Source organism: Sphaerospermopsis kisseleviana CS-549, assembly GCF_028329225.1.
Lineage (GTDB): Bacteria > Cyanobacteriota > Cyanobacteriia > Cyanobacteriales > Nostocaceae > Sphaerospermopsis > Sphaerospermopsis kisseleviana.
In genome coordinates, this window is record NZ_JAQMTI010000158.1 from 1 (window position 1) to 50,133 (window position 50,133).

A 50,133-nucleotide genomic window follows, 5' to 3' on the forward strand; every position below is an offset into this window, starting at 1 on the left:
AGTCCCCAGTCACCAGTCCCCAGTCCCCAGTCCCCAGTCACCAGTCCCCAAAAAAATCTTGCCCGGAAAAACTGATGACAATAGCGGATCAGGTTGGATAATTTGTTAAAATTACACATCCATTTTGGGAGTCTGGTTAATGACAACAATTTTAGAAGCAAGTAGTATATATTTACTATCATCCCAACTATCATCCCATTTGCTGGCCGTAGCAGAAAATACAAAACAAGTTACCCCGGAATGGTTGCAAGCTTTTATTTTAGGTATTGTGCAAGGTATTACAGAGTTTTTACCGATTAGTAGTACAGCACATTTGTTAATAGTCACCAAAGTATTTGCTTGGAAAGAACTAGGTGCTAAAGATTTTGTGGATGCGATTCAATTTGGTAGTGTGATAGCGATATTATTATATTTTTGGTCACAAATTTCTAGTATTGTTACAGGTGCAATTGCCGCATTTCAAGATCAAGATTGGCAACGAGAAGAATGGAAAATATTGGTGGGTATTGCTGTAGGAACAATGCCGGCATTAATTTTGGGGTTTCTGTTAAAAGATGTTTTACCTGAAAGTGCATTAGTCATTGCTATAATGTCAGTGATCATGTCGATTTTATTGGGTTTGGCAGAAAAGGTTGGAACTCGCAAGCGTGGTTTTGATTCCTTACAAATTCGGGATGGTATTTTGGTAGGATTAGGACAAACTCTAGCTTTAATTCCTGGGGTTTCTCGTTCTGGTTCAACCTTAACTACAGCCTTATTTTTAGGATTAGAACGTGATACAGCAGCAAAGTTTTCATTTTTATTAGGGTTTCCTACTTTGACGATAGCTACCTTATATAAAAGTTTGAAAATTTTTCAGTTGTTTCAGGAAGGGCAATTACCAGATAATATAGTTTTATTATTAGTTATAGGGATTGTTTCCACCTTTATTTTTTCTTATTTATCAATTGCATTTTTGATTAGGTACTTACAAACAAAAAATACATTTGTGTTTGTTTGGTATAGATTAGCTTTTGGTTGTGCTATTTTATTAGCGATCGCCAACGGTTGGCAAGGATAATTTTCCAGGAGTCAGGAGTCAGGGAGAGAATATTAACTTTTGCCTTTTACCTTCTATTCCCCATTCCCTATTCCCTATTCCCTATTCCCTATTCCCTATTCCCTATTCCCTAATATATGTCTACCATTCAACCTGCAAAAATTACCAAGGTGCTACCTGAATCAATCGCCGCTGAAATTGGTTTTGAAGTTGGTGATGCGATAGTTGCCATTAATGGTACAAAACCACGTGATTTAATTGATTATCAGTTTTTGTGTGCAGATGAATTTTTAGAACTTGAAGTATTAGATGCTCACGGTAAAACTCATCAAATTGAAATTGAAAAAGATTATGATGAAGACTTAGGTTTAGAATTTGCAACGGCTTTATTTGATAATTTAATTCAATGTAATAACCGTTGTCCATTTTGCTTTATTGATCAACAACCACCTGGTAAACGTTCCAGCTTATATTTAAAAGATGACGATTATCGGTTGAGTTTTTTATATGGTTCTTATTTAACCTTAACGAATTTACCAGAAAAAGAATGGCAACGAATTGAACAAATGCGGTTATCTCCCTTATATGTTTCTGTTCATGCGACAGAACCAGAAGTGAGAACTAGACTATTAAAAAATCCCCGTGCTGGGCAGATTATACAACAACTCAAATGGTTTCAAGAAAGACGGTTACAAATTCATGCTCAAGTAGTAGTTTGTCCAGGAATAAATGATGGTGAACATCTAGAAAAAACATTAAGAGATTTGACATCATTTCATACAGGAGAAATACCAGCAGTAGCATCAGTAGCAGTTGTTCCTGTTGGTTTAACGCGATTTCGTCCTCAAGAAGATGAACTCGTACCTGTAACAAGAGAAAAAGCCAAAGAAGTAATTTCTCAAGTGAAATTACTGTGCCAAGAATTTAAACAAAAATATGGTTCTAATGTAGCTTGGTTAGCGGATGAATGGTTTTTAATTGCTGGTGCAGAATTACCAAGTGAAGCGGAATATGAAGAATATCCACAACTAGATAATGGTGTGGGTTCTATTCGCTTATTTATTAAACAATTTGCCCATGCAGCTAACGAATTATTACCAGCAAAAATCTTTCCTGCAAAAAAATTAACTTGGGTGGTAGGTAATGCAGTAGAAACGGCATTTAAACCACTGGTTAAACAGTTAAATAATGTAGAAGGTTTGGATGTAAAAATGCGTGCTTTATATAGTGATTATTGGGGGCAAAATATCAGTGTTACCGGATTATTAACCGGACATGATTTACTGTATCATTTAAAAGGGCAAGATTTAGGAGATGGTATTTTATTACCTAGTGTCATGCTCAAACATGGTGAGTTAATATTTTTAGATGATATGACAGTAGAAGAAGTATCGCGTCAGTTGAATATCAGCATATTCCCAGTTGCGGGAGTTGAGGAATTAATCAATACTTGTTGTCAGTAGACAGTTATCAGTTATCAGTTGTCAGTAGTACATCACCAATCGTTCGTTTTCAGACTCAATTTAAAATTTGGATGGGTACAGCAGCAAAGGAAAATCCCTATCGAGTTAAAGTATGGGAAAATCAGTTGTTAACTATAGAAAGGTTATTGCGGTACGGTGAGAGGAAAGTAATCAATTCTAACTCAGGGTTAACAGTTCGTTAGGTTATTTATGTTAATCCTGCGGATATTATCAGTAATTGAATTTAATCAATCAGATTTAAGCTCTAAAATTATTAACTTGATATAAATTAATAATTTAGAGCCAGTTTGTCTAGAGATTGAAGTTACTGAAAGCATGATTATGCAAAATGTAAATTGTGCGATCGCCATTATAAATCCATTACTTGTCAGCACTATAATTTGCACAATTTGTGTTCTCTAATAAAACTTTATCTATCTAGAAAATATCGATATTTAATATAAATTTAATGGTGATTTTTAGGTAAATGAACTACATTCTCATAAGCTGTTACACAGCTAAATTGTATAGGTATAACAATTAAACCAGGTAGTAAATCAGTTATGAGTCAGCATGAGAATGAGATGAAGTCCAATATTAAAAAATGTTCTTCCCATTCAGGGGAACGTTACTGGGGTCATGTAGAAGTCATAGAAGAGGGGGAAAATTATCGAATTAGTCGGGTGGAAATTAAACCTAGACACGGTATTAAACCACAAATCCATTATCATCGTCATGAACATTGGGTTGTAGTTTCTGGTGTGGCCAAAGTAACTTGTGGTGTTGAGGAAATATTGTTAAATAGTAACCAGTCAACTTATGTACCTGCTGCAACTTTGCATAAGGTAGAAAATCCTGGTTCTATTCCTTTAGTAATTCTAGAAATTCAAAATGGTGAATATTTAGGGGAAGATGATATAGAACGTCCTGAAGAATAGGTGATTGGTGATTGTTGACTGGGAAGAGTTTTTATCATTATGTATGAATTATGAGGTGAGGATAATTGATAGAGAAAAATGTTAAATTGCCTAATTCTTGGCAATCAATTTTAGCAGAGGAATTAGAGAAACCTTATTTTAATAAACTGCAAGAGTTTTTAAGTGAGGAAAGACAATCTTATAATATTTATCCACCAGAAGAAGATGTTTTTTCAGCTTTTGAATTAACGTCTTATGAAGAGGTAAATGTTTTGTTATTGGGACAAGATCCTTACCATGATGAAAACCAAGCTCATGGTTTATGTTTTTCTGTGAAACCGGGGATTAAACCACCACCATCACTGATGAATATTTATAAAGAATTGAAAGCGGATGTGGGGTGTGATATTCCCAATCATGGTTATTTGGTGAATTGGGCTAAACAGGGTATATTGATGTTAAATGCGGTGTTAACTGTGAGGGCGCACACACCAAATTCCCATAAAAATCAAGGGTGGGAAATTTTCACTGATGCAGTGATTCAAAAGGTTAATGAAAAATCCGATCCGGTGGTGTTTGTGTTGTGGGGTGGTTATGCACAAAAGAAGCTGAAATTAATTGATACTAGCCGACATTTAGTAATTAAATCTGCTCATCCTTCACCCCTTTCTGCACGTAATGGTTTTTTTGGTAGTAAACCTTTTTCAGCTATTAATTCAGCTTTAAGTGGTTGGGGTAAACCTGAGATTGATTGGGAGTTGCCGATTTTGGATTTTGGATTTTAGATTTTGGATTGTTTTTCTGAACTCCAATCTAAAATTGTCAATTATCAATTGTCAATTGTCAATTACCTAAAACCATCCTTCTTGTTCTAGGGTTTCGATTAATTGCAAACCACGGGGATCACCAACTCCCAGCAGTGAAGCTTTGGCATCTTCTCTGACACCCAAATCTTTATCTTCAGCAAAGGCTTGAATTAATGCGTCTATAGCTGTAGCATAGACTACATTAGAAGGTAATTCTTTACACAGTTGACCGATTGCCCAAGCGCAGTTACTACGGATGGCGGGTATGGGGTCTTGAACAAGGGCTTCAATTAAGGGAGGTATTGCGCCAATAACTACTTCATAACCCAGAGTTGCCATTTGGGCGAGGGCGCTGGCAGACCAGAGACGGACGGCGGAAATGTCGGTTTTGAGGGCATCTATGAGGGGGTTTAAGGAACGGCGATCGCGGCAGTTACCTAAAGCCCAAACTACACCTTTTCTGACATAGCCATTAAAATCGCAGTTAAGTTGATTAATTAAGGGTTCAACAGCATCAGGGCTGGGGTTACGTCCCAAGGCATAGGAGGCGCTGACTCTGACCAAAGGACAAGAATCGGTTAATAAGCGAATTAAATGGGGTATAGCTCGTTCATCTTGAATATCACAAAATGCACGGGCGGCTAACATTCGTTGCTGGGATTGAGGATCTTCCAAGAGTGCTAACATTGCCTCTGGATCAGGTTTAACTATTTCTGATTCAGGGGTAATAGGTTCTATTTTGTCTAGGGGGCTTTCTAAATCAGCTTCGTTATCAAGTAGGTTTATATCGTCTTCGTCGTACATAATATTTTTTAAAAAGTAATTATATAGGAGGCAGGAGGCAGGAGTTTTTTATTTTGGATTTTGGATTTTGGATTTTGGATTGTTTTTGTGATCTCCAATCTAAAATCTAAAATCTAAAATCTAAAATTTTCTTCCCCAGTCACCAGTCCCCAATCACCTAATGAATTTTATCATCCATAGGGATTGAGTTTGATAACCAAGATTTTGATAAAGGTTGAGGGCGGGGGTGTTAGAGGTAAATACTTGGAGTCCGATTTGGCGATCGCCCCTTTGTTTTGCCCAGTTTTCTATATGCTGCATTAATGCCTTAGCTATCCCCCGACGACGATGGGAAGGGACAACATAAAGCAAGAATATGTGAGCATGGCGATCGCCTGTAACTTGGTCTATGGCGTTACCTGCCCAAAGACAGGCTATGGGAACTGGTGATTGGGGATTGGGGATTGGGGATTGGGGATTGGGGACTGGGGATTGGGGACTGGTGACTGGGAAGAAATATTTACCTCCTGCCTCCTGCCTCCTGCCTTCTGTTCCCTGTTCCCTGTTCCCTGTTCCCTGAGTTTCATATACCCACCACAAAGGGGTATCAGTGGAGAAATATTGTTCCACTGTACAGGCGAGGTGAGAAAAATCTTGAGTAGGAAATAGTTCTTGGTAAGTACGCTGGATAAACTTAACCAATAGTGCTTTGTCTAAGGTAGAACCTCGGCGAATAGAATAGCCGTCCAAAGGAAAGTCAAAATTGGGCATGGGGCGATTCAATTTTGGATTTTGGATTTTGGATTTTGGATTGTTTTGAGTATCTCCAATCTAAAATCTAAAATCTCAAGTTTTCTTTACTGTCACCAGTCACCAGTCACCAGTCACCTGTTCCCTTGTTTACAAATTACTAACTATCACTCCAATGGGTGCGGGTGCGGCCATGTCGGAGGGTAGGAAAATCCGGGCGCTGACTGCGACTAGGGCAATCAAAAATACTAGAACTACGAGTAGGGGGGCGATGTATTGACGAAAAAAAGCCATATTCGGGATTGTAAATAATGAGGTAACTGGTGGAAAACCAGTTAATGTAAATTTTTCTTAATTTATTTTAGCGAGTTTGGAGGCAGGAAAAACTAAAGGTTAACGTGCATCCCGATCCAAATCATCCAGGACTCGTTCACAATACCAATTTTCTGGCATTCCGGGATAATTTTGCTTGGCTTGTTCGATTAATCTTTCGGCTGCGGCTACGTCACCGGATAATCTGGCAATGAGTCGGTTTTTGAGGTAGTTACCTGTAATTTCTTCGTCTACCTGATTAGGTAGGCTGGGAGTGGAGGGCTGTAACTGTTCTCTTTTTAGTTGCCAAAATAAAACGTAGTAGAGTGTGCCAAAAATTAGAACTAAGCTGATTGTTCCCAGGAGAGTGAGGGGGCTAAAGAGAAGATATCCTAAAACTAATTGTGAGAGTACGTAGCCCAGTAATAAACCTGTGACAACGAGGACGAATGTACCGACAAGAATTACTACTTGGTTTCCCATATATCCTCTTCTTCTTCAAGTCCTGGTCTGGTTGCTGTCACTGGTTTGGGATTCCAAGGGGCAAAGAAAGGTAATAGGAGTAGTCCCGGTATAGCAGCAACAATACTAATCACAAAAAATAAAGGCCAACTTGTAGTTTTTGCTAACCAACCTGCTGGCGCAACTAGAATATCACGACTGACGGCCATAAAACTAGAAAGTAAAGCATACTGTGTGGCGGAATAACGCTGATTACACATATTCATTAAAAAAGCAACAAAGGCGGCTGTTCCTAATCCTGCACAAAAGTTTTCGATGTTGATTGTGAGTAAGAGAACCTGATAATTTTTCCCAACTTGTGCAAGTAAAAGATAAGCTAAGTTGCTGATTGCTTGCAACCCACCAAATACCCAAAGTGAACGATTCAACCCAATTTTACTCAAAAATGCGCCTCCTGCCAGTGTACCAACTATGGTGGCTATTAGTCCCATGCCACCTTGAATTGCGCCAATGTCGGTTTGAGTAAAGCCTGTTTGCAGCAAAAACGGCGTGGACATATTATTCACAAAGGAGTCGCCGAGTTTATATAAGACTATGAACAGGAGACTTAAAGAGGCGTAAACTATGCCCTGACGCTGAAAAAATTCACCAAAGGGTAAGATGACGGCTGCGGTTAAAGATTCTGGTGGGATGGTTTCTTTTGGTTCTGGTGCAAATAAGGTGGCTATAATACCTACTGCCATAGCCACTGCCATTAATAAGTAGATTGAAGACCAAGGTATTTTATCAGCTAGGATGAGGGCTAATGAGCCTGTGAGTAGTAATGCTATGCGATAACCTAAAACGAATACGGCTGCACCTGCACCCATTTCTAGTTGTTCGAGTATGTCGGTGCGGTAGGCATCGGCGGCTATGTCTTGGGTGGCACTGAGGAAGGCGATGGCTACGGCGTTGATGGCTAGTAGTTGTAGGGCTTGTTTGGGTTGTTGTAAGGCCATGCAGGCGATCGCTATTAATAACCCTATTTGTAAGATAATTAACCAACCCCGTCTCCTGCCTAAAAAGGGCAGTTTAATCCAGTCTAACAAGGGCGACCAAAGAAATTTTAAGGAATAGGGCAAACCAACAAGGCTAAATAAGCCAATGGCAGTTAAATCTACTTTTTCAATGGTCATCCATGCTTGTAAGGTTTTGCTGGTTAAAAATAAGGGTAAACCAGAGGAAAAACCTAGTAATAATAAAGCCGCCATTTTGCGGCTACCGAATACTTTTAATAGCGATTGTACTGGGTTCATGTATTAAAAATTTTCTTACCATTGTTGCTGTTGACATGACTATTGTGTAGTTCATGTCTAGATACGTCTGAACGTTGTAAAATCAGGATTTTACTTTTTTTGTTGCCATTTCTATTAAATCTTCAATTCTCTTAATATTTGGATCTCCGGCTAAGTATCCTATTCCTCGATGTAGGTGTAAACGAAATTGGGTGATGAGGGTTTCTTTATCTGTGTCTAAACCGTCGTTGTGACAACGTTGTTTCAATGCCAATAGCAATATATCAGCCATTTCTCCCCCAAATACTTTCCAGGTTAGTTCTACGTTGCTATCTTGGGGGATGGGTACGGGTGATGGGGGGGCGGTTTCTGCTAGGGAACGACAAAACGCCCATCTGCATAGGATGTTCCATTGTTCTATTTTGGTGTTGCGTTTGAGTTTGAGTAGTTGATCTTTGGCTGTTTGGGATAGTCTAATACGTTCTATTGGTGATTCCATGATTTTGGTAATTGGTAATTGGTAATTGGTAATTGGTAATTGGTAATTGGTGATGGGTATTAATCTGTGTCTTTAGTGTTGCCAAGAGAATTTAAGTAGGCGTTTAATTTTGGTGACAGTTCATCTATTAATGGTTTGAGAATGTTAACTTGTTCAATTGTTAATAATTTGCGAACATAATCTAATCTCATCCAATGAATTGTTTCATTTAGAGAACCTCTATCAATTTTAATAAACCGTTTATTATCTTGAAAATTATAACGTCCCCTTCCTTCTGCTATATTTGACCCAATACTATCTGCTGCACGCACAATTTGCTTACCTACTGTATCTTTATAAAAACTATCCCATTGTATAACTATTTTCCAAATTTCATTGGCTAATTTTTCCGATAACCTATAAACTTGCAACTCCTCAAAATCTGGTCTACCCATATATTTTATTCCTCACAATTACCAATTACCAATTACCCATTACCAATTACCCATTACCAAGTTACCAAAAATAACCGTCTTTTATTGTAGTTTCTCTTTTACCGGAGTTATATTGCAAGAGGTATTCACGGGCGATCGCTTCGTTTTCTCTCAGGAGTTCTACTTCTTTTTTGGCTATTTCTGTGTCGGTGGAAAGTAAGATTACTTGATGACTCGCTGCGGGAAAGTATCTTTCTACTAGGTTGTTTCTGTGGGATGAGTCGAGTCTTCCTAGTGGTGTGTCAATAGCAACGGGTAAACGTTTTCCTGATACTTTTGCTAAACCCCAAAGGAAGGCGATCGCTAATAGTTGTTTTTCTCCTGCTGATAGGCGATTTTTAGGTACTGGTTTTCCTTTTAAATCATATAATGATATACTAAATGTCTGGGCATCAATGGCAATTCTATGAACTAAATCTGATTTATGCAGAAGATAAAGAAAACAGTTTTTTACTTCTTCTTCTAATTTATTCAATTTCCTTAATGTCAATTTTTCTCTAAATATCTTTAAGGTTGCTTGTACTTTAGTGACTGCATTAATTAAATGTTCTGTACTTTGATATTTCAAACTATCGCTAGTATAGTTAGTTAGTTCTTTTTTGGTTTTTTCAATTGTTGCTTGTAATTCTAATAAATGACGTTTTAAAAACTCTACATTACTATTTGCTTTATTCCATTCTCTTTCGGCTTTTTCCCTAGCTTGTTGTAATTCTGCATAAGCTTCTGGTGCTGCTGCTGTTTGAATTTGTCTGTCTATGGTGAGTATTTGTTCTTCGTAATTTTGCAGTTCTAATATTTTAGCATTAGCTGTATTTTTGGCAATTTGTAAACGATAGACGAGATTATCTAACAAAGTTAAACTTTCTTCATCAGCATTTAACCAAGTGGTTTCTGTAGATGAATTAACAGCATATAATTTATCAATATCTTCAACTAAGAAATTTTGAATACTGTTAATTTTCTCTAATTCTAAATTTAGCTGATTGAGCAAATTTAGTAAACGTTGATCTCTAGCAATTAACACATCCTTTGCTAATTGCATTTGTTGAAATTTTAACTCTTTTTCCCCTTGGGTTTGAATTTGGGATAATAAATTAGGAATTAACCCTAATGGTAGCACATCTTCCGCTAATTCACGTAATGATTTACGGATATTTTCTGCATTTTGAACTTGATTTTCTTTTTGGGTGTCTAGTTGACTACGTTCAGCAGCGAGTTTTCCACCTTCAGAAATATATTTATTTAATGCTTCATCATATTGAATTTTTAAATCTTTTAAATCTGTTTCTAATTTTTCTAATTCTTTTTGTTTATTATTTTCTTTTTGTAATTGTTCTGCTAAACGGTTTTCTAATTCTTCTAATTTAGCTAAATCTTGTTTATCAGCAGTTTCCTTTTTCTTACGATTCACTAATATTTCTAAATCTACTGCTAATTTATCAGCTAATTCTAATCCTAAAAGTCCATTAATAGCATCTACAACTACAGCAGGTGGTGTTTCTTGTTCTGCAAGTTCTTTTACTTGTTCCCCATCAAACAGAAATAAATTAGAAATACCTAAAGGGAGAATATTTTCTATATATTCATCCCAAATAGTAGCTAAAGAATCAACAGGCCAAGTTTCATCTTTTCCTAAAATTCCTAATGAGTCTTTACCGTCTTTGGGATTTTTTTCCCAAGTTCTCACTACACGATATTGAATTGGTTTATCGTCTTCGATGTGTTCAAAAACTAATTCAATTCGGGTTTTATTAATGGGATCAGCTTGACTATTGACACATTGAGTTAAAAAATCATTATAACTCAAGTTTCCTCTAGTAGAACATTGGGCGCGTTGTCCATATAATGCGAGGCGAATAGCATCCATTAATGTTGTTTTTCCGCCACCATTCATTCCTCCTAAAAGGATGATAGGGCGAATATTATCTTGATCTATTCTGGGATCAAGGTTGATGACTTGTCTACCAGCGTAGGGACCGAAGTTTTGCAGTACGAGTTCTAGGAAGATCATGAGAGTTAAAATTTAAAAATTAATAGTTTTTTAAACGAACCACAGAGGCACAGAGAAGCCAATTTCTAGAACGAGAAATGAAGGATTTATTTTTACCTTTTATCACCAATTCTAAAAATTTGATTAGCTGTTAAATTCAAGTTAGGAAATGCCGCAGAAATTAACACATCATTTCCTGTAAATTGACTAACTTGATATTCTCCTTCAATTAAATTATGTATAGAAATTGTTGGTTGTTTAGGATTACCAATATATCTTCTTCCACCTAAACCTAGATAATCAGTGATCCAATATTCAGAAATACCTAATTTTTCATATTCAGCTAATTTGATTAAATAGTCATCTTGCCAATTTGTGCTAACTAATTCAATTACTAAACGGACAGTTTCACCTTGGGTAATTGTAGAACGTTTATTCCATAAAGGTTCATTATTAATGACGTTCCAATCTAAAACAATGACATCGGGATTATAACCAGATTTGGCAGAATCTACTGGTTTAATAATACATTGTCTGGGGATAAAATAAGGTAGGTTATTTTGTTCGATTTGTACACTTAATGTCTGTGCTAAAAATCCTGATACCTGTTCATGTGTTCCCGTTGGTTGCATTTCAAAAATGACTCCATCATGTAATTCAAACCGTCCATATCCATCTGGATACCAGTCAAGAAATTCTTCTAAGTCTATAAGTTGTGGTAATGTTTGTAACATAATCTACTCCTCTTTTTTCTTAAATTTCATACTCGCAAAATTTGCTGGTTTATTTGGTTGTTCATTTTCTTCTTTTTCTGCTGTTTCACCGATATTTAATTGTTTAAATGCTGCGCGAATTGTGGCTATATCTCCTTCACTTGCTGCTTGTCGTAAATCTCTTTTAAAATGGGCATAATCAATAGCATCTTGTTGAGAACGAGAACTGGTTTCAAAGCATTTTTCTAAACTATCAAAAATCCCTACTCGGCGCGTTTTTTTCTTAAATTGTCTTTCTGTATCTAACAATTTCGCCATTAGTTCTAATTGCATTGCGTCACCTTGACAGATTTCTTCTAATACTTCCCATTCATCGCTACCTAATAGGCTATAATCTGCACCAGGACGGGGATCTTTAAATTCTTCTCCTGTCACTTCTTGATAGATTCGGGGTAAACTATCATCAAATTCGTGTTTTTCTTCTAACCATATCCGGCGAATTTCGCTGAGTTCTTCCATAGATATTAAGGTGATATCTCTCATGTTTTCGGGGGCGTTTTTTCTCATTTCTGTTTGGGCGGTTAATAGTTTCCTTAACCAATATTCTCGCCAATATTTTGTATAAGGACCGGGTATGGGTACAACTGATATTTCACCATCTTTATTATTACGTTCAAATAATTGAACTTCTCCTCGTAATCTTCTAAAATCTCTTTTTTCTCTATCGTTTTCAATATCTAATTCTCTACGAAAATCAACGATTGGTTGCATCCATTCTTTTTCTTCATCATTTTGAATCATCGCGTTCAAAGATGTATCACGTTCAACCAAGGTACAAACCCAGCAACCAAAACGGGAACTTCCACAACTGGGAGTAGAGGTATCAACAACTAAAGGACATTCATTATCCTCTGTTGATTCCCTATACATCACAAATAAATCTTTATTGCTATGTCCCCAAGGATTTTCCCACTGCATTAAATATAACCAAACTTCATCAGTTCTCCAATCTTCAATAGGACTATAAACTAAGGAATTAGGTAAATTTCCATTAGGACTTAGGCGATCGCGCACTCTTTTTTCTTCCATTCTCTTCATAGTAGCAGCGCGATTTCTACTTTCAGTTTTGCGAATCCCTAACACAAGAATTGTTTCTCCATCTCTTCTGACCACATCACGAATAAAACGGTTAGATGGATTAATTTTTAAACGTCCGGTACACCAACGGAACTTCTGACGAGGTGCGGGATATCCTTTACCAATTAAACCCACCCAATATGTTTCTTGTGTTTCTGGTTCTAAAATATGTGGGATCATTGGCATTTTTTGTTCTTGGGCAGCTTTTTTGATATTCTTATGAGAATTACGTACCCAAGCCGAAACATAGGGATTTTCTACACCCGTATCTGTGGTAATAACATGAATAGTTTTAGTTCTTTTTTCTGGTGGAAGTCCAGAAATAGCATTCCAAATAAGTTGTAACGTTGCTGTACTGTCCTTTCCCCCAGAATAACCCACAACCCAAGGTATTGCATCCAAACAATATAATTCCTGAATTTCTGTGGTGAGAACTTGAATATAGTCTACCAATTCCGCTACAGTGCGATTTTGCTGATTTTTACTGTCTGTTTGTGGTGCTATAGTCATGACTCCCTACCTGTAATTATATAGATGTACCTGGATTATATGTATTGAGATAAATGCAAATTCAAAAATTATTTATACTAAGTTAGTTTACATTAACTTTTAAAAATTGTTTTTAAAAACTATACTTTTAGTATCCAATATTTTGGAAAAATAAGCAACTCAGTCTCAACCTTAGTTTTTAAAAATTAACCTTATGGACAGCCAATTTGAACAAAATTGTAACATTTCTCAACAGTACATAGAAAATGAAACTCAAGGTCAACAGATGTTATCTACATTACTCAAGACATTTTTTGACAAACAAGACCAAATTCTAGTTCAGCAAACAAAAATGGGAGGTGTTGAAGCTTATGTGGGTTCTGTTACTTTAGAATGGTTTGCAAAGAGAGTTAATTTTGCTTCTACATTACCTCTGTTGCAAAAAAATTATAATTCCGAAACCGAGAATATTGAAATTGATGCAGATAGTATTGATGAAGTTCAGCAACGTCCGTTAGATTGGTCGCGTCAAGCTGCGTTAGTACAATATTTAGCATCACGAAAAAACCATAAGTTTCCCCCGGTATTGGTTGTAATTAATCAATCTTGGGTTGATAATGCAAAAGCAGATGAGTGGAATAGTGAAGGACGTGCTAAAAAAGCTACTACAGATTTTATTCCTCTAGATAAAAATGGTTCTTTTGGTTTGTTAAATGTAGCGGAAGAAAATGTTAGTATTTATGCTTTAGATGGTCAGCATAGATTAATGGGAGTTCAAGGTTTATTAGAATTACTGCAAACTGGTAAATTGAGAAGATATAAAAAAGATAAAACTCATAGTGATAGTTATATTACTCTCTCAGAATTGATAGATGATTCTCAAATTGATGTTGATGATCTGCAAAATTTACCACAGGAAAAAATCGGCATTGAGTTTATTTGTGCGGTGAATGCTGGAGAAACTTATACAGAAGCAAAACAACGAGTTAGGTCTATTTTTGTTCATGTAAATTTAATGGCTGCACCTTTAACAAAAGGTCAATTAACCCAGTTAAATGAAGATGATGGTTTTGCAATTGTAGCGCGAAAAATTGCGGTGACACATCCACTTTTGGCAGAGAAAGAAAAGCGCAAACCGCGTATCAATTGGAATAGTGCTACAGTAGCAAAAAATTCTACTGTTTTGACTACACTGCAAGCTTTACAGGATATGTCTACTACATATTTAGGGCAAAAATTCCCCCATTGGAAACCTTTAGAAAAAGGGTTAATTCCTCAACGTCCAGATGATGAAGAATTACAAGAAGGAATTGCAGATTTTACAGAATTATTTGATTATTTAGCGAGTCTTCCCAGTTATAAAATTTTAGATCATGAAGATACACCAAATTTAAGACGTTTTAGTTTTGAAAAAGGTGGTGGTGAGGCAAATATTTTATTTCGTCCAGTGTCTCAAGTTGCTTTAGCGCAAGCTTTGGGAATTTTGGTTTTTAAAAAAGGTATGTCTTTAGAAGCTATTTTTAAGAAGTTGCGAAAATTTGATCGTCAGGGTGGTTTTAGTGAAATGGAGTTTCCCCATTCTTTATGGTATGGGGTTTTATATGATCCTAATAAAAAGCGGGTTCAGGTTTCAGGAAAGGAGTTAGCGGTGAAGTTGTTGGTTTATATTTTGGGGGGAATGACTGAAAAAATGGAGGTTGCACAATTGCGTAAAGCTTTAGCCGATGCTAGAACGATGGAAAATAATACTATTGGTTTTGATGGTAAGTTGGTTGATCCGCAAGATGTAGGACTTCCATCTTTTCTTTAATTATTAAATAAGAATTGACGGATTAGTGCCACATATTCTACTATTAGATATAGTGTGTTCTATTTTACTGTATGGATGGCATTAATCCAGGTCAACAACTACGTGATCTGCTAAAGACAATATATCCTTTAGACTCAGAGAGCATAGTTATTACTGAGGACAATTCTTTTGTATCTAGAATAGATTTTGGTTTGGTAGCTGGTGGGAATTTTATGAAACTTGTTTATGACAGTAGTATAAACTATCTACTAAGAAGATTAATAAATACAGCTGACTATCTCAGAAGAAAGTATGATTCAGATATGTTTCCTCCTGAGAAATTCTTGATTGAATTGAGGCGTTTTCTTACAGAAAATACTAATATTCAGCAGGATAAGATTGAACAAATTCTGTCTCTTCTGATACTATGTCTTGATGCAAAAAATAAAAAATTAAAAAATTCTAAAAAACAACGAATTTTTAATCAAGCGAAATCAAATAATCAACTATGCTGTTATATATGTGGTAACTCATTAGAAGAAATAATAGAAGAAAACAAAACAGTTAAAGATTTAGAAATAAAAGAAAAAAGTCAAGTTGAACATATCTGGCCAAGAGCAATGGGAGGATCTAGTGAAGAATTTAACCTAAAGTTATCTTGCCCTTATTGTAATAAAGTCAAGAAAAATTATATAGATGCTGCGGATTTTCATTATGAACAAATGTGTCTAGTTAGTGATAAGAATGATCAGAGTTTTTCAACCGAGTTTGTAAAAGATTATAGAATAGCTATATCAGCCAAAAGTAACTACAGTTGTAGTGTATGTGGTAAACCAGCGTTAACCGTAGGTCCATTAAAGTTTGGTCGTGTTAATCCAAATGACAGTTGGCACTTCTTAAATATAGAAGTATATTGTAACGAACACAGTCCAGAGTAAATTCAATAATACTGTTATTAAATTTTAGGAGCATTTATGGGAAATAAAACTTATTTTGGATGCTTAATAAGACAAAGGTTGGATAAAGATACTATACCCTTCTTTGTATTTTACGCTCGCGTTAAAGACATTATACAATGGGCTGGTGTTAGAAGAGCAGAGGATTCAAGAGAAGGTACTCAACGAGTTTTAACACCTACTAGAAGAAAAGCGATAACGCGATTTGTAAAATCTGGTTCAAAAAATACAATTCCTAACAATATTTTGTTAGCATTTGAACCAAATAATGCAACATTTACTCCTTTGCAAGACAAATTATCCCAATCTATTTCTGACATAGAAATACATAATAACTGCGAAAAAATAATGGAATGGGGTATACTTCAATTCTCTTTCGATAAAGCAAATAAAGATTTTTGTGCTTATGTTGTTGATGGACAACATCGTCTTTATGGTCTATCCGATTACGATGCAGAAGATTTACCTATCCTTGTTGTTAGTTTAGTCAATGCTACTGTTGAGGAACAAGCATTCCAATTTATCGTAATAAATAACAAAGCAGTTAGAGTAACCACAAATAATGTTAAAGGTATAATTGCGAATTTAAATGAGGAAGAGTTACAGTTTCGACTGCTAAAAGCTGGAGTCAAATATGGAAATACATCTCCCACACTACGAGATATTAATGATTTAGATACCAGTCCTTTCCAAAATTTATTAGATTGGCCTTACAATAAACAAGGTAATAAGTTAGTACCAGTTTCCGCTATAGAGCAATCTTTAAAGTATTTAAAAACAACATTTACATTTTTAGAAGAGGATGATGACTCTTTGTTTGAAATATTTTGTGCAATTTGGAGAGCTATAAAACAAAATTATTCTACAATATGGGGAACAGATAATAAATTCATGAAGAAAGTGAATATTAATTCACTAAATGAGTTTATTGTTGAGCGTTTAAAATTTGCCTGGGAATTGAGTATTGTAGATATTTTTGATTCTGAGCAATTAGAAAATCAAGTTTTAGGAATTGTTAGATTACTTCCCAAAGAATTTTGGGAAGAAGAATGGTCTATTACACAACTTCAAGATAGTGCTGCTGTAAGAAAACAAATAAAGGAAGATTTATCAACATTAGCAGATAATTGTAAACTCAGAAGAGATTGGTACAAAGATTTGAAACTACCTAGAATAATTCAAGATATAGATTAAAGATTTTTCTTTTTTCTCAAGACAGGAATCTTGTTAAATCAAATTCCTCGTCTTCTTTTTTATTGTTAAGTTTTTCATGCTGTAAAAATAATAAAATTCTTTCAGAATAATCTACTGCTCCCCTCAGTTCACCTTGTAAAACTTCTAAACCACCATTAGCATATTCTTCAAAAATTTCATTACGTTGTTTTTCAAATTCCTCATCATTAGGAGATAAAATTTGAATATTTTGAGTTTCTGTAATTCCCAATAATTTAATTATAAGATCATATCCTGATACTGCAAAAACTTCCAAACGAATAGGAGATGGTTCACGTTTAGAAACTTCCTCAAAAGGAACACGCTTCTTATACTTAACCCCCAAAGCAGCAGCAAAAACAATCACATCAGCGAAAGTTTGAAAAGGACCATTTCCCCCATCAGAAGAAATTAAAGACTTCACCAAATCAGCCTTATCCTTGGCCACCCTGATTCTACCAGATTCCGCCATAATCTTAAAATCTCAACTCCCAATATTTTACAACAAATGGTACTAACTAAAATCAAAACTTTGCTCTCTTCCCTTTGCGTCTACCCTGCGGGATCTCCTGACGGAGATTGCGTCTTTGCGTGAGAAAAAAAATAAAACACAGATGAACACAGATAGACGCAGATAATATTTGTCATCAAAAATTAACCTGCTTGATCCTTAAACTCTTCATTTTCTCCCACCAAAACCACATTCTCATAAATCAAAGACAAAGGAAACTGAAAATCAACACTTGTTAAATGAACCTCATCACCCTCAACAAAAGGATGTAATTCCCAAAAACCCCGATCATTTAACCTAAAACATTCTAAACCGATTTTTTGAGAATCAATCAAAACATATTCCTGTAAACTAGAAAAATTGCGATATTTTTCAAACTTTTTACCCCGATCATAAGCTTCCGTACCCGGAGAAAGTACCTCAACAATTAAACAAGGAAATTGCAAAAACTTAATCGCTTGTCTATCTTGAGGATGACAACTCACCACCACATCAGGATAGAAAAAAGGTCCATTTTCAGAAACTCCAACCTTTGCATCTGACATCAAAGCACTGCACTTACTTCCCCGTAAATGACTTTTCAAAGTAGAAGCTAAATTTAAAGCGATCGCAGCATGAGGAATAGTACCTCCAGTCATTGCAAAAACTTCACCATCAAGATATTCATATTTAATTTCCTGTAACTCTTCCCACTCTAAAAACTCTTGGGGAGTGAGATAAAACCGATCAGAAATAGCAACCATTTTTCCTTTCTCCTTTTGCGTTCTTCCCTTTGCGTCTTTGCGTGAGATAAAAAATAGAACGCAGATGAACAGAGATAAACGCAGATAAATTTTTCTGTTTCTCTCTGCGACTCTGCGACTCTGCGTGAGAACAATTAACCCCTTTCCACCTCCATAATTTCAGTATACTCAAAACCACTAGGACTTTGACGAATCAAATAATATTTCTCCCCATTCACCTCCATAAAATCCTGTTCACAGTCAGGTTTAGAAGAATAATAAGTTAACACATATTCCTTACCAATTCTTTCTAAAATTTCCTCCTCAACCTCCACCCTCCATTGAGTTTTCGTCACTAAAACCACTAACTGATTTGCTAATTTAGGAATAGTTTGTGCAATGTGACGACGAGAGTTAGCGTCTAAACTTCCAAAAGGTGAATCCATAACAATAGGAAAAGTGCTACTATCAGGAACCATCATGATTTTTCGTTTTTCACTCCATTCCCGCACTTTATCAATAATACTCGCAATAAATGATAAACTAAGAATTTGATTTTCTCCCGTAGATGCTGCTACCAGTGCTTCTATTCCTGTGGTATTCTCAACTAAAGTCAGTTCATATTTTTCCGTAATCTTAGGAATATAAGGAGTGACAGAAATTTCCGAAAATATTTCCTGTACTCGCTTTTCTAACTGCAATCTAAATTGTTTCTCCTGTCTATTTTTCACCTCTGTTAATCTTTCAATTGCGTCTTGAGTTGCAATAATACGACGCTGTGCTAAAATTTGTCTTCCTTCATTTTGTTTTTGTTTAGCAATTTGTTTGACTAATACATCAACTTCTGTTTTCAGGTGAGAAATTTCCTGTTGGTTTGCACCTTGTTCTCGGTTTAATTCATCAATTTTCCCTTCAATTCCATCTAACCGTTTTTGTAAACCGCTAATATCTTCATTGGGATCTTTTCTCAAGATTTCTTCAATATTATCTAACTCACCTTCTATTTGGGAAAGTGATGTTTTGATCTGACTAATTCTTGCTTGTTCTCTATTAACATTCTCCCAAAAAATATCCGCTTGTTTATCAATATCATCAACTTGCGCTCCCATTCTAATTGCTGTTTCTTCTACAGAGGAAGATCCGGTTTTTTTCAAAAGTGATTTAACGTGAAAATGTCCATTTCCTCCTTCTTTTAATTCTGCTCCACAAATACATCTTCCTGTTTGAATTAATTCCGCGACAAATTCTTTAGAAATTCCTGATTTTAATTCTCCTTTTTGTTTTAATTCGCTGATAATTCCCCGAAAATTTGCATTTGTTTGACCTAATAATACTGTGTATGCTTGTTTGGAAATAATCTTTTTCAGTGCTTCTTTAGTTTTTTTCAGTTCTTCATAACTACTACGTTTTTGAGTTTCTAAACTTTCTCGTCTTTCTTGTAATTCTCGCACTGCACTGAGTTCTATCAACCGACTGCTGATATCTTTTTTAAATGTCTGTTGATTTTCTAACTCTTTTTTAATTTCTGTTTGTCTTTTATTAATTCTTTCCATTTCTTGTTCTAGTTTACTTTGCTCTTTTAATAATTGTTTAGTTTCTGCATCACCAATAGCAGCAAGTTCGTTATCTAAGGTTTTCTTTGCTTCTTTTAAATGTCTAATTGCTAAGTCAATTACTTTCACTCCTAAAAATGTTTCTGTTGCTTCTGCTATTTCTGCTTTTTTATCAGACCTCACAATTTCTTCTATGCGTTCCCCATCAAAAAAGAAATATTGATGTAAACTTGCTGGTAATATATTATTGATAATCTCTTCTGCTTGTTCAATGGGAAAATACCATTTACCGTCATCTCCTACGGTTTGAATAATTAATTTTGTTTTTGTTGCTTCCATGTTGGTAGCATTTTTATAAACTCGACAGGTGCGTTTTGCTCGGTATCGGTTTCCTTCATGTTCCCAACCAACTTCTACCCAACATTCTACAGGTTGTTCATTTTCTACTTCTGCGATCGCTCTTTTATTTACTAACTGTTCTGTCGCAGCAAACGCAGCAGTAAATTTTTCATATAACACCCAGGTAAACGCATTTAATAAACTGGTTTTACCTGCTCCATTATTCCCATGAATTATTGTAGTATTTTTAATATCTCCCGTCGCAATGGTAATTTCTGGAGTCTGTCCATAAAAAGAACGAAAATTACAAAGTTTAATCGAGGTTAGTTTCATTCCTGCACCACTTCTTTCACTGCTTCTTTGATTATTCCTAAAATATCATCATTAATTGCACCTTTGCTTTTTCTCGCAAGTCTTGATTTTTCTAACCTACAAACTCTCTCAATTATCTGTTTAACTTCCGGTGGTGCAGTATTAATTGGTGCTTGTACATCTTCAATATTTGATTCTGTAGACATAACGGGTTGTAAAAATAGACTTTTCTATCTATTTTAACCATCTTTGTCAACATTTAGTAATCAGTTATCAGTTATAAAACTTTATAATTTCTAATTTAATATAGATTTTTAATTATGAAACTGCATCAAAAATAGGTAAAAACTTATGATTTGGCGGCTGGAAAGGGATTGCTTTTTTTATTTATTCCTGGTAAAGTTATCTTTACAAGCTCTAATAATGGGATATTGCTTGTTTTAAAAATTTCAGCAACACTCCATTATATTAGAATAGTACCGCGCCCCCAGCGCCGAGTCAACCCCTCAACTATCAATTTTCGCCCCCCCAAGAAAGAAAAATAAATGAAGAAATCTATAGATATAGCATTTACCAAGTTAGTGAGGTACAGAGTTTTTTGTCTTTGGGAATTGGGAATTGGGAATTGGGAATTGGTAGCAGTAAATAAATGAGGGTGTACCTCATGAGACTGGGAAACGCTATAGATGCGATGCCCACACAAAAAGATGGTAGTACAGTACGGCGTAAATAAACCAAGTATTAGATAGCCAAAACTTTACCCTTATATGTCCACTTGAAAGGTTTAGCCATTGTTTAGCCAAATTCCATGAAACTGGGAATTAATTACCAGGCTTTATTTACGCTGTTTGTTGAGATTCAGTTTCTACCTTCTGTCCAATTTTGGGTTCTGTACCTGTCAGCAACCTTTCAATATTACTGCGATGACGAATAATTACATATAAACCCCCAGCAATACTAAACAAAACATAAGCTAAAGGTTGCTGGAAAACCACCATCAAAATAGAAACAGCAACAGCACCAGAAATAGAACTTAAAGAAACGATTTTAGATATAGCAATAACTACACCAAAAACCCCCAAGGTAGCCAAACCAACCGGCCAATTCATGGCTAATAAAATACCCAAACTGGTAGCCACAGACTTACCACCAGTAAAACCTAAAAAGATTGATTTACTATGTCCTAAAATTGCCCCTAACCCAACCAAAGTTACTAACCAAGGTTGCCATAATTGCACATTTAAATTTGCAGGTATGACATTATAACCAGGAGCAAAATTGAATAAAGCATAAACCAGATTTATGGCTAATACTCCCTTCAAACAATCAACAAATAACACAAAAGCCCCCGGACCTTTACCCAAAGTTCTCAGAACATTGGTGGCACCAGTTGAACCAGAACCAACTTCACGAATATCAATACCTTTTAATAACTTACCTGCAAGATATCCAGTGGGAAAAGAACCCAAAAGGTAAGCTAATAAAACCACTACCCCACACAAAGTCAACCAAATAGCCATAATTTTATTAGAAGTTCAGAAGTTCAGAAGTATGGCTAACGCCACGCTTACTTCGACTGCGCCCTTCGACACCGCCCTTCGACACCGCCCTTCGACACCGCTCAGGACAGGCTCAGGACAGGCTCAGGACAGGCTCAGTACAAGTCGCTATCAGGAGTCAGGAGTCAGGAGTTATTTATTTTGGATTTTGGATTTTGGATTTTGGATTTTGGATTGTTTTTGTTAACTCCAATCTAAAATCTAAAATCTAAAATCTAAAATTTTTTTCCCCAGTCACCAATCACCAATCACCAGTCCATTCCCTATAATTAAAAATCATCATCAAAATCTCGATCGCGCATCATTTTCGGATCTGGTGCAAAAGCTAACCACAAAGGGAATTGTAATAAGCCTAAACTAATTTGCTCCTCAGAATCATCAATGATAATTAACGGCATTTGATTAGATTTAACTAATCTATCTGCTTTTTGGGCTAAAGCGTTAGGTGATTCAAATAATACCACACCTCTGTCTGGTCCAAAATCAGGACGACCAATACCTAAACAATCTTGTAAACCCCGTCGCCATTCGCCCAAACGTTCGGGACTATTAGCTAAAATCAGAGTACGTAGGCGATCGCCTCCGGCACTACGCTCCGCGTAATCGCCATATAATTTATGTAAAATCGAAATTGCCGCTGAAGCAATCAAAATATTCTGCAAACGACTACCCATTGTCCGCAGCGCACCCCGTCCTCCTAAGGTAAAAAACCAGTTAGATACTCTTTCAGCGTGAACAGGTTCAAAAGTGCGCCTTAACTGCCATGCAGGACCATAATAATCTGGTTGGTTGCGATATTGATCAATTAAACGGCGAATTTGTTTTGTTGTATCTTGAAACTGTTGTTGGGCAAATTGCAAAGTCTGAGACTGTTCTTCAACAGGTTTGGATTCTTTTTTCGCCTCTTTTATGGCTGGTTTTTCTCTTTCTTTTTCCCTCACAGCCGGCACAAGTTGCAATTGTTCCGCTGCGGCTGCCAAATCTTGTAAACTACCTGTGAGATAATCTTTAAAACCCTGTACCCGAATAGCCAAATCTTGAGACGTACCTGCAAAAGTCGTTCGCATTTCATTTCTAATGCGTTCTTGTCGTCGCTCCAGTTGTTCTACAGAAATTTGCAATGCCTGTTTACGCTGTTCTAACAATGAAAGGGACTCTTGCACCATTTTCGAGAGTGCTGTTTGAGTTTCGCTAACCTGTCCCTGAAGGGTTTTGTAAGTAATTTGCAGTTGAGATATTTCTGCTTTGAGTGCGGATTCGGTTTCCTGTAACTCAGCTACTCGTTGCGCTGCTACTGCATATAGTGAATTAAATTCTGATTCTGATTCCAGGAATTTATTATCTATTTTTTCTACTGTTTCTACTGTTTCTACTGTTTTTGACGTTTGTGTTTCTGTGTTCATCATTGCAGACTCTACATCAACTTCCTTTGCTGATGGTTGTGCTGGAGTTGATGTTTCTGTCTCTAATGGTGAATCATCCGATAAATTTGCTGATATTTCCGCCTGTTTTTCATCTGTGGAAATTTCATGCGGCGTTTCTTCCCACCAGTCATCTATCGGTTTTGGAGTTTGGGATTCCTCTGGGTTCATAAATAGGATTGTAATTATTAACGCGACTAAATTATAGCCGTAGTACGGGCGTTTTTCGGGCAACCACGGGGGGTTTGCCCCTACGGACTCCTGACTCCTGCTATAGTTATCAGTTATCAGTCTACCAACCGTTGACTATTCATATTCTGGGACAACGTTCTTCTAAGCAAGATTTTAAGGTCTTGGGGTCAAATAAAATCGGTAAAAAGTGAATGCTGTTGATTTCTTTAAAGTAAAACAAAATGGGAACTCTATCCCAAAAAATCCGCCAGTTTTGCCATTCTCGGTAAGGAAAACGCCGAATTAACTTTTCACCCCGGTAAAGATCAAAATCAGTAGCAGTAAATTGAAATCGCAAGGTTACAGCTTGCAACATTAAAAATAATCCTAGCAGTGCGATCGCTCCTCCAACCCAAGGTTGCAACAGCAGTAGGGGAATAGAACCAAGCACCAACACAATAGGGATATTGTAACTTGGCTTGAGTTCCACCGTAGATAGGGCGTTAGGTACTGATGAAGTAGTCATAATTTTAGTTGGAGGGAACAGGGAACAGGGAACAGGGAACAGGGGAGAAAATTTTAGATTTTAGATTTTAGATTTTAGATTGGATCTGAAAGAACAATTCAAAATCCAAAATCCAAAATCCAAAATCCAAAATCGAATCACAGTCCAGGAGTGAATCCTCCACCTGTTCCTTGAAACATTAACCATGATAGAAAAAAGTTGCTAATAAAAATAATCAGCAGGGCGGTAACAACGGCAGTTGTGGTTGATTGTCCCACACCTTTCGCTCCTCCTGTGGTGGTTAAACCCCAACTGCAACCAATAATAGCAATTAAAACGCCAAAGCAGCCTGCTTTAATCATGGCGCTAACGATGTCCCAAATATCCAAGAAGTTACGGGCTGAGTCTAAAAATACTGTATCTGAGAGGTTGTAAATATTGATGGCAACTATTAGTCCCCCACCCATGCCAGTAACTAAGGATAACAAGGTTAAGATAGGCAGCATTAATAAACAAGCCAGGATACGAGGAATAACTAAATAATCAATGGGGTCTGTTTTTAACATCAACAGGGCATCTATTTGTTCTGTAACCCGCATTGTGCCAATTTCAGCGGCAAATGCAGAACCAACTCGCCCAGCTAAAATCACTGCTGTTAGCACTGGTGTCAGTTCTCTGGTTAAGGCTACTGCTAATACTCCCCCAACTAAGTTTCCTGCGCCAAAGTTGATAAACTCCCGTGCTACCTGTATTGTAAATACTGCACCTACAAAAACGGCCGTCAATAAGGCGATAAACAGGGAATCTGGACCGACGGCGGCTAGTTGTTCTAAGGTATTACGGCGATGGATTTTGCCTTTCATCAGGTGAACTATCACTTGTCCACCTAAAAAAATCGCTGCTAGTAATCGCTTGGTCCATGCACCTAAACCGGATTTGGATATAGTCTGGCTCAATGTTTTCTATCTAACTCAGTGAATGCTTTAAGAATAGCGAAAGTTATTGGTTTTTTGTGAGGGAATAGGGAATAGGTAATTGGTGATATAATTTTGGATTTTGGATTGTATTTCATGAACTCCAATCTAAAATCTAAAATCTAAAATCTAAAATTTTCTTCCCAATCCCCAATCCCCAAACATTAACTTAGTTTAAAGATTCTCTCAGAAAATTAAGCTGCTTCTTTTGCTTGATTAAATATATTACGACGTTGTTAAACGCCAAAAATCTTGATATATCAGGTATTTTCCCCTTTGGAAGCCATCAACATAGCCTCATCACTTGAGGGTTATATTAACTTTTCTTTTAATGAAAACTTAAGATTTTTGACAAATTAACTTTTCAGGAGCGATAGCACGTATTGTAGAAATTAACGTACTGCTTCTTGGCTATCATTCACCTTACTCTTGGAGATTGCCTGATTATGAATCTTTTTACCAACTTTCTCCGATCTTTCTTGCTTACTACTGTTTTCAGTTTTATTGCTCCGATATTCTTGGTGGGCGGTATATTAATCTGTTTATGCCTTTTTGGCTTTGTCCCCGGTTTGCAAGGACTAACTGAAGAAGTACCCGCTCAGATTTTGCATTTTCTGGCTACTTTTGGTACTGGTAGTCCTATCAATGGCTTATTTGTTATCAGTCTTACTTTCGGTTTTGTGGGTGGGCTTTTTGATATCTATGCTTATTATCGGTATCAAATACTGCGTATTGATTCCTAAGTAACTCAGAAAGTTAGATAACGTCTCTCTTTGATTTAATGACAATTAACAACTAAATTAACTTTCTTATAAACAAATCTGCTGCTATCCCTGACTTTAACTATTTTTTGGCATAGCTCAGTTATTGCTGTGATTTTTTGTAAGTAAGCTTTTTTAGTCATTAGTCGCTTGTGACTAATAACTCTGCATTATGCTGTTAAATTGTGCTGTAAAAAAATATAGATGTATGAGCAACTGTATAATTGCTGTACTGTTACCAACTTAGATTGTGTTTTGGAAATGGTGATTTTTGACAATCACGCAACAAACCAGTACAGAGTTTGGTTGAGAATGGAACATTTAAAGAAATATTCCTTTATTAAGAAATATAGCAAACAACACTATAAACCAAATCTAAAAATTTCCTTAAAATTTAAATAGCTTCATACTTGCTGGTTTAATCTTCTGAAAAGAGTCGAAGAGGTCATCTGACCGCTGGACAATTTATATTAAATCTATTAACTGATTAGATTACTCATGATCTGGCCGTTTAAACCCAAGTTTCGTAAACAAATTGCTCGGATTGAAATAACTGGTGCGATCGCCAGTGCTACCCGCAAACGAGTGTTAGAAGCCCTAAAAACAGTAGAAGAGAAAAAATTTCCCGCTTTACTGCTGCGTATTGATAGCCCTGGGGGTACTGTAGGAGATTCCCAAGAAATATACAGCGCCTTGAAGCGATTGAGCAAAAAAACCAAAATCGTAGCGAGTTTTGGCAATATATCGGCTTCTGGAGGCGTTTATATTGGCATGGGAGCGGAACACATTATGGCTAACCCAGGCACAATTACAGGTAGTATCGGCGTGATTTTACGGGGAAACAACTTAGAACGTCTGTTAGAAAAAGTAGGTGTTTCCTTTAAGGTGATCAAGTCTGGACCTTATAAAGATATATTATCTTTTGACAGGGAACTGACAGAACCAGAAGAAAACATCCTGCAAGAATTGATAGATGTCAGCTATCAGCAGTTTGTAGAGACAGTAGCACAGGCTCGTTCCTTGGAGGTAGAAACAGTTAAAAATTTCGCTGATGGGCGCATTTTCACCGGAGAACAAGCCTTAGAATTAGGGGTTGTAGACCGTTTGGGAACAGAAGAAGATGCACGACGCTGGACAGCGGAATTAGTCGGACTTGATCCAGAAAAAACTCCTTGTTATACGCTAGAAGAACGTAAACCATTATTGAGTCGAGTTCTACCAGGTAGTAGTCAGTCGAAATCACAAATTGCGGCTGGAATTGATTGGCTGGAATTTGAAATGTCTACAAGTGGTTTACCCTTGTGGTTATATAGACCGTAGATTAATTGTCAATAGTCACTAGTTACCAGTCTGTGTACTGATGACTAATGACTAGTGACTAATAACTCATGACTAATTCAGGAGGACTTTGGAAGTGGAATGGCAAATGCGGGCAATTCGTGGTGCAACAACCGTTGCCGAAAATAGCGTAGAAGCAATTACAGAAGCGGTGACAGAATTAATTAATGAACTGGAACGACGGAATAAACTAGAACCAACAGAAATTTTAAGTGTTACTTTTTCTGTCACCCGTGACTTAGATGCTATTTTTCCAGCAGCGATCGCCCGCCGTCGTCCTTTATGGGATAGTGTAGCTATGTTGGATGTCCAACAAATGCACGTCGAAGGCAGTTTACAGCGTTGCATCCGCTTTTTAATTCACGCCTATTTGCCAACTTCCGCCCCCGTTCACCACATTTATTTGCGTCAAGCGGCTAAATTGCGTCCAGATTGGGGTTTACCGCAAACTTTACAAACTTCTCAGCACCCGCTAGAAACTAAAGTTTAAAATATAGCAGAATTTAGGAGTCAGGAGTCAGGAGATCAAGGAGTCAGGAGTCAGGAGATCAAGGAGTTAGGAGTCAGGAGTAAAACTCACTTGATATCACAACAGACAAGTCGCTTAGGACATAACTTGATGATCAAACCTACACACCCAAAGACTTTTCACACTGTCACCTGTCACCTGTTTCCTGTAACTTGCCATATATGAATAATTTAACAATCAAAATTGAAAAGTTATTAGATACTGATTTTGAGGAACTGATCAAAGTTAGTCGAGAAATTTGGTGTAGTCACTATCCTGGAGTTATCAGTATTGAACAAATAGAGTATATGTTAGATAAAATGTATGCTCTTGAAATAATTGAAAAAGAAATTTATCAGCTAGGAATATTTTACGATAAAGTCGTTAAAGATAATCAAATAGTTGGTTATTTATCTTATGGTGCGGAAGTAAAAGATAATCTTAATCATATTAATTGTTTGAAATTACATAAATGTTATTTATTACCTGCGCTGCATGGGTTTGGTTATGGAAAAATGATGTTATCTCATGTTTGTCAAAAAGCGAAAGAAATGAATTTGCAGAAAATCATACTCAATGTTAATAAAAGTAATGTAAAAGGAATTACAGCTTATACTCGATTTGGCTTTAAGATTATTGAGAGTAAGGTAATAGATTTTGGTGGTGGTTTTGTCATGGATGATTATATTATGGGTTATGATATTTAAGAGATAGGAAATAACCAATAATTCAGAGAATGTTTTTATCAAATACAACTATTGGGCGCATTGTCTATCCTCATGCACCAAATCATCTATAAATGATTCACGTTCATCTTCTGACATAGTAAGCTGTTACACAGCTAAATTGTATAATCCTAATATTCTGAACTCTTGTGTAACAGGCAAGATGCCTGTTCCACTTATACAAATTAAATGCACAACAGCTTATCCCAATTTAAACCTCGTTCAGTACATAAGTTACGGAGTTGGTTTTCAGCATACTCCATCCGCAACTCACGCTTATTTTCACTATCCTTAGCTAGTTCTAACAATACTACCCGTTTACTTTCTGGGGGTAGCTGTTTAACTAATTCAATTACCTGTTGATCGATTAATGTCAGATTTGGCATAATCATTACCTCCTTTTATATTTTACACAAATAAAGTGGTTTGTAGTTATATTTTAGTATGGTGTGTTAGTGACAGTGTAACGCAACGAAAATAAATGATGTGTAATTATGGAGATGGTTTTTTAATCACCATAGTACCAGCTAAGATATCATGTAAAGAACGATGCTTTTCATGAAAGAGGACAAAAATTAAATCTAGTAAACCAAAAGTAAATAAAGTCAACAAGAGTTTAACTATAAATCTCCAAGTAGCACGCCAAAAAGAAATCTGACTACCCTTTGTATTAGTAACAACTATTTGAAATATTCTTTTTCCAAAAGTTGATTGTTTACCAGAACTTTCAAATAATACAAAATAAAGCCAATTAAAGATGATAGAACCACCCAAAAATATAGTTGCTGCAAGTTTTAAACAAATATCATAGTATCCACAGGTGTGACCTATAATATATGCTACTTGGTATAGAATAAAACCAATCAAAATAGAAATTACTAAATCAATGACAGAAGATATAATGCGCCTCCAAAATGGATATGTATAAGAAGTTGCTACTTGATTAACTGCTCCAGATGTAGATGCTACGGTTTGAACATTAGCAACAGAATTAGAAGATTGACTAGAAGAATTAGAGGTTTGAAATGCCGGTGAAGAAGTGTCAAAATCGGATAATTTTTGCAAAATCTCCTGTGTATCTTGCGGACGATTTCCTGGAAACGGAGATATTAAATAATCAATTAAATATAACAACTTTTGGGAAATACCTGTGACATCATCTTGCCAAATTAGCTTTCCATTTCGTGCATCTTCATGAAAATTATCAGGAGATTTACCAGTTAACAAATAAACAAAAGTTCGCCCCAAAGCAAAAAAATCTGACTGCGGTACAGCTTTACCATTTACTTGTTCCAATGGTGTATAACCTGCGGAAATAATTCCTGTAACTTGCTGTCCTGCGACTTTCTGCATGAAAGTTTGTGTAACTTCCCGTGCTGTCCCAAAATCAATTAATACTAACTGCCCATTGGGGCGTAACATAATATTAGGTGGCTTAATATCTCGATGAAAATAATTTTGTTGATGGACTTGTTGTAAAATTTCAACTATCTGTTTCAACCATCTTACAGCAGCACGTTCACCGATGGGTTGATGGTTACGTTGAATCATGTATTGTTCTAAGTTCATTCCCTCAATTTTTTCCATCACCAAACAATGCAGGGGTTCTTTAGCATCTCTAGGAAAATAAATAAAGTAACCATCTGATTCAACTTTAGGAATACCGGGATGGTTGAGTCGTTTTAACACTTCCGCTTCTTGCTGAAATAGTTCCACCGCTTTAGGAACTGTATTAAACAGAACCTTGAGAACTTTCTTTGCACCAGAGTCTTCCACTTCATAGGTTTTACCGAAACCACCACCACCCAAAGGACGAATGACTCGATAACACCCCTCTAAAAGTAACTCAGAACCACAAGCTTGACAAAATAAGGGTTGTTTGGGGTTTTGTGGTTTGGGACAGCTAGGATTGATACAGTAGCTCATGCACTGCTACAGGATAGGTTTTTGATACTTACCAATTATAAGCATATAGCAATCCTATCTGATGTGTAAACTATTATTTCAATTCCTATAATATTTCCAACTTCGTCATAGTCTAAAATGATTCCTGGTTTTTCTTCATCACTTTCTTCAATTTCTGCATTACTAAAGATAATCCTTAAAACGTCAACTTCTGAGTCATAAGTAATTTTCATGATTCGCTCCAGTATTTCTCAATTTTGCTAGTTCTGTAAGAAGCTTCTAAGCTATCATTAATCTCTTTAGTAGCTATTTTCTGTTAGTTTCTGCTTATTGAGTTGGGCGGAAATAATTCATAAAAGTTTATTAATGCTCTCGATAAACATTGTAAATTTGGATTTTAATTTAAGATTACTTTTTACCACCCATAAAAATAAATATACTGTAGCGACTATGCCAAAACGCATACTTGTAGAAGTAAATAGTTGGTTTAAGAGAGATAGAATTGTCCGTAATTTAGAACTTTTTCAAGATGTTATTGTTATTTCTCTTTGCGTAGGTTTATTTTGTGTGATGCTCATCAGATTAGGAGATATGTTTATCTCCTTTTTGCATCCATTAGATTTGCGGGAAGTAACATCTGATATTTTGTTTATCTTGATACTTGTGGAATTATTTAGGCTTTTGGTTGATTATTTGCAAGAACATAGTATTTCTGTAGGTGCTGCCGTAGAAATTACTATTGTTTCTGCGTTAAGAGAAATTATTTTACGTGGTGTGTTAGAAATTCCCCGTGACCAAATTTTTGGAATTTCTGTATTTTTGTTGGTACTAGCAGGAATTTTTATTGCTAGTCCTTGGATAAATAAGTTATTTGGAAACGTCAACATTAGTGAAAAAATGAGTGAAGATTAAGGATTTTATTGACTTTAAAAGTGAAGATCAAGGATGTCATTTACTTTAAATAATTAGGGCGGGCAAGATGCCCACCCCACAAGATTTGATTGAGAAATACAGGAATTTAATTTCAGCGATAGGTAAGTATTCAGCCCTCAGTAATCAGCTATTATCTGGGATTTATAAGCCCCCTCAAAATACTGAAAAATTAGCCTGAAAAGGAGTTTTAGCTGACTGCTGATAGCTGAATGCTTACAACAATAATTAAGGCAGAATAAACCCATACTTTCTAAATACAGCTTTAGCTTTATCACTAGCTAAAAACTGAGAAAAATTCTTAGCTGTATCAACGTTTTTACTGCGTTTGAGTATGGCTAAGGGATAAATAATTGGAGAATGATATTTTTCGTCAGCCGCAACGACAACTTTGACTTTATTAGAAATTTTGGCATCAGTAGAATACACTAAACCCGCATCAGCATTGCCACTTTCTACAAATGATAAAACTTGACGCACATTGTTAGCAAAAACCAGTTTTGATTTGATATGATCCCAAATTTTCAATTTCTGTAATACTTGTTGTGCATATTGCCCTGCGGGTACGCTTCTAGGTTCACCAATAGCTACTTTTTTGACTCTTGTATCTTTGAGATTGTAAAAACTACTAATACCAGAAATATTACCTGGTACAACTAAAACTAGGCGATTTTTAGCAATGATGGTACGACTACCAGGAAGTAAAAGATTTTTTTGTTCTAAAGCATCTACCTGTCTTTTTGCCGCAGATATAAAAACATCCACTGGCGCACCTTGTTCTATTTGTTGCTGTAAAGCACCAGAGCTACCAAAGTTGTAAGTAATGTTGATGTTGGGGTTGGTTTGTTGGTATAGGGGCTTAATTTCTTCTAGAGCCTCTTGTAAACTTGCAGCGGCAGATACCAGTAAGTTGGTATTAGACTGTGCTACTACAGGGGCGGAAGTAAGGGTTGGTATACCAATTGCTATCAGCATTGTGGTTAATGCTATAGCAATTAGTATCATTAATCGTCTTCTTTTCACGGAAAAAAGTGTTTTTGAGAAATTTTCTTTCATAATAATTGACACTCCGTGGAGTATTGGCAATGCTACCAAATTTTTACCATCTAAGTTGGTAGATATTGACATATCTCCAGTGAGGAAAAATGTATGTTTAAATACGATTTGTATGGTTTTTGATTGCTGACTTAAATATTAATTATAAAATCCAGTAATTTTTATTACTGAAATAAACATAAATTACCCAGAAAAACATCAGGTGTTTATTCCCAAAACCCTATATACTAGACTAGAATTTCATAGATTTGAGATTTTTGTTAATTGCGATACCATAAACTACTAATTTTTCGATGAAATACGAGATAGTTTTTTAGATTTGGGAGTAGAAACTAAATCCAGTATCATCAAAAAATCTAAAATTCCGGTATGGTGTGAAAATCAACAGAGGAGTGAAATAATGGATTTACGCCAAGATGCCTTGCAAATCCTCAAAGAAACCAGTAGAACTTTTTATATACCCATCAGTATTTTACCGTCAGGATTGCAAGAAGCTGTGGCCTCAGCATATTTGTGTATGCGTGCCATTGATGAAATTGAAGATCATCCAGAATTAGATAATGCTACCAAAGCGCATCTGTTACGCAACATTAGCCAAACATTGCAAACTGGGGTTGATGGTTTTGCGGTAGATGCTTTTGCTGTAGGATTCAAAGGTTACGAAAATTCCTTAGCAGAAGTGAGTCTACGGGTGAGAGAATGGTCAATACTAGCACCTGAAAGTATTGCCCCTCGCATTTGGGATGCAACAGCAGCAATGGCTGATAGGATGGCTTATTGGGCAGAAAGAAATTGGAAAATTGAAACTGAATCTGATTTAGATCGTTACACATTTGGGGTGGCAGGTGCGGTGGGCTTGTTACTCTCAGATTTATGGTCATGGTACGATGGCACAGAAACTAACCGTACTCAGGCGATCGCTTTTGGTAGAGGTTTACAAGCTGTAAATATTTTACGTAATAATGCTGAAGATTTAACCCGTGGTGTAGACTTTTTCCCAGAAGGTTGGCATCACGAACATCTACAAAAATATGCTCGTCGTAATCTGTCCTTAGCTGATAGTTATACTAACTCTCTCCCGCCAGGACCTGCTTTGCAGTTCTGTCAAATTCCTTTGGCTTTAGCTCACGGTACACTGGAGGCGTTAGCCAATGGTAAAGAAAAACTCAGCCGTAGTGATGTTTATGCTTTGATTGAAAATTTCATTGATGTCAATGTCATAGCTGGTTAAATTGGCAGCATCCCAATTTTGAAAAAATAACCGCCGCTACACCAAAAACTCTCTGAAACCCTCTTACCTTTGTGTACTTTGTGTCCTTTGCGGTTCAATCAAAAAAAATAAACTTACACATTTGGGATGCTCCCGTTAAATTTAATCAACTTTTCATCAATTGATAATTGACAATTCTCAATTGTCAATTATTAAATAACACTTCCCGCACCAAAGCAGCCAACTTATCAGCACTATCGGGAGTTGCGATCGCTTTTGCTTTCTCTCCCATCTTGGCTAAATCTGCTGGAGATTGCAACAAATCTAAAACCTGCTTTTGCAAAATTTCTGGTGTCAACTCAGACTGCTGAAAACTCAACGCCGCACCAACTTCAGTAAACACCGCTGCATTAAAAGACTGATGATCTTCCGCTGCAAAAGGATAAGGAATTAAAATTGCTGGTGTACCACACACCGCCAACTCGGTTAAACTCCCCGCACCAGAACGACTAATAGCTAAATTAGCCCGTCGTAACAAAGCCGCCATATTATCGTAAAAGGGTAATGATATATACTGGGGATGTTGTAAACTATCCGCCTCTGGATCGCGATCGCCTGTTAAATGTACAATATAAGCACCAGCATCAAACCAAGCCGGAGCAGACTGGCGCACCAACTGATTCACCGCTACCGCACCTTGACTACCGCCAAAAACCACAATTAAAGGCGCACCATCAGGGATAGGTAAATCTAAATTTTCTGCAATTTCCTGAGCCAAAAATTGCGATCGCACAGGAGTACCCACACAGACAGTTTTAACACCAGGCGAATACTTAGCAGCCACATCAAAACCCACAGCCACCGCACTGCACCAAGGTCCAAAAAATCGTGTCACCTTACCAGGTAAAGCATTAGATTCATGAAAAACCACAGGTAAACCCAAAGAACGAGCCGCAATCACCGCAGGACCAGCAATATAACCGCCAGTAGTAAATAATCCGTGGAAATTTCCTTGTTTAAGAATGCGTCTCACCTGCAAAATTCCACCAATGAGTTTAAACAGGATACCCACAGAGGCAAGACTTAAACCTTGTTGAAACCCTTCCACAGCAATGGTATGCAAAGGATATTGGCTAGGTACAAGCTGAGTTTCCAGTCTATTGGGGACACCAAGCCATTCAATTTCATATTCTTGTAATTTATCAGCTAATGCGATCGCCGGAAACAAATGTCCACCAGTCCCACTAGCAGCTATGAGTAATTTTAACCGTGCGTTTGGCATTGAAACCTATATTTCCTAAAACCATCGAAATATATCATGGTTATGCAATTAATTTACTCGAAGTCATCCGAATTAACAAAACTGCAAAAACCTTGATTAGTTAGCATAGTGATAGCTGTCACCACTACTGACAACCATTTAACAATGAAACCGCCTTCCTTTTAACATATCCATTACAATCAAGGTAGCGCCAAACATTTTACTTTATGCGGTTGTTGATAAATACAGCAGATTACATCTCCATGAGGTACAGAATCTCAGTTGCAACCTAGACATAAATAGAGTTTTACTCCTGACTCCTGACTCCTGTAAGGGCGAAGCATTCGGAAGATAACCTTTTCATAAAATTGATAATTTATCGCCTGAATGCTTCGCCCCTACTTCGCCCCTAAGACTCCTGACTCCTGCTGTAAATTCCTGACCTTCTGTGAGTAAATCAGTAAACTATAATCAATGACTAATATTATTGCTTTATTAATGAACCACAACAAAACATTAACTGGCAGTATTTCCCTGTTGTCCTGCCTACTGACACTGAATTTAACTAGTAATGGGCAAATTGCTCAAGCTGCTCAACCGGAAAATGCACCCCCAGCACTAAAAAACCTCCTCACACAAATTGACACAGCCTCTAGTCGGGGTGATATTAAAGGCGTAATGCAATTTTACAGCCCCAAATTCACTCATGGCGATGGATTAAACCGCCAAACAATGGAACAAGCTTTAAAATCTTTCTGGCAGCGATATCCTCAACTACGATACAGCACTAGACTAAAATCTTGGAAATCAGAAGGCAAAACCATCATTGCAGAAACAGTCACCACAATCACAGGTTTACCATCTTCTAACCGTAATAATCTAGCTCTCAATGCTACCATTACATCCCGTCAGCGCATTGCAGGTACAGAAATCCTGCACCAAGAGATTTTATCCGAACGCTCCCAGCTTACCTCCGGCAACAAACCACCCCAAGTAGAAATTAAATTACCACAACAGGTAAAAGTTGGTCAGAAATATAGCTTTGATGCTATTGTCCAAGAACCATTAGGTAATGATTTCCTATTGGGAAGTGCTATGGAAGAAACCATCCAACCCAGCAAATATCTCAACCCCACACCAGTAAATTTAGAATTACTCTCTGCTGGAGGACTATTTAAAACCGGAACTGCACCATCTACCCCTGGACAACAATGGATTTCTGCGGTCATCCTGCGTAATGATGGCATGACAATGATTACTCAGCGTCTCAAAGTTGTGAAAAAATAGGATTGGTGATTGGGGAAGAGGTGATTGGTGATTGGGGAGAATAAGATACTGCTTCTTGCCTTCTGCCTTCGTTAAGACAATTTTGCCCTTCACCTTTCTCCATTGACTTAAGTCAACAACAAGTCCAAAATCCTATTTAATAAGATATTTTTCTGGTCAAAATTTGTTTGATTAAAGTAGTTAAAAAAACAAAATGCAAGTACTAGAGACTAGAGAAAAATCAAAAGGATTACCGATTCGTTATTTAAGACATGACCAAGCTTAAACTATTACCGTCCATCAGGATTCCATTTTTCCAGAGCTATGTATTCGTTCTGCACCAAATCTAAAGGTTGGATGACACCAGTAGAACTGGAAACTTTAAACCAATAAACCGGACTGGTAGTTTTATCTGGATGATTTTCAAACACTCTCACTATATAAAAAGGTCTATCGGTAGTAGGAGAACTTTCAACAAGTGCGGACAAACGAATACTGCCTTTAGAAAGACTTTCAATCTCTTTGGCTTTGCGTTGTACTTGTGGCAGATTCCAGACAGAATTGAAGGCTGTTTGTTTGTCTATTGTGATAATGTGAGCAGTAACTTTGACAACGGCTGGTTTTTTTGCTTTTGCTGACTCTAAAGATGGTGAATCAAGTACACTTTGGTAATGATAATTGTGATAAAGATTATTGATTGTCAATCCTCCTATCAACCCGGTTATAAATACAGCAATTAAATGGTAATAGGTGTATTTTTTGTCCGGGTAATAGCTGACTTTTTTTTGAGGGTAATAGCTAAATTTTTTCCTATGAAAATAGGCTAATTGACTTTGAGGAGAATAGGTTAATTGTTTTTTCGTATTACCTCTAAGCATAGAGATGCACCTCCGTAATTGTGTAATTTTTATTCCTGTTTAACGATGATACCAGGGGTTGTACCCCCTATGTCTAGTCCTGACAAGAATACAGATTTTGTTGTACGTTGTACTTAGACTGCTGGAATTTACGGCATAAAGTTTTAACCTTTTCTCTAGCTACAGGAGGATAAACCTTGGTGATCCCCACTCATACCATCCTATAGCTAATCTGAAATTTGTGGGTGAAAGTCCTGATACAGACAGCAATGCTCCCCACTGATATCTTCTCCAGTTACGGACTTCAAAGGCAAAAATTTTTTTGTCTCATACCTCTGAATCTATTAAAATCTATGGTGAATTGGGTATAAACTCTAAAAAACAGCTATTACCTGTGACTATGACTAAACAAACCAATATAATGATCGTTTTCGATATTGATGGTGTAATTCGTGATGTTAGCGGTTCTTATCGTCGCGCTTTAGCAGATACTGTAGAGCATTTTACTCATCAAGTCTATCGTCCCACAGATGTAGATATTGATAATCTCAAATCTGAGGGAATTTGGAATAATGATTGGGAAGGTTCTCAAGAATTAATTTACCGTTACTTTGTGAGTCAGGGAAAAAATAGAGAAGAATTAGCATTAAATTATGAAGATATAGTTGTCTATTTTCAATCTCGTTATCGCGGAACAGATCCAGAAAATTGGAATGGTTATATTTGTGATGAACCTTTATTGTTACAAGCTAGTTATTTAGAAGCACTAACACAAGCTGGTATTGATTGGGGATTTTTTAGCGGTGCTACTCGCGGTTCTGCTAACTATATTTTAGAAAGACGTTTGGGTTTAACATCTCCGGTTTTAATTGCGATGGAAGATGCACCTGGTAAACCTGATCCGACGGGACTGTTTGCAACGATAAATTTATTAGAAAATGGTGCTGAGAAAAAGCAAACTGTGATTTATGTGGGTGATACAGTTGCAGATATGCACACTGTGACAAAAGCTAGAAGTTTAGATAATTCCCGCACATGGGTGGGTGTGGGAGTTTTACCACCTCATGTCCAGGGAACGGTAGAACGTAGGGACGCTTATACTGAGACGCTGATGAAAGCAGGTGCAAAGGTAGTATTTAGTAATGTGCAGGAATTGACACCGGAGGAAATTTGGGGGTGGGAAATATTTACAAAGTAGTGTGAAATAGGGTTTTTCAGGTGCGAGAAGCTATGCTAACGCACCTAATGTATTTAAGCTAAAATAAATTCCTCATGCCATTGTTTAGCGACTTTATCCCAACCAAAGGAATCTTTCAAAGATAACGCTTCCTGTCTGAGAGTTTCCTGTTTTTCGGGATTTTTTAATAAGTCTATTACTGCTTCTACAAAAGTATTGTTAGTTTCCTCATTTCCCGCAGGTCCAGGTATTCTAATTCCTGATTTCACAGTTTCATTTAAACCTGCAAAAGTTGTCACCACAGGAACACAACCAGCAGCTTGCGCTTTCCAAGCACTTATACAAAAGGTTTCTGGTGTATGACAAGGATAAACCCAAATACCCGATTGAAATAATTCCTTGATTAGTTGTTGATGTCCAATTCTGTCATGTTCATAAACGTTTTTCTGGTTGAATAATTCCATTATTTTTTTCTTTTTATCTAGTAATTGAGGAAATCTCTGAATATAGGGTGAATTAATTAGTGCATCCACTCCTTGCCAACCATAGAAAAGATGAAGTTCTGCGTCAGGAACTTCTTTTAATACTTTATCCCATTGAGTAAGTAGATGTTCAATTCCTCTTGTATAATCACTAATTGAAATTAATCTTTTAGGATTTCTTGTAATTTCTGTTAAATTGAAATCCTCTAAATTAATACCATTGGTTGTGAAAAATATTTTATCTTCTGGTATCCAATCTGGTAACATTGCTTTATGAAAGTTGGATAGCATAAACAGCTTATCAAAACTTTCGAGAAATGCTGCACGTTGCGATTCTTCAATCTCAGGAAATAATTTCGGGTTATCGTGCATCCATACGGCAGTTTTTTTAGCCTTAATTTTCATTTGCATTGGTTGAGTCCAAGCACGATGACAAATGAAGACATTAAAATTATCTTCTGGGTTGAATTTATCAACAGATTGATAAACTACTCCGTTATATTCTCCTTCCATGTCACCGCATCTGTTAAAGACTGTGACTTGATAACCTAATTTTATTAATTCTTGACTTAAATAAATTATCGCTTCTTCACTTCCTCCTATACCTTTATTAATTGAAATAGGAGACCAATCTTCTAGATGAAAGGGAAAATTGGAATAAATTACTATTGAGTTATTGTCCCAGTCCATATTGTTTGATTTTTCCCAAAAAGATGTTAATAATATAATATTATAAAGTGCAACCAAAAATGTAATTTAGAATTTGGAATTGGCGACATTTAATTAAGTAGAAAATTATTGGTACATGAATTATGCAGGATATGAATAACATCATCGGCAAATTTATTTGCTGTCTGATCACTGATAACAGGATCTACATAAACAAAGCTGAAAAATATCTGATCATTTAATGTGACAACTCCCAACCAAAAACAATCACCACCAAGATGTTGACCTGTAGCAAAATATAAGTCTTTGATTTTTATTTTGTCTTGTTTATATCCAACTTGGAATTTACCTCTATTGGAAATGGAAAAAGCATTGTTTCTTCCCATTTGTTCCTCTTTGCTAATGACAGATTGACCCATCAATTCCCTATCCAAACTGCGAAATCTGTTTTGTTTTAGCAAATTTAATGGTATACCACTAATCAAAGAATTATGTATTTTTGATTTACATTTTCTGGCTAAATCCCAAAAAGATGTATTTTTATCAACTAATTGATTAAATCCTAAGACAGAAATAAAACAACCTAAATTTTGATGATTAATCTCAGGTTGACAATATTTTCTTAAATTTACAGGCAACCCGTAAGCTAAATTTATCTGTTCATTGGGACTTAATAAGTTTGTAAAAGCAAATAACATGGCTGCACAAATAGCACCATGAACAGTGGTTTCCTCTTGTTTACATTTACTAATTAGCATCTTAGTTATATCTTGACTCAGGTTTCGTGGCAAGATTTTACTAAACCGTTCATTTGCAGATGCTTTACCTTCAATAATTAATTGTGGTTTGAGGTTTATTTGTTCATTCACTGAAGTTTTTGTAATTTCTGTTTCTTGAATGAGGTCATAATTAACTAGGTTTTCTATAGCTGGCATTAATTCCAATGATTCTATCTGTGGTATATTTTCACCATCTGCAATTTTTTGAGAATAAAGCAGTAAATCATTAATAAACTGCATACAAGATAGACCATCAACAATTCCATGATGGAATGTGATAATCATTTGACAGGTAGTTTGATTTTCTGGAAAATACAACAGAGTGAGACGACAAAGAGGAGTTTTACCTGGAGGAAATTTTGTATGTAGTTCTTTTTCTGCTATTTTTAATGCTTCGTTTTCATATTGTTGATAGATAACTTGTAAGGGAATTTCTGTTATCCCCTCAGATTGGAAATACATCCCATTTTCAGTTTCTACAATATAAACTTGCAGCATGGCATGACGTTGTTGAACTAATTTAAGTGCTTGTTGAACAATTTCAGGTTTTAACTTTCCTTCTATTTCTGCGATATTTACAATTATTCCACCCCCTAACTCGTGGCTTAGTTCCATCCATTTTTCAACTAAACCCAGTTTTCTAGTGATTGATTTCATAAATTCTTGGAGTTGATTTTTTGTTGTTCAACAAGCACTATGATCAATTAAATTTTCTACTTCAAAACAGGCTTACCAGTAGAAATAGCCTGTTCTACAATATCAACTGCTCGCTTCACTCCACCTGCTTTCTGAATCGCTGCTTGCAACCTCAAAGCATTCTTTTTATAAGATTCTTCCGTGAGGACTTTTGTAATCGCTTTCCGCAAATTATTCACATTCACTTTGTTCACAGGAACAGCTTCCCCACATCCTGACCAAACTATCCGGGAAGCTACTCCTGGTTGATCATTAGCAATGGGAATTGCTACCATTGGTACACCATTTGTTAAACATTCCAATGTAGTATTTAGTCCTGCATGGGTAATGGTGAGATTGGCTTTTTCTAATAGTTGTAACTGTGGTGCATAACGCACTACTAAGGGATTTCCTGGTAGTCCTTGTAAAACTTGAGGATCAGCCGAACCACCCAAGGAAATTACTAATTGGGCATCTAAATCTTTGCAAGCTTCGGCAATAGTTTTAAAAACTGGTAATAGGCGATTTTGCAGAGTTCCCAGTGAGGCATAAATTAAAGGTTGTCCGGTTAATTTATCAAAGGGAAAATCAGGAATTTCCCGACCTGTAGAATTATGATAGGGTCCTGTGAAGTGAAACCACTGGGGTAAATCTTTGCGGGGAAATTCTAATTCTTCTGGTTGTTGACTTATTTGTGCTAATGGAGAATAACGATTATTAACTTGAGAGTATGCAGGTAAATTGTTTTCTTGACGATAGCTATCTATTAATTCTGTAATCGGTTGAGTTGCTTTATTTAATAATTTATAACCTAATTTATTACGCAGTATTCCCCACCATGTTGGGTTATAATTCCAATTTGTTATAAATGGGGGAACGCTGGGTTCTCGATTTAAAACTACTGCACTACAAATAGTAATAAAAGGCATCCGACAAATTTCGGCAATAGTACCACCTTCTGCAAAAGTCTGATCTATTAGTAGTGCTTCTATACCTGCATCTTTGACAATTTTGGGGATGTCTCTGAGTTTGATGTTGATTTGTTCTTTAAAGAGTTTGATTGTGTATTTTAGTGCTTCCTGTCCACTTAATTCACCTAATTTAGCCAAAGCTTCTGCTGTTGAACCTGGGGGACATTCTGTTTCACCCATGACTTGAAATTCTAACCCTGCTGCTTGTGCTTTGGGTTGTGCATCAGGAACACCTATCAGGGTAACACGGTGGCCACGTTGTTGTAATTCTTTGCCTAATGGTAACATGGTGTTCCAATGACCAGTGGATGCTGGGCAAATTAAGCCGTAATGAGTCATGTTATAGTTTTTTGGTAAATTACAATGTTTTATACCAGAAAACAGCACCACAAGTCAAAAATATAGCTATTTTCTATAAAAAATCCTGTTACTAATTTGAAAACTTTATAAAACTTATGTTTAGTGAGCAACAACATCACTATATTAAAAATAATTATTGTCTGTTCAAGAATAAGGATATTTATGAATTATGCCTCTTATTAGTCTCATAGCTGCTATTTCCGAAGATCGTATTTTAGCTGATTCCAAAAAAGAACACATTCGTGGGGGTATTCCTTGGAATATTCCCAGTGATGTACGTTATTTTAAAGAAATTACCTGGCGACATCCTGTAATTATGGGTCGTAAAACCTATGCTACTTTTAATCATCCATTGCCAAATCGTACTAATATTATTGTGACTAGAAATATTGATTATCAAGCTCCTGGCTGTCTTGTTTTTCATTCACTGTCTGAGGCAATTCAATGGACAAAAATGAGTGAAACAGAAGAGATATTTATTGCTGGTGGAGAACAAATTTATACTCAGGCTATGGAATTTGCTAATAAGCTATATTTGACAATTGTGGAAGGGAGTTTTGCGGGTGATATATATTTTCCTGAATTTAGCAACTTTGGCAAATTAACCAAAGAAGAAAAATTACAGGAAAATGGTTTTAGGTTTAAATTTGTGGAAATTGAAAGATGTTAATTTTAGGTAATTTTTGGGGCGATCGCTCTTTTTTTTCCCAGCGATCGCCATCATCATTACTGTACTACTGTAATTTCAAAAATTTACCTAATGCTGCTATCAAACTAGGAGGCCAACGGCGAATATTTGTTACCCAATTAATATCTTTATACCGTGTATCTAGTCCATAAGCTGCTACCCAATTACTTTCAGCTTCTCCTTTGTTACCACCTACCCAATAAGCAGCGGTTAAAGCAGCACGCATATCTGCAAATTTAGGATATTTACGGACTATATTCCGCATTTCTCGGATAGCTGTATTTATTTCACCTGTTTCATACAAAGCTAGGGCATAATTAGCACGAGCAAAAGCAAAATTGGGAGCTATTTCTGTAGCTTTTTGATAGTCGGCGATCGCCTCTTCCCATTTCCCTAAACCTGCTGTGGCATTACCACGATTATTATAGGCCATTGCATCGTTTGGATCTAATTCCAAAACATGATTATAATCAGCGATCGCCTCTTCCCATCTTCCCAAACCTTCCAATGCTGCACCGCGATTTAAATAAGGATCAGTTACATTAGGTGCTAATTCAATGGCTTTGTTATAATCTTCTAGTGCAGCCTGTAATTTATTCTGACTTACCCGCGAATTACCGCGATTACTCCATATTGCAGGATTAGTAGGGAATTTTTCCAGAATTTCTGTCCAATATTTTTCCGCTGTTGTAAAATCACCTTGATTTGTAGCTGCAAAGGCTTTATTTGCTAACTCATCCCCTAATTGTAGCTCTTCTGCGGTAATGGTTTGGGTTTGTGCGATCGCTGGTGTACAAAAACCAAAGGTCAGTAATAAACTCAGGAAAATACAGATTAATTTAATCATTTGAATCCTTAATTATTTACGAGTTGCAATACCTAATTTCACACCTTCTACCTGTCGCACTTTATCCATCACAGCTACCACTTGTCCGTGATTCACAGCTTCATCTGCATTAAGTATTACCATCAAAGGTTGTGATGGTTCTGCTTTTGCTCTCACCTGATCTGCTAACTGCTCTAAACTAACAGCTTCTTTATTCAAAAAAATCTGACCGGTATTATTTATTGTGAGCGTCACCTGTGCAGGATTATCTCTTTTTGCTGTTGCTGCTTGGGGTAAATTTACTGGTAAACCTTCGGATCGGGTAAGATACAAAGTTGACATGATAAAAAATGTCAAAATCGCAAATATCACATCAATCATCGGCACAATATTAATCTGTGCAGGGATATCTGGATCATCTTGTAGGCGCATAGGTTTTTTCTCCTCTTTCGTAGCGACGACGATATAACAGTTCTAACTCTCCACCATATTCTTGAATCAAAGCTATTTGCCGTTGATAAAGTCCCCGGAATGTGTTAGAAAACAAAAGTGTAAAAATTGCCACAATTAAACCTGTAGCAGTAGAAACCAAAGCTTCACTAATACCACCTGTGACATTTGCAGTTTGTGATCCTCCCACATTCCCAATATTCAAAGATGCAAAGGAAGTAATTAAACCCAGTACAGTTCCCAGTAATCCTAACAGAGGTGCAAGGGCAATAATAGTATCAAAAACCGTGTTAAATCTTTTGAGCAAAGGTATTTCTGCCTGAGCTTCACTTTCCAAAGCCAAACGAAACTCTTCTGGGTTTGCCTCTTCTAGTTCCAAAGCTGTCAAAAAGATCCGGGAAATCGGCAAATCTACATTCTTCCTCAATGTATCAATGGTACTAACCACATTATTTTGACGATACAGACTCAATACTTCTCTGACTACTCGGTGCTGACGGTTGCTAATTTTGACCCAAAACCTGACTCTTTCAATAATTAGCCCTACAGCTACAACTGAAGAAAGTAGTAGTGGCCACATCACCACACCACCTGCTATAAACAGATTTTTGATGTCCATGTCCGATTTTCAAGCCTTGGGGTGAAATTTACTGACTAGTTCAGCCAGTATACCTGATCGATGTTCTCCCAGGGGAGTGCCGCAACTTAGACTTTACAACTAAGTTCGCTATCAATCTCCGCCCTATAGAGGTAAGGGGGATTTCGCGGATCTTTTTTCCACAAAATCAGAATATGGTCAATTATTAACCGATTTCAAAGCAAAGATAACTGCTCATTATTAGGTGGTTTAAAGCCCATGTGCTTATAAGCTACTTTTGTCGCCACTCTACCGCGAGGGGTCCGGCTTAAATAGCCAATTTGCATTAAATAGGGTTCATAAACTTCTTCTATGGTTTGGGTGTCTTCTCCTGTCGCTGCGGCTAAAGTCTCTATCCCCACTGGACCACCATTAAAGTTTTCAATGATCACACTTAACATTTTTCTATCTGTCCAATCTAAACCACAAGGATCTACTTGGAATAGTTGCAATGCTTCTGCGGCAATAGGTTGGTCAATTTCTGTAAATGATTTTACTTCCGCGTAATCACGGACTCGCTTTAGTAATCTATTGGCAATTCTTGGTGTTCCCCGTGAACGTTTAGCGATTTCTGTAGCGCCTTCAGCGTTAACAGGAGTTTGTAATAATTCTGCACTGCGGAGGACAATTTGAGTCAGTTCGTCAACTTCGTAAAATCGCAGCTTTTGGATTAAACCAAAGCGATCGCGCAAGGGTGAAGTTAACGCACCGACGCGGGTTGTCGCTCCCACCAAAGTAAATTTAGATAACGGTATACTTCTGATTCTGGCACTCGAACCTTTACCCACAGTAATATCTAAGCGATAATCTTCCATTGCTGGATACAAAATTTCTTCCGTCATCCGGGAAAGCCGATGGATTTCATCAATAAACAGCACATCACCCGGTTTGAGATTTACCAATATACCGACTATATCCCTTGGTCGTTCTAAAGCAGGGGCGCTAGTAATTTTATAATTTACCCCCATTTCCGCAGCTAAAATCATCGCCATTGTGGTTTTACCCAAACCGGGCGGACCATACAGCAACAGGTGATCCATCACTTCACCCCTAGATTTAGCTGCTTTAATGGCAATATCTAATACATCCTTTAAATCTTTCTGCCCAATGTAATCTGCAAAACGTTGGGGGCGAATACTCTCTTCCTGCTTACCTTCTTCCTCAACAGTCGCTTCCGGTTGCAGTATATTTTCCTGGGGAGGCGCTTTTTGGGTAGAAGCTTTAGGCGACTCGCGGCGCTGTTGTGGCTGTCCGTTGGGTTCTGGAGGCTGTTTTTTTGAGGAGATTATGGACATAATTCAGCTATCTTAACTTAGGGACTGGGGATTGGGGATTGGTGACTGGGGACTGGTGACTGGGGACTGGGGACTGGGGACTGGGGACTAGTGACTGGGCATTGGGTTATTAACTTCCCCCTGCTCCCTGCTCCCTGCTCCCCTGACTCCTGCCTCCTGTCACCTAATTCCCCAATTACCTTTACAATTTAAATTCCGAACAATTACCAAAGATAGAAAAATCACTATGTTATCTAAAAGAATTTTACCTTGTTTAGATGTCAAGGCGGGACGAGTTGTTAAAGGAGTTAACTTTGTAGACCTCAAGGACGCGGGTGATCCAGTAGAACTAGCCAAAGTTTATAACGAAGCCGGTGCTGATGAGTTAGTGTTTCTGGATATTACAGCTACTCATGAAGACCGGGATACGATTATTGATGTGGTTTACCGGACTGCTGAACAGGTCTTTATTCCGCTGACTGTGGGGGGAGGAATTCAAACCTTAGAAAATGTTAAAGGTTTGTTACGAGCCGGGGCTGATAAGGTTAGTATTAATTCTGCGGCCGTCCGCAACCCAAATTTGATCAATGAAGCGAGCGATCGCTTTGGTAATCAGTGCATAGTTGTGGCTATTGATGCCCGCAAAAGAGTAGACCCCAATAACCCTGGTTGGGATGTTTACGTGCGTGGTGGTAGGGAAAATACTGGAATAGATGCCTTACGGTGGGCGCAGGAAGTGGAAAAAAGGGGGGCTGGTGAATTGTTGGTGACAAGTATGGATGCAGATGGCACTCAAGCCGGATATGACTTGGAGTTGACGCGAGCGATCGCCGAATCTGTGCAAATTCCCGTTATTGCCTCTGGTGGTGCAGGAAATTGTCAGCATATCCATGACGCTTTAACAGCAGGTCAAGCTGAAGCCGCTTTATTAGCATCTCTTTTACATTATGGACAATTAAGCGTAGCCCAAATTAAAAATTATTTGCAGGAACGATCTGTTCCAGTCCGCTTGCCTTGTTGATCCCAGCCCCAGCAACCAATTCCATCTCTCTTCGGCTAGACACAGTTACCGAAAACAATGTTAATATTAGTTTACTAGTATTAAGAAATATTAAGAAATATGTTGATTCCTATTTTACTTTTTGATGTGGCGCTGGTTGCTTGGTCACTGCACCTGATGGAGAAAGCCTACGAAAACAAAGAATTTTCCCTCATGTTGGCGGGTACATTGGTTGCTCTGGCAGCGGCCGCAATGTTAGTAGTCTACTTTTTAATGGGACACTGTATGAGCTATTTATTAAAAGTTTCCTAAAGGCAGAAAGCAAGTAACAGGTGACAGGTGACAGGTGACACTGAAGAAAGCAGGGGTGCAAGGGTAAAATATTAACTTTTGCCTCTTGCCCTGTGCCTTTTGCTTTCTGTTCCCTGTTCCCTGTTCCCTGCTCTATAGGTAAAATAACTAAAAACGCAATTCTAGAAACATGACCAATCAATCTACTATCCCAGTCATTGTCAACGGTGCTGCTGGCAAAATGGGACGCGAAGTAATCAAAGCAGTAGCCCAAGCACCTGATATGACATTAATGGGCGCTCTCGATACCTCACCAGAACATCAGGGAAAAGACGCAGGAGAATTGGCAGGTTTAAGCGAACCCTTAGAAGTGCCAATAACCAATCAATTAGAGCCAATGTTAGGCTATGTAGCAGGAGAAAGACAGCTACAACCAGGGGTAATGGTAGACTTTACCCATCCAGATGCAGTGTATGATAACGTTCGCAGTGCGATCGCCTATGGTATTCGTCCCGTAGTGGGTACAACCGGTTTAAGTCCCGAACAACTCAAAAACTTAGCCGACTTTGCCGAAAAAGCCAGTACAGGTTGTTTAATTATTCCTAACTTTTCCATCGGTATGGTACTGCTACAACAAGCCGCAGTCACCGCATCCCAATACTTTGATCATGTGGAAATTATCGAACTGCATCACAACCAGAAAGCAGACGCACCAAGCGGTACAGCCATTCAGACAGCGCAGTTATTAGCGGAAATGGGTAAAACTTTTAACCCTCCCCAAGTCACAGAAACGGAAAAAATACCAGGAGCGAGAGGATCTTTAGTTGATGAAGGGATTAGAATTCATAGTGTACGCCTACCTGGACTCATTGCCCATCAAGAAGTAATTTTTGGTGCAGCAGGGCAAATTTACACCCTACGCCATGATACAAGCGATCGCTCCTGTTATATGCCTGGAGTTTTACTAGCAATTCGCAAAATTAACCAGTTAAAATCATTAGTATATGGATTAGAAAAGATTCTGTAAAACAGGAGTCAGGAGTCAGGAGTCAGGAGTCAGGAGTCAGGAGTCAGGAGTCAGGAGCGAAATTACTGTTTAGTCTCATTTCTAGAAATATATTGATATCCTGATCACCCTGTATAGTCCTATATTTGTGAAAATCCAAAATCTAAAATCTAAAATCTAAAAGGGGATGTTTTAGAACTGGAATCAAACAATTATCAATTATCAATTGTCAATTATCAATTAATTAATATGCTTGTTCCACTGACTCGCCAAAAATTTGAACAAATTATTCCTCTTATTGCCAGTGGTTCACAGTATAAATACTACTGGGGAAAATTCAACAACTTTTTACAAAGATTATTAATTTCTGTAGTCACAGTAGTTGTAATTTTCCTGCTAAGGATCTTTTTGAAACTAGATTTTGGTTTGATTTTTGTCTTTGGGGTATTTGGGGCATTTTTTTGGTTATGGTATCCCGTATTTCAAGCTAGTATTCGCAATGCAAAATGTCGGCGTTACAAGTATAGCGGTTTTTTTCGGGGGCGGGTAATAGATTGGTGGATTACAGAAAAATTAATTGGCAAACAAGAAACAGTCAATAACAAAGGCGAGTTAGTAATTATTGAAAATCGCGAAAAAAGAATTAATTTAGAAGTGGGCGACGATACAGGATTTAGTATCGAATTTGATGCCCCATTACGTCCTGCACACAAAGCGATCGCTCGTGGTCAAATCGCAGAAATGGTAGTCATGTCAAATCGCCCAGATTTAAGCATAATCGAGGAATTTAGTAATATCTACATTCCCAGTCGTAATTTATGGGTGAGTGACTATCCCTACGTGCGAGAAGATTTTTTTAATGAAGTTAGTGTTCGCTTACGAGAAAACCAACAAGAAAAACCCCGTCGCCGTCGTCCAGAACCACAAAGATATGGAGATGATTATTAGGAGTCAGGAGTCAGGAGTTATTAATCAATGGACAATTAACAATTGACAATTAACAATTACTTCTGGCTCATTCGTGAGAGGATTGGGAAATAGGAAATTTTTTCTTTTTTTCTCCTTGAAAGGAGAGGTCATAAACCTTGAATGAAACAGTTGTCAATTATCAATTATCAATTATCAATTAATAACTGATTTAACTTACCCCAGTTCTATCTTGACCATAAGCTTGCCAAGCTAAATCAACCAAACCATCAACAATAGCAGATGCTACCACCGCATTACCCTTACGACTGTCAATAGTAATATAAGGTACTAAAGAATCCTGTAAACGTTCTTTATCAGCAGTTACATTAATAAAACCTGCTGGAGTAGCAATAATCAAAGCCGGTCGAATTTCTTCCGCTTCAATTAAATCTACCAATGTAGTGAGGGCAGTTTGAGCTTGACCAACTACAAAAATTCCCTCTGGATAACGCTTGGCTAGAGTTTCAATACCCCAAGCCGAGCGAGTTCTTTCTTTTTGGGGACGGGTTAAAGCCTCCATACTGCAATACACCGGGTTGGCAAAGGTATTTTGAATATCGTAGGCAATACCCACCTGTACCATTGGCACATCTACCACAATGGTAGTACGTGCTGCCAGTGCGGCTGCTCCTGCTTGTAAAGCGTGTTCCGAAAAACGAATCAAAGACTGGTACTCAAAATCAGAGGTGGCGTATATTACTCGCCGGACTATTTCATATTCCGCTGGTGAAAAGACATGATCGCCAATTTCACTATCAATAATTGCCAAGCTTTGAGCATCAGTTACGTGCCATTCCATTGCCGTTAAGCTTCTCACAGATCAGCTTTCAGCTTATCATCACAAGGGAGGGAATTGGTAATTGGTAATTGGTAATTGGTAATTGGTAATTGGTAATTGGTAATTGGTAATTGGTAATTGGTAATTGGTAAT

General features: G+C 37.1%; 53 protein-coding genes. 21 read left to right on the plus strand and 32 right to left on the minus strand.

What is annotated here, in order from left to right:
• The first annotated feature begins 139 nt into the window (after nucleotides 1–139).
• The 5 genes from PN497_RS13175 to PN497_RS13195 all read left to right on the plus strand — a co-directional run bounded on the left by PN497_RS13175 (nucleotide 140) and on the right by PN497_RS13195 (nucleotide 4,204).
• Nucleotides 140–1,060, plus strand: a complete 921-nt coding sequence (locus PN497_RS13175; RefSeq protein WP_096567876.1) for an undecaprenyl-diphosphate phosphatase — start codon at nucleotides 140–142, stop codon at nucleotides 1,058–1,060.
• Nucleotides 1,061–1,176: 116 nt separating this feature from the next.
• Nucleotides 1,177–2,502: a TIGR03279 family radical SAM protein gene (locus PN497_RS13180; RefSeq protein WP_096567874.1), complete on the plus strand. Its 1,326-nt coding sequence runs from the start codon at nucleotides 1,177–1,179 to the stop codon at nucleotides 2,500–2,502.
• 71 nt (nucleotides 2,503–2,573) lie between these two features.
• Complete coding sequence (locus tag PN497_RS13185) at nucleotides 2,574–2,705, plus strand: hypothetical protein (RefSeq protein WP_272110365.1); 132 nt, start codon at nucleotides 2,574–2,576, stop codon at nucleotides 2,703–2,705.
• Nucleotides 2,706–3,065: 360 nt separating this feature from the next.
• Entirely contained in the window at nucleotides 3,066–3,440 is a 375-nt protein-coding gene (locus PN497_RS13190; RefSeq protein WP_096567870.1) for a phosphomannose isomerase type II C-terminal cupin domain, read from the plus strand.
• 65 nt (nucleotides 3,441–3,505) lie between these two features.
• The gene (locus PN497_RS13195; RefSeq protein WP_096567868.1) at nucleotides 3,506–4,204 is read left to right on the plus strand and encodes a uracil-DNA glycosylase; all 699 of its coding nucleotides are present in this window, start codon (nucleotides 3,506–3,508) and stop codon (nucleotides 4,202–4,204) included.
• A 66-nt stretch (nucleotides 4,205–4,270) separates the two neighbouring features.
• On the opposite strand, the gene PN497_RS13200 is transcribed toward PN497_RS13195, so the two are convergent.
• From PN497_RS13200 to dndC, 10 genes are all read right to left on the minus strand, one after another.
• Nucleotides 4,271–5,029: a HEAT repeat domain-containing protein gene (locus tag PN497_RS13200; protein WP_096567867.1), complete on the minus strand. Its 759-nt coding sequence runs from the start codon at nucleotides 5,027–5,029 to the stop codon at nucleotides 4,271–4,273.
• 153 nt (nucleotides 5,030–5,182) lie between these two features.
• The gene (locus tag PN497_RS13205) at nucleotides 5,183–5,779 is read right to left on the minus strand and encodes a GNAT family N-acetyltransferase (RefSeq protein ID WP_096567865.1); all 597 of its coding nucleotides are present in this window, start codon (nucleotides 5,777–5,779) and stop codon (nucleotides 5,183–5,185) included.
• 129 nt (nucleotides 5,780–5,908) lie between these two features.
• Nucleotides 5,909–6,052, minus strand: a complete 144-nt coding sequence (locus tag PN497_RS13210) for a hypothetical protein (RefSeq protein WP_187041732.1) — start codon at nucleotides 6,050–6,052, stop codon at nucleotides 5,909–5,911.
• A 99-nt stretch (nucleotides 6,053–6,151) separates the two neighbouring features.
• Nucleotides 6,152–6,553, minus strand: a complete 402-nt coding sequence (locus PN497_RS13215) for an ABC transporter permease (protein WP_096567863.1) — start codon at nucleotides 6,551–6,553, stop codon at nucleotides 6,152–6,154.
• Nucleotides 6,538–7,827 (minus strand): AmpG family muropeptide MFS transporter, encoded by a 1,290-nt coding sequence (locus tag PN497_RS13220; RefSeq protein ID WP_096567861.1) that lies wholly within the window; start codon nucleotides 7,825–7,827, stop codon nucleotides 6,538–6,540. The genes PN497_RS13215 and PN497_RS13220 overlap by 16 nt, the downstream gene beginning before the upstream one ends.
• An 82-nt stretch (nucleotides 7,828–7,909) precedes the next feature.
• A complete protein-coding gene (dndE, locus tag PN497_RS13225) occupies nucleotides 7,910–8,305 on the minus strand; it encodes a DNA sulfur modification protein DndE (protein ID WP_096567859.1) in 396 nt (131 codons plus the stop codon).
• 59 nt (nucleotides 8,306–8,364) lie between these two features.
• On the minus strand, nucleotides 8,365–8,739 hold the full coding sequence (locus PN497_RS13230; protein WP_096567857.1) for a four helix bundle protein: 375 nt from the start codon (nucleotides 8,737–8,739) through the stop codon (nucleotides 8,365–8,367).
• A gap of 61 nt (nucleotides 8,740–8,800) precedes the next feature.
• On the minus strand, nucleotides 8,801–10,789 hold the full coding sequence (dndD, locus tag PN497_RS13235) for a DNA sulfur modification protein DndD (protein ID WP_096567855.1): 1,989 nt from the start codon (nucleotides 10,787–10,789) through the stop codon (nucleotides 8,801–8,803).
• 92 nt (nucleotides 10,790–10,881) lie between these two features.
• A complete protein-coding gene (locus tag PN497_RS13240; RefSeq protein WP_096567853.1) occupies nucleotides 10,882–11,502 on the minus strand; it encodes a Uma2 family endonuclease in 621 nt (206 codons plus the stop codon).
• A gap of 3 nt (nucleotides 11,503–11,505) precedes the next feature.
• Nucleotides 11,506–13,128 (minus strand): DNA phosphorothioation system sulfurtransferase DndC, encoded by a 1,623-nt coding sequence (gene dndC, locus PN497_RS13245; protein WP_096567851.1) that lies wholly within the window; start codon nucleotides 13,126–13,128, stop codon nucleotides 11,506–11,508.
• A gap of 193 nt (nucleotides 13,129–13,321) precedes the next feature.
• On the opposite strand from dndC, the gene PN497_RS13250 reads away from it, so the two are divergent.
• The 3 genes from PN497_RS13250 (at nucleotide 13,322) to PN497_RS13260 (ending at nucleotide 17,046) form a co-directional block, all read left to right on the plus strand.
• Nucleotides 13,322–14,917, plus strand: coding sequence for a DGQHR domain-containing protein (locus PN497_RS13250; RefSeq protein WP_096567849.1), 1,596 nt, complete (start codon nucleotides 13,322–13,324; stop codon nucleotides 14,915–14,917).
• Between the two features lie 71 nt (nucleotides 14,918–14,988).
• Nucleotides 14,989–15,834 carry an HNH endonuclease gene (locus tag PN497_RS13255; protein ID WP_096567847.1) on the plus strand — a complete coding sequence of 282 codons (846 nt, stop codon included), beginning with the start codon at nucleotides 14,989–14,991 and terminating at the stop codon, nucleotides 15,832–15,834.
• Nucleotides 15,835–15,870: 36 nt separating this feature from the next.
• Nucleotides 15,871–17,046 carry a DGQHR domain-containing protein gene (locus PN497_RS13260; protein ID WP_096567845.1) on the plus strand — a complete coding sequence of 392 codons (1,176 nt, stop codon included), beginning with the start codon at nucleotides 15,871–15,873 and terminating at the stop codon, nucleotides 17,044–17,046.
• A gap of 16 nt (nucleotides 17,047–17,062) precedes the next feature.
• On the opposite strand, the gene PN497_RS13265 is transcribed toward PN497_RS13260, so the two are convergent.
• From PN497_RS13265 to PN497_RS13300, 8 genes are all read right to left on the minus strand, one after another.
• Nucleotides 17,063–17,536, minus strand: coding sequence for a DNA phosphorothioation-associated protein 4 (locus tag PN497_RS13265; RefSeq protein WP_096567843.1), 474 nt, complete (start codon nucleotides 17,534–17,536; stop codon nucleotides 17,063–17,065).
• 182 nt (nucleotides 17,537–17,718) lie between these two features.
• Nucleotides 17,719–18,318 (minus strand): Uma2 family endonuclease, encoded by a 600-nt coding sequence (locus PN497_RS13270; RefSeq protein WP_096567841.1) that lies wholly within the window; start codon nucleotides 18,316–18,318, stop codon nucleotides 17,719–17,721.
• A 134-nt stretch (nucleotides 18,319–18,452) separates the two neighbouring features.
• On the minus strand, nucleotides 18,453–20,522 hold the full coding sequence (locus PN497_RS13275) for an AAA family ATPase (RefSeq protein ID WP_096567839.1): 2,070 nt from the start codon (nucleotides 20,520–20,522) through the stop codon (nucleotides 18,453–18,455).
• The gene (locus PN497_RS13280; RefSeq protein WP_096567837.1) at nucleotides 20,519–20,707 is read right to left on the minus strand and encodes a hypothetical protein; all 189 of its coding nucleotides are present in this window, start codon (nucleotides 20,705–20,707) and stop codon (nucleotides 20,519–20,521) included. Before PN497_RS13280 ends, PN497_RS13275 begins: the two co-directional genes overlap by 4 nt.
• A gap of 633 nt (nucleotides 20,708–21,340) precedes the next feature.
• Entirely contained in the window at nucleotides 21,341–22,021 is a 681-nt protein-coding gene (plsY, locus tag PN497_RS13285; protein ID WP_096567835.1) for a glycerol-3-phosphate 1-O-acyltransferase PlsY, read from the minus strand.
• Nucleotides 22,022–22,329: 308 nt separating this feature from the next.
• Nucleotides 22,330–23,652 (minus strand): DUF3086 domain-containing protein, encoded by a 1,323-nt coding sequence (locus PN497_RS13290; RefSeq protein WP_096567832.1) that lies wholly within the window; start codon nucleotides 23,650–23,652, stop codon nucleotides 22,330–22,332.
• Nucleotides 23,653–23,791: 139 nt separating this feature from the next.
• Nucleotides 23,792–24,178: a DUF3119 family protein gene (locus tag PN497_RS13295; RefSeq protein ID WP_096567830.1), complete on the minus strand. Its 387-nt coding sequence runs from the start codon at nucleotides 24,176–24,178 to the stop codon at nucleotides 23,792–23,794.
• A gap of 137 nt (nucleotides 24,179–24,315) precedes the next feature.
• Nucleotides 24,316–25,113 carry an MlaE family lipid ABC transporter permease subunit gene (locus tag PN497_RS13300; RefSeq protein WP_096567828.1) on the minus strand — a complete coding sequence of 266 codons (798 nt, stop codon included), beginning with the start codon at nucleotides 25,111–25,113 and terminating at the stop codon, nucleotides 24,316–24,318.
• Nucleotides 25,114–25,577: 464 nt separating this feature from the next.
• Between PN497_RS13300 and PN497_RS13305 the strand changes: the two genes are divergently transcribed.
• The 4 genes from PN497_RS13305 to PN497_RS13320 all read left to right on the plus strand — a co-directional run bounded on the left by PN497_RS13305 (nucleotide 25,578) and on the right by PN497_RS13320 (nucleotide 28,445).
• Nucleotides 25,578–25,874, plus strand: a complete 297-nt coding sequence (locus tag PN497_RS13305; protein WP_096567826.1) for a hypothetical protein — start codon at nucleotides 25,578–25,580, stop codon at nucleotides 25,872–25,874.
• 516 nt (nucleotides 25,875–26,390) lie between these two features.
• Complete coding sequence (sppA, locus tag PN497_RS13310) at nucleotides 26,391–27,212, plus strand: signal peptide peptidase SppA (RefSeq protein ID WP_096567824.1); 822 nt, start codon at nucleotides 26,391–26,393, stop codon at nucleotides 27,210–27,212.
• Nucleotides 27,213–27,306: 94 nt separating this feature from the next.
• Nucleotides 27,307–27,720, plus strand: coding sequence for a chorismate mutase (gene aroH / locus PN497_RS13315; protein ID WP_096567822.1), 414 nt, complete (start codon nucleotides 27,307–27,309; stop codon nucleotides 27,718–27,720).
• A gap of 200 nt (nucleotides 27,721–27,920) precedes the next feature.
• On the plus strand, nucleotides 27,921–28,445 hold the full coding sequence (locus tag PN497_RS13320) for a GNAT family N-acetyltransferase (protein WP_096567820.1): 525 nt from the start codon (nucleotides 27,921–27,923) through the stop codon (nucleotides 28,443–28,445).
• Between the two features lie 203 nt (nucleotides 28,446–28,648).
• Here the strand turns inward: PN497_RS13320 and PN497_RS13325 are convergent, their stop codons facing one another.
• From PN497_RS13325 to PN497_RS13335, 3 genes are all read right to left on the minus strand, one after another.
• The gene (locus PN497_RS13325) at nucleotides 28,649–28,849 is read right to left on the minus strand and encodes a hypothetical protein (RefSeq protein WP_272110379.1); all 201 of its coding nucleotides are present in this window, start codon (nucleotides 28,847–28,849) and stop codon (nucleotides 28,649–28,651) included.
• 106 nt (nucleotides 28,850–28,955) lie between these two features.
• Nucleotides 28,956–30,389 carry a protein kinase domain-containing protein gene (locus tag PN497_RS13330; RefSeq protein ID WP_096567818.1) on the minus strand — a complete coding sequence of 478 codons (1,434 nt, stop codon included), beginning with the start codon at nucleotides 30,387–30,389 and terminating at the stop codon, nucleotides 28,956–28,958.
• A 35-nt stretch (nucleotides 30,390–30,424) separates the two neighbouring features.
• Entirely contained in the window at nucleotides 30,425–30,601 is a 177-nt protein-coding gene (locus PN497_RS13335; protein ID WP_096567816.1) for a DUF2283 domain-containing protein, read from the minus strand.
• Nucleotides 30,602–30,818: 217 nt separating this feature from the next.
• Between PN497_RS13335 and PN497_RS13340 the strand changes: the two genes are divergently transcribed.
• A complete protein-coding gene (locus PN497_RS13340) occupies nucleotides 30,819–31,280 on the plus strand; it encodes a phosphate-starvation-inducible PsiE family protein (RefSeq protein WP_096567814.1) in 462 nt (153 codons plus the stop codon).
• 246 nt (nucleotides 31,281–31,526) lie between these two features.
• Here PN497_RS13340 and modA read toward each other — a convergent pair whose 3' ends face one another.
• A complete protein-coding gene (modA, locus tag PN497_RS13345; RefSeq protein WP_409349330.1) occupies nucleotides 31,527–32,273 on the minus strand; it encodes a molybdate ABC transporter substrate-binding protein in 747 nt (248 codons plus the stop codon).
• A gap of 481 nt (nucleotides 32,274–32,754) precedes the next feature.
• Between modA and PN497_RS13350 the strand changes: the two genes are divergently transcribed.
• Complete coding sequence (locus PN497_RS13350; RefSeq protein WP_096572666.1) at nucleotides 32,755–33,585, plus strand: squalene/phytoene synthase family protein; 831 nt, start codon at nucleotides 32,755–32,757, stop codon at nucleotides 33,583–33,585.
• Between the two features lie 184 nt (nucleotides 33,586–33,769).
• On the opposite strand, the gene murG is transcribed toward PN497_RS13350, so the two are convergent.
• Nucleotides 33,770–34,846, minus strand: a complete 1,077-nt coding sequence (gene murG, locus PN497_RS13355) for an undecaprenyldiphospho-muramoylpentapeptide beta-N-acetylglucosaminyltransferase (protein WP_096567810.1) — start codon at nucleotides 34,844–34,846, stop codon at nucleotides 33,770–33,772.
• Between the two features lie 453 nt (nucleotides 34,847–35,299).
• Between murG and PN497_RS13360 the strand changes: the two genes are divergently transcribed.
• Complete coding sequence (locus PN497_RS13360; protein ID WP_096567808.1) at nucleotides 35,300–36,112, plus strand: hypothetical protein; 813 nt, start codon at nucleotides 35,300–35,302, stop codon at nucleotides 36,110–36,112.
• A gap of 269 nt (nucleotides 36,113–36,381) precedes the next feature.
• Here PN497_RS13360 and PN497_RS13365 read toward each other — a convergent pair whose 3' ends face one another.
• Nucleotides 36,382–36,969, minus strand: coding sequence for a hypothetical protein (locus PN497_RS13365; protein ID WP_272110384.1), 588 nt, complete (start codon nucleotides 36,967–36,969; stop codon nucleotides 36,382–36,384).
• A 379-nt stretch (nucleotides 36,970–37,348) separates the two neighbouring features.
• Between PN497_RS13365 and PN497_RS13370 the strand changes: the two genes are divergently transcribed.
• Nucleotides 37,349–38,146 (plus strand): TIGR01548 family HAD-type hydrolase, encoded by a 798-nt coding sequence (locus PN497_RS13370; protein ID WP_096572664.1) that lies wholly within the window; start codon nucleotides 37,349–37,351, stop codon nucleotides 38,144–38,146.
• Nucleotides 38,147–38,199: 53 nt separating this feature from the next.
• Here PN497_RS13370 and PN497_RS13375 read toward each other — a convergent pair whose 3' ends face one another.
• The 3 genes from PN497_RS13375 to PN497_RS13385 all read right to left on the minus strand — a co-directional run bounded on the left by PN497_RS13375 (nucleotide 38,200) and on the right by PN497_RS13385 (nucleotide 42,040).
• A complete protein-coding gene (locus PN497_RS13375; protein ID WP_096567806.1) occupies nucleotides 38,200–39,297 on the minus strand; it encodes a glycosyltransferase family 4 protein in 1,098 nt (365 codons plus the stop codon).
• A gap of 89 nt (nucleotides 39,298–39,386) precedes the next feature.
• On the minus strand, nucleotides 39,387–40,712 hold the full coding sequence (locus tag PN497_RS13380; protein WP_096567804.1) for a condensation domain-containing protein: 1,326 nt from the start codon (nucleotides 40,710–40,712) through the stop codon (nucleotides 39,387–39,389).
• 56 nt (nucleotides 40,713–40,768) lie between these two features.
• Entirely contained in the window at nucleotides 40,769–42,040 is a 1,272-nt protein-coding gene (locus PN497_RS13385) for a glycosyltransferase (protein WP_096567802.1), read from the minus strand.
• A gap of 190 nt (nucleotides 42,041–42,230) precedes the next feature.
• Here PN497_RS13385 and PN497_RS13390 point away from each other — a divergent pair, with 190 nt between their 5' ends.
• A complete protein-coding gene (locus PN497_RS13390; RefSeq protein ID WP_096567800.1) occupies nucleotides 42,231–42,731 on the plus strand; it encodes a dihydrofolate reductase in 501 nt (166 codons plus the stop codon).
• A gap of 64 nt (nucleotides 42,732–42,795) precedes the next feature.
• Here the strand turns inward: PN497_RS13390 and PN497_RS13395 are convergent, their stop codons facing one another.
• From PN497_RS13395 to ruvB, 4 genes are all read right to left on the minus strand, one after another.
• Complete coding sequence (locus tag PN497_RS13395; protein ID WP_096567799.1) at nucleotides 42,796–43,596, minus strand: tetratricopeptide repeat protein; 801 nt, start codon at nucleotides 43,594–43,596, stop codon at nucleotides 42,796–42,798.
• Nucleotides 43,597–43,608: 12 nt separating this feature from the next.
• On the minus strand, nucleotides 43,609–44,007 hold the full coding sequence (locus tag PN497_RS13400; RefSeq protein ID WP_096567797.1) for an ExbD/TolR family protein: 399 nt from the start codon (nucleotides 44,005–44,007) through the stop codon (nucleotides 43,609–43,611).
• Entirely contained in the window at nucleotides 43,991–44,644 is a 654-nt protein-coding gene (locus tag PN497_RS13405) for a MotA/TolQ/ExbB proton channel family protein (RefSeq protein ID WP_096567795.1), read from the minus strand. The genes PN497_RS13400 and PN497_RS13405 overlap by 17 nt, the downstream gene beginning before the upstream one ends.
• A gap of 194 nt (nucleotides 44,645–44,838) precedes the next feature.
• The gene (ruvB, locus tag PN497_RS13410; protein WP_096567793.1) at nucleotides 44,839–45,957 is read right to left on the minus strand and encodes a Holliday junction branch migration DNA helicase RuvB; all 1,119 of its coding nucleotides are present in this window, start codon (nucleotides 45,955–45,957) and stop codon (nucleotides 44,839–44,841) included.
• Between the two features lie 226 nt (nucleotides 45,958–46,183).
• Between ruvB and hisF the strand changes: the two genes are divergently transcribed.
• The 4 genes from hisF (at nucleotide 46,184) to PN497_RS13430 (ending at nucleotide 49,181) form a co-directional block, all read left to right on the plus strand.
• Nucleotides 46,184–46,957 (plus strand): imidazole glycerol phosphate synthase subunit HisF, encoded by a 774-nt coding sequence (hisF, locus tag PN497_RS13415; protein WP_096567791.1) that lies wholly within the window; start codon nucleotides 46,184–46,186, stop codon nucleotides 46,955–46,957.
• A gap of 99 nt (nucleotides 46,958–47,056) precedes the next feature.
• Complete coding sequence (locus PN497_RS13420) at nucleotides 47,057–47,248, plus strand: hypothetical protein (RefSeq protein WP_096567789.1); 192 nt, start codon at nucleotides 47,057–47,059, stop codon at nucleotides 47,246–47,248.
• A gap of 169 nt (nucleotides 47,249–47,417) precedes the next feature.
• Complete coding sequence (dapB, locus tag PN497_RS13425; RefSeq protein ID WP_096567788.1) at nucleotides 47,418–48,254, plus strand: 4-hydroxy-tetrahydrodipicolinate reductase; 837 nt, start codon at nucleotides 47,418–47,420, stop codon at nucleotides 48,252–48,254.
• A 228-nt stretch (nucleotides 48,255–48,482) separates the two neighbouring features.
• Nucleotides 48,483–49,181, plus strand: coding sequence for a phosphate ABC transporter permease (locus PN497_RS13430; protein WP_096567786.1), 699 nt, complete (start codon nucleotides 48,483–48,485; stop codon nucleotides 49,179–49,181).
• 190 nt (nucleotides 49,182–49,371) lie between these two features.
• Here PN497_RS13430 and PN497_RS13435 read toward each other — a convergent pair whose 3' ends face one another.
• Nucleotides 49,372–50,001, minus strand: coding sequence for a precorrin-8X methylmutase (locus PN497_RS13435; protein ID WP_096567783.1), 630 nt, complete (start codon nucleotides 49,999–50,001; stop codon nucleotides 49,372–49,374).
• Between the last annotated feature and the right edge of the window lie 132 nt (nucleotides 50,002–50,133).

Bases quoted from the DNA above. Each gene is read 5' to 3' on its own strand.
- PN497_RS13390 (WP_096567800.1), top strand. From the start codon at position 42,231: ATGCCTCTTATTAGTCTCATAGCTGCTATTTCCGAAGATCGTATTTTA.
- PN497_RS13190 (WP_096567870.1), top strand. From the start codon at position 3,066: ATGAGTCAGCATGAGAATGAGATGAAGTCCAATATTAAAAAATGTTCT.
- PN497_RS13305 (WP_096567826.1), top strand. From the start codon at position 25,578: ATGAATCTTTTTACCAACTTTCTCCGATCTTTCTTGCTTACTACTGTT.
- PN497_RS13200 (WP_096567867.1), bottom strand. From the start codon at position 5,029: ATGTACGACGAAGACGATATAAACCTACTTGATAACGAAGCTGATTTA.
- PN497_RS13405 (WP_096567795.1), bottom strand. From the start codon at position 44,644: ATGGACATCAAAAATCTGTTTATAGCAGGTGGTGTGGTGATGTGGCCA.
- PN497_RS13350 (WP_096572666.1), top strand. From the start codon at position 32,755: ATGGATTTACGCCAAGATGCCTTGCAAATCCTCAAAGAAACCAGTAGA.
- PN497_RS13435 (WP_096567783.1), bottom strand. From the start codon at position 50,001: ATGGAATGGCACGTAACTGATGCTCAAAGCTTGGCAATTATTGATAGT.
- PN497_RS13400 (WP_096567797.1), bottom strand. From the start codon at position 44,007: ATGCGCCTACAAGATGATCCAGATATCCCTGCACAGATTAATATTGTG.
- PN497_RS13385 (WP_096567802.1), bottom strand. From the start codon at position 42,040: ATGACTCATTACGGCTTAATTTGCCCAGCATCCACTGGTCATTGGAAC.
- PN497_RS13215 (WP_096567863.1), bottom strand. From the start codon at position 6,553: ATGGGAAACCAAGTAGTAATTCTTGTCGGTACATTCGTCCTCGTTGTC.
- PN497_RS13330 (WP_096567818.1), bottom strand. From the start codon at position 30,389: ATGAGCTACTGTATCAATCCTAGCTGTCCCAAACCACAAAACCCCAAA.
- PN497_RS13375 (WP_096567806.1), bottom strand. From the start codon at position 39,297: ATGGACTGGGACAATAACTCAATAGTAATTTATTCCAATTTTCCCTTT.
- PN497_RS13380 (WP_096567804.1), bottom strand. From the start codon at position 40,712: ATGAAATCAATCACTAGAAAACTGGGTTTAGTTGAAAAATGGATGGAA.
- PN497_RS13430 (WP_096567786.1), top strand. From the start codon at position 48,483: ATGCTTGTTCCACTGACTCGCCAAAAATTTGAACAAATTATTCCTCTT.
- PN497_RS13205 (WP_096567865.1), bottom strand. From the start codon at position 5,779: ATGCCCAATTTTGACTTTCCTTTGGACGGCTATTCTATTCGCCGAGGT.
- PN497_RS13335 (WP_096567816.1), bottom strand. From the start codon at position 30,601: ATGAAAATTACTTATGACTCAGAAGTTGACGTTTTAAGGATTATCTTT.
- plsY (WP_096567835.1), bottom strand. From the start codon at position 22,021: ATGGCTATTTGGTTGACTTTGTGTGGGGTAGTGGTTTTATTAGCTTAC.
- PN497_RS13395 (WP_096567799.1), bottom strand. From the start codon at position 43,596: ATGATTAAATTAATCTGTATTTTCCTGAGTTTATTACTGACCTTTGGT.
- PN497_RS13250 (WP_096567849.1), top strand. From the start codon at position 13,322: ATGGACAGCCAATTTGAACAAAATTGTAACATTTCTCAACAGTACATA.
- PN497_RS13220 (WP_096567861.1), bottom strand. From the start codon at position 7,827: ATGAACCCAGTACAATCGCTATTAAAAGTATTCGGTAGCCGCAAAATG.
- PN497_RS13210 (WP_187041732.1), bottom strand. From the start codon at position 6,052: ATGGCTTTTTTTCGTCAATACATCGCCCCCCTACTCGTAGTTCTAGTA.
- PN497_RS13360 (WP_096567808.1), top strand. From the start codon at position 35,300: ATGACTAATATTATTGCTTTATTAATGAACCACAACAAAACATTAACT.
- ruvB (WP_096567793.1), bottom strand. From the start codon at position 45,957: ATGTCCATAATCTCCTCAAAAAAACAGCCTCCAGAACCCAACGGACAG.
- dndE (WP_096567859.1), bottom strand. From the start codon at position 8,305: ATGGAATCACCAATAGAACGTATTAGACTATCCCAAACAGCCAAAGAT.
- dndD (WP_096567855.1), bottom strand. From the start codon at position 10,789: ATGATCTTCCTAGAACTCGTACTGCAAAACTTCGGTCCCTACGCTGGT.
- PN497_RS13240 (WP_096567853.1), bottom strand. From the start codon at position 11,502: ATGTTACAAACATTACCACAACTTATAGACTTAGAAGAATTTCTTGAC.
- PN497_RS13290 (WP_096567832.1), bottom strand. From the start codon at position 23,652: ATGAACCCAGAGGAATCCCAAACTCCAAAACCGATAGATGACTGGTGG.
- PN497_RS13325 (WP_272110379.1), bottom strand. From the start codon at position 28,849: ATGCCAAATCTGACATTAATCGATCAACAGGTAATTGAATTAGTTAAA.
- PN497_RS13340 (WP_096567814.1), top strand. From the start codon at position 30,819: ATGCCAAAACGCATACTTGTAGAAGTAAATAGTTGGTTTAAGAGAGAT.
- PN497_RS13260 (WP_096567845.1), top strand. From the start codon at position 15,871: ATGGGAAATAAAACTTATTTTGGATGCTTAATAAGACAAAGGTTGGAT.
- PN497_RS13180 (WP_096567874.1), top strand. From the start codon at position 1,177: ATGTCTACCATTCAACCTGCAAAAATTACCAAGGTGCTACCTGAATCA.
- sppA (WP_096567824.1), top strand. From the start codon at position 26,391: ATGATCTGGCCGTTTAAACCCAAGTTTCGTAAACAAATTGCTCGGATT.
- murG (WP_096567810.1), bottom strand. From the start codon at position 34,846: ATGCCAAACGCACGGTTAAAATTACTCATAGCTGCTAGTGGGACTGGT.
- PN497_RS13270 (WP_096567841.1), bottom strand. From the start codon at position 18,318: ATGGTTGCTATTTCTGATCGGTTTTATCTCACTCCCCAAGAGTTTTTA.
- PN497_RS13420 (WP_096567789.1), top strand. From the start codon at position 47,057: ATGTTGATTCCTATTTTACTTTTTGATGTGGCGCTGGTTGCTTGGTCA.
- modA (WP_409349330.1), bottom strand. From the start codon at position 32,273: ATGCTGATAGCAATTGGTATACCAACCCTTACTTCCGCCCCTGTAGTA.
- PN497_RS13255 (WP_096567847.1), top strand. From the start codon at position 14,989: ATGGATGGCATTAATCCAGGTCAACAACTACGTGATCTGCTAAAGACA.
- PN497_RS13265 (WP_096567843.1), bottom strand. From the start codon at position 17,536: ATGGCGGAATCTGGTAGAATCAGGGTGGCCAAGGATAAGGCTGATTTG.
- PN497_RS13230 (WP_096567857.1), bottom strand. From the start codon at position 8,739: ATGGGTAGACCAGATTTTGAGGAGTTGCAAGTTTATAGGTTATCGGAA.
- PN497_RS13175 (WP_096567876.1), top strand. From the start codon at position 140: ATGACAACAATTTTAGAAGCAAGTAGTATATATTTACTATCATCCCAA.
- dapB (WP_096567788.1), top strand. From the start codon at position 47,418: ATGACCAATCAATCTACTATCCCAGTCATTGTCAACGGTGCTGCTGGC.
- hisF (WP_096567791.1), top strand. From the start codon at position 46,184: ATGTTATCTAAAAGAATTTTACCTTGTTTAGATGTCAAGGCGGGACGA.
- PN497_RS13185 (WP_272110365.1), top strand. From the start codon at position 2,574: ATGGGTACAGCAGCAAAGGAAAATCCCTATCGAGTTAAAGTATGGGAA.
- PN497_RS13295 (WP_096567830.1), bottom strand. From the start codon at position 24,178: ATGACTACTTCATCAGTACCTAACGCCCTATCTACGGTGGAACTCAAG.
- PN497_RS13365 (WP_272110384.1), bottom strand. From the start codon at position 36,969: ATGCTTAGAGGTAATACGAAAAAACAATTAACCTATTCTCCTCAAAGT.
- dndC (WP_096567851.1), bottom strand. From the start codon at position 13,128: ATGACTATAGCACCACAAACAGACAGTAAAAATCAGCAAAATCGCACT.
- PN497_RS13370 (WP_096572664.1), top strand. From the start codon at position 37,349: ATGACTAAACAAACCAATATAATGATCGTTTTCGATATTGATGGTGTA.
- PN497_RS13280 (WP_096567837.1), bottom strand. From the start codon at position 20,707: ATGTCTACAGAATCAAATATTGAAGATGTACAAGCACCAATTAATACT.
- PN497_RS13275 (WP_096567839.1), bottom strand. From the start codon at position 20,522: ATGAAACTAACCTCGATTAAACTTTGTAATTTTCGTTCTTTTTATGGA.
- PN497_RS13320 (WP_096567820.1), top strand. From the start codon at position 27,921: ATGAATAATTTAACAATCAAAATTGAAAAGTTATTAGATACTGATTTT.